The 57,671-nt window shown below is 47.9% G+C and carries 49 protein-coding genes (1 of these 49 only partly in view); 34 read left to right on the top strand and 15 right to left on the bottom strand.

What is annotated here, in order from left to right; translation table 11 throughout:
- The 11 genes from ACRD67_RS14600 to ACRD67_RS14550 form a co-directional block, all read left to right on the top strand.
- On the top strand, positions 1-982 hold the 3' portion of the coding sequence (locus ACRD67_RS14600; protein WP_430967947.1) for a M28 family peptidase. The gene continues 356 nt to the left of window position 1, outside the view; 982 of the gene's 1,338 nt are visible here — the last part of the coding sequence; its start codon lies beyond the left edge, outside the window; it ends in the stop codon at positions 980-982.
- Positions 983-998: 16 nt separating this feature from the next.
- Positions 999-1,931: an alpha/beta hydrolase gene (locus tag ACRD67_RS14595; RefSeq protein ID WP_430967946.1), complete on the top strand. Its 933-nt coding sequence runs from the start codon at positions 999-1,001 to the stop codon at positions 1,929-1,931.
- Positions 1,932-1,941: 10 nt separating this feature from the next.
- Positions 1,942-3,570 carry a M1 family metallopeptidase gene (locus ACRD67_RS14590; protein WP_430967945.1) on the top strand — a complete coding sequence of 543 codons (1,629 nt, stop codon included), beginning with the start codon at positions 1,942-1,944 and terminating at the stop codon, positions 3,568-3,570.
- A complete protein-coding gene (locus tag ACRD67_RS14585; protein ID WP_430967944.1) occupies positions 3,567-4,373 on the top strand; it encodes an arginase family protein in 807 nt (268 codons plus the stop codon). The genes ACRD67_RS14590 and ACRD67_RS14585 overlap by 4 nt, the downstream gene beginning before the upstream one ends.
- A complete protein-coding gene (locus tag ACRD67_RS14580; RefSeq protein ID WP_430967943.1) occupies positions 4,370-5,410 on the top strand; it encodes a zinc-dependent alcohol dehydrogenase family protein in 1,041 nt (346 codons plus the stop codon). Before ACRD67_RS14585 ends, ACRD67_RS14580 begins: the two co-directional genes overlap by 4 nt.
- A gap of 5 nt (positions 5,411-5,415) precedes the next feature.
- Entirely contained in the window at positions 5,416-5,991 is a 576-nt protein-coding gene (locus ACRD67_RS14575) for a YdeI/OmpD-associated family protein (RefSeq protein WP_430967942.1), read from the top strand.
- A gap of 76 nt (positions 5,992-6,067) precedes the next feature.
- Positions 6,068-9,370, top strand: a complete 3,303-nt coding sequence (locus ACRD67_RS14570; RefSeq protein ID WP_430967941.1) for an amidohydrolase family protein — start codon at positions 6,068-6,070, stop codon at positions 9,368-9,370.
- Positions 9,371-9,381: 11 nt separating this feature from the next.
- On the top strand, positions 9,382-10,803 hold the full coding sequence (locus tag ACRD67_RS14565; protein WP_430967940.1) for an amidohydrolase family protein: 1,422 nt from the start codon (positions 9,382-9,384) through the stop codon (positions 10,801-10,803).
- Entirely contained in the window at positions 10,800-12,194 is a 1,395-nt protein-coding gene (locus ACRD67_RS14560) for an amidohydrolase family protein (protein WP_430967939.1), read from the top strand. Before ACRD67_RS14565 ends, ACRD67_RS14560 begins: the two co-directional genes overlap by 4 nt.
- 26 nt (positions 12,195-12,220) lie before the next feature.
- Positions 12,221-13,192, top strand: coding sequence for a sugar phosphate isomerase/epimerase family protein (locus ACRD67_RS14555; RefSeq protein WP_430967938.1), 972 nt, complete (start codon positions 12,221-12,223; stop codon positions 13,190-13,192).
- Between the two features lie 7 nt (positions 13,193-13,199).
- A complete protein-coding gene (locus ACRD67_RS14550) occupies positions 13,200-14,447 on the top strand; it encodes an amidohydrolase family protein (protein ID WP_430967937.1) in 1,248 nt (415 codons plus the stop codon).
- Positions 14,448-14,476: 29 nt separating this feature from the next.
- Here the strand turns inward: ACRD67_RS14550 and ACRD67_RS14545 are convergent, their stop codons facing one another.
- Together ACRD67_RS14545 and ACRD67_RS14540 are read right to left on the bottom strand one after the other, a co-directional pair.
- Positions 14,477-15,136, bottom strand: coding sequence for a DinB family protein (locus ACRD67_RS14545; RefSeq protein WP_430967936.1), 660 nt, complete (start codon positions 15,134-15,136; stop codon positions 14,477-14,479).
- A 55-nt stretch (positions 15,137-15,191) separates the two neighbouring features.
- Entirely contained in the window at positions 15,192-15,941 is a 750-nt protein-coding gene (locus tag ACRD67_RS14540; RefSeq protein WP_430967935.1) for a CPBP family intramembrane glutamic endopeptidase, read from the bottom strand.
- Positions 15,942-16,474: 533 nt separating this feature from the next.
- Between ACRD67_RS14540 and ACRD67_RS14535 the strand changes: the two genes are divergently transcribed.
- From ACRD67_RS14535 to ACRD67_RS14500, 8 genes are all read left to right on the top strand, one after another.
- Complete coding sequence (locus tag ACRD67_RS14535; protein WP_430967934.1) at positions 16,475-21,877, top strand: BspA family leucine-rich repeat surface protein; 5,403 nt, start codon at positions 16,475-16,477, stop codon at positions 21,875-21,877.
- A 362-nt stretch (positions 21,878-22,239) separates the two neighbouring features.
- On the top strand, positions 22,240-22,947 hold the full coding sequence (locus tag ACRD67_RS14530) for a fibronectin type III domain-containing protein (protein WP_430967933.1): 708 nt from the start codon (positions 22,240-22,242) through the stop codon (positions 22,945-22,947).
- 9 nt (positions 22,948-22,956) lie between these two features.
- The gene (locus ACRD67_RS14525; protein WP_430967932.1) at positions 22,957-23,091 is read left to right on the top strand and encodes a hypothetical protein; all 135 of its coding nucleotides are present in this window, start codon (positions 22,957-22,959) and stop codon (positions 23,089-23,091) included.
- 676 nt (positions 23,092-23,767) lie between these two features.
- Positions 23,768-26,971: a VPS10 domain-containing protein gene (locus ACRD67_RS14520; protein WP_430967931.1), complete on the top strand. Its 3,204-nt coding sequence runs from the start codon at positions 23,768-23,770 to the stop codon at positions 26,969-26,971.
- A gap of 10 nt (positions 26,972-26,981) precedes the next feature.
- Positions 26,982-28,922 (top strand): S9 family peptidase, encoded by a 1,941-nt coding sequence (locus tag ACRD67_RS14515; protein WP_430967930.1) that lies wholly within the window; start codon positions 26,982-26,984, stop codon positions 28,920-28,922.
- 22 nt (positions 28,923-28,944) lie between these two features.
- The gene (locus ACRD67_RS14510) at positions 28,945-29,652 is read left to right on the top strand and encodes a DUF2490 domain-containing protein (RefSeq protein ID WP_430967929.1); all 708 of its coding nucleotides are present in this window, start codon (positions 28,945-28,947) and stop codon (positions 29,650-29,652) included.
- 2 nt (positions 29,653-29,654) lie between these two features.
- The gene (locus tag ACRD67_RS14505; RefSeq protein WP_430967928.1) at positions 29,655-30,869 is read left to right on the top strand and encodes a bifunctional alpha/beta hydrolase/OsmC family protein; all 1,215 of its coding nucleotides are present in this window, start codon (positions 29,655-29,657) and stop codon (positions 30,867-30,869) included.
- Positions 30,869-31,360, top strand: coding sequence for a YdeI/OmpD-associated family protein (locus ACRD67_RS14500; protein WP_430967927.1), 492 nt, complete (start codon positions 30,869-30,871; stop codon positions 31,358-31,360). Before ACRD67_RS14505 ends, ACRD67_RS14500 begins: the two co-directional genes overlap by 1 nt.
- Before the next feature lie 35 nt (positions 31,361-31,395).
- On the opposite strand, the gene ACRD67_RS14495 is transcribed toward ACRD67_RS14500, so the two are convergent.
- Positions 31,396-31,803, bottom strand: coding sequence for a VOC family protein (locus ACRD67_RS14495; protein ID WP_430967926.1), 408 nt, complete (start codon positions 31,801-31,803; stop codon positions 31,396-31,398).
- Between the two features lie 84 nt (positions 31,804-31,887).
- Positions 31,888-32,301 carry an SRPBCC domain-containing protein gene (locus ACRD67_RS14490; RefSeq protein ID WP_430967925.1) on the bottom strand — a complete coding sequence of 138 codons (414 nt, stop codon included), beginning with the start codon at positions 32,299-32,301 and terminating at the stop codon, positions 31,888-31,890.
- A gap of 176 nt (positions 32,302-32,477) precedes the next feature.
- Here ACRD67_RS14490 and ACRD67_RS14485 point away from each other — a divergent pair, with 176 nt between their 5' ends.
- The 3 genes from ACRD67_RS14485 (at position 32,478) to ACRD67_RS14475 (ending at position 34,454) form a co-directional block, all read left to right on the top strand.
- The gene (locus ACRD67_RS14485) at positions 32,478-33,053 is read left to right on the top strand and encodes a superoxide dismutase family protein (RefSeq protein ID WP_430967924.1); all 576 of its coding nucleotides are present in this window, start codon (positions 32,478-32,480) and stop codon (positions 33,051-33,053) included.
- A gap of 77 nt (positions 33,054-33,130) precedes the next feature.
- Positions 33,131-33,658: an RNA polymerase sigma factor gene (locus ACRD67_RS14480; RefSeq protein ID WP_430967923.1), complete on the top strand. Its 528-nt coding sequence runs from the start codon at positions 33,131-33,133 to the stop codon at positions 33,656-33,658.
- Positions 33,659-33,662: 4 nt separating this feature from the next.
- Positions 33,663-34,454, top strand: coding sequence for an anti-sigma factor (locus ACRD67_RS14475; protein WP_430967922.1), 792 nt, complete (start codon positions 33,663-33,665; stop codon positions 34,452-34,454).
- 418 nt (positions 34,455-34,872) lie between these two features.
- On the opposite strand, the gene ACRD67_RS14470 is transcribed toward ACRD67_RS14475, so the two are convergent.
- The 3 genes from ACRD67_RS14470 to ACRD67_RS14460 all read right to left on the bottom strand — a co-directional run bounded on the left by ACRD67_RS14470 (position 34,873) and on the right by ACRD67_RS14460 (position 37,871).
- Positions 34,873-36,156, bottom strand: a complete 1,284-nt coding sequence (locus ACRD67_RS14470) for a tetratricopeptide repeat protein (RefSeq protein WP_430967921.1) — start codon at positions 36,154-36,156, stop codon at positions 34,873-34,875.
- 247 nt (positions 36,157-36,403) lie between these two features.
- A complete protein-coding gene (locus tag ACRD67_RS14465; protein WP_430967920.1) occupies positions 36,404-37,171 on the bottom strand; it encodes a hypothetical protein in 768 nt (255 codons plus the stop codon).
- A gap of 19 nt (positions 37,172-37,190) precedes the next feature.
- Positions 37,191-37,871 carry a DUF4331 family protein gene (locus ACRD67_RS14460; RefSeq protein WP_430967919.1) on the bottom strand — a complete coding sequence of 227 codons (681 nt, stop codon included), beginning with the start codon at positions 37,869-37,871 and terminating at the stop codon, positions 37,191-37,193.
- Positions 37,872-38,043: 172 nt separating this feature from the next.
- Here ACRD67_RS14460 and ACRD67_RS14455 point away from each other — a divergent pair, with 172 nt between their 5' ends.
- A complete protein-coding gene (locus ACRD67_RS14455) occupies positions 38,044-39,228 on the top strand; it encodes an LETM1-related biofilm-associated protein (RefSeq protein ID WP_430967918.1) in 1,185 nt (394 codons plus the stop codon).
- Positions 39,229-39,324: 96 nt separating this feature from the next.
- Here ACRD67_RS14455 and ACRD67_RS14450 read toward each other — a convergent pair whose 3' ends face one another.
- The 7 genes from ACRD67_RS14450 to ACRD67_RS14420 all read right to left on the bottom strand — a co-directional run bounded on the left by ACRD67_RS14450 (position 39,325) and on the right by ACRD67_RS14420 (position 43,564).
- Positions 39,325-40,080 (bottom strand): LytR/AlgR family response regulator transcription factor, encoded by a 756-nt coding sequence (locus ACRD67_RS14450; protein WP_430967917.1) that lies wholly within the window; start codon positions 40,078-40,080, stop codon positions 39,325-39,327.
- A gap of 49 nt (positions 40,081-40,129) precedes the next feature.
- Positions 40,130-40,492 carry a 2TM domain-containing protein gene (locus tag ACRD67_RS14445; RefSeq protein ID WP_430967916.1) on the bottom strand — a complete coding sequence of 121 codons (363 nt, stop codon included), beginning with the start codon at positions 40,490-40,492 and terminating at the stop codon, positions 40,130-40,132.
- Between the two features lie 11 nt (positions 40,493-40,503).
- Complete coding sequence (locus ACRD67_RS14440) at positions 40,504-40,851, bottom strand: 2TM domain-containing protein (protein ID WP_430967915.1); 348 nt, start codon at positions 40,849-40,851, stop codon at positions 40,504-40,506.
- On the bottom strand, positions 40,842-41,144 hold the full coding sequence (locus ACRD67_RS14435) for a 2TM domain-containing protein (protein ID WP_430967914.1): 303 nt from the start codon (positions 41,142-41,144) through the stop codon (positions 40,842-40,844). Before ACRD67_RS14435 ends, ACRD67_RS14440 begins: the two co-directional genes overlap by 10 nt.
- Positions 41,145-41,168: 24 nt before the next feature.
- Positions 41,169-41,450 carry a 2TM domain-containing protein gene (locus ACRD67_RS14430; protein ID WP_430967913.1) on the bottom strand — a complete coding sequence of 94 codons (282 nt, stop codon included), beginning with the start codon at positions 41,448-41,450 and terminating at the stop codon, positions 41,169-41,171.
- 117 nt (positions 41,451-41,567) lie between these two features.
- A complete protein-coding gene (locus ACRD67_RS14425; protein ID WP_430968049.1) occupies positions 41,568-42,899 on the bottom strand; it encodes a 2TM domain-containing protein in 1,332 nt (443 codons plus the stop codon).
- 41 nt (positions 42,900-42,940) lie between these two features.
- Positions 42,941-43,564, bottom strand: a complete 624-nt coding sequence (locus tag ACRD67_RS14420) for a tetratricopeptide repeat protein (protein WP_430967912.1) — start codon at positions 43,562-43,564, stop codon at positions 42,941-42,943.
- Positions 43,565-43,965: 401 nt separating this feature from the next.
- Here ACRD67_RS14420 and ACRD67_RS14415 point away from each other — a divergent pair, with 401 nt between their 5' ends.
- From ACRD67_RS14415 to ACRD67_RS14365, 11 genes are all read left to right on the top strand, one after another.
- On the top strand, positions 43,966-44,742 hold the full coding sequence (locus ACRD67_RS14415) for a hypothetical protein (protein WP_430967911.1): 777 nt from the start codon (positions 43,966-43,968) through the stop codon (positions 44,740-44,742).
- 55 nt (positions 44,743-44,797) lie between these two features.
- Positions 44,798-45,316, top strand: a complete 519-nt coding sequence (locus ACRD67_RS14410) for a nuclear transport factor 2 family protein (RefSeq protein ID WP_430967910.1) — start codon at positions 44,798-44,800, stop codon at positions 45,314-45,316.
- Between the two features lie 40 nt (positions 45,317-45,356).
- Complete coding sequence (locus ACRD67_RS14405) at positions 45,357-46,121, top strand: hypothetical protein (protein WP_430967909.1); 765 nt, start codon at positions 45,357-45,359, stop codon at positions 46,119-46,121.
- A 94-nt stretch (positions 46,122-46,215) separates the two neighbouring features.
- Positions 46,216-47,526, top strand: coding sequence for a DUF418 domain-containing protein (locus ACRD67_RS14400; protein WP_430967908.1), 1,311 nt, complete (start codon positions 46,216-46,218; stop codon positions 47,524-47,526).
- Positions 47,523-48,569 (top strand): hypothetical protein, encoded by a 1,047-nt coding sequence (locus ACRD67_RS14395; protein WP_430967907.1) that lies wholly within the window; start codon positions 47,523-47,525, stop codon positions 48,567-48,569. Before ACRD67_RS14400 ends, ACRD67_RS14395 begins: the two co-directional genes overlap by 4 nt.
- Before the next feature lie 2 nt (positions 48,570-48,571).
- On the top strand, positions 48,572-49,987 hold the full coding sequence (locus ACRD67_RS14390) for an MBOAT family O-acyltransferase (protein ID WP_430967906.1): 1,416 nt from the start codon (positions 48,572-48,574) through the stop codon (positions 49,985-49,987).
- Between the two features lie 144 nt (positions 49,988-50,131).
- Positions 50,132-51,778 carry an AMP-binding protein gene (locus ACRD67_RS14385; RefSeq protein ID WP_430967905.1) on the top strand — a complete coding sequence of 549 codons (1,647 nt, stop codon included), beginning with the start codon at positions 50,132-50,134 and terminating at the stop codon, positions 51,776-51,778.
- Positions 51,779-51,885: 107 nt separating this feature from the next.
- Entirely contained in the window at positions 51,886-52,266 is a 381-nt protein-coding gene (locus tag ACRD67_RS14380) for a hypothetical protein (protein ID WP_430967904.1), read from the top strand.
- Positions 52,267-52,276: 10 nt separating this feature from the next.
- The gene (locus ACRD67_RS14375; RefSeq protein WP_430967903.1) at positions 52,277-53,227 is read left to right on the top strand and encodes a sugar phosphate isomerase/epimerase family protein; all 951 of its coding nucleotides are present in this window, start codon (positions 52,277-52,279) and stop codon (positions 53,225-53,227) included.
- Positions 53,228-53,502: 275 nt separating this feature from the next.
- The gene (locus tag ACRD67_RS14370) at positions 53,503-53,925 is read left to right on the top strand and encodes a DoxX family protein (protein ID WP_430967902.1); all 423 of its coding nucleotides are present in this window, start codon (positions 53,503-53,505) and stop codon (positions 53,923-53,925) included.
- 72 nt (positions 53,926-53,997) lie between these two features.
- The gene (locus ACRD67_RS14365) at positions 53,998-54,603 is read left to right on the top strand and encodes a carboxymuconolactone decarboxylase family protein (protein WP_430967901.1); all 606 of its coding nucleotides are present in this window, start codon (positions 53,998-54,000) and stop codon (positions 54,601-54,603) included.
- 655 nt (positions 54,604-55,258) lie between these two features.
- Here ACRD67_RS14365 and ACRD67_RS14360 read toward each other — a convergent pair.
- On the bottom strand, positions 55,259-57,418 hold the full coding sequence (locus ACRD67_RS14360) for a TonB-dependent receptor (RefSeq protein ID WP_430967900.1): 2,160 nt from the start codon (positions 57,416-57,418) through the stop codon (positions 55,259-55,261).
- Positions 57,419-57,671 lie beyond the last annotated feature (253 nt).

The following is a 57,671-nucleotide window of genomic DNA, read 5'->3' as shown; positions in this document are numbered from 1 at the left end:
ATACCCCAATCGGTTTATTATCATGAGTGGCGATATTGACTCAAGGGTAAGTGATCCCACCGATTTTACCTCCGATTCTCCCGGGGCCAACGACAATGCCAGCGGCATGGCCGGTACTTTGGAGGCTGCCAGGGTGCTTTCCAAATACCAATTTGAGAATAGCATCATTTATGTGGGGCTATCGGGTGAGGAACAAGGCCTTTTCGGAGGAAAAGGGTTGGCGGCCTATGCCAAGGAAAAAGGCTGGGACATCATCGGCATTATAAACAATGACATGATCGGCAATATCACCGGGGTAGATGGGGTGGTCAGCAATCGTGATTTCAGGATTTTTTCCGAACCCGTACCTCCTACCGAAACCGAGGACCAACGTAGGGCCAGACGCTTCTTTGGTGGTGAAGTGGATGGTATTTCACGGCAATTGGCACGTTATGTGCACAAGACTACAAAAACATATATGCCAGAGATGAATCCCACACTGATCTATCGCCTAGATCGTTTTGGCAGAGGTGGGCATCACCGCCCCTTCAACGATGCCGGTTATGCAGGTATTCGGATTATGGAGTCACATGAAAACTATACACAACAACATCAGGATATCCGTACGGAAAACGGCATTGCTTACGGTGATGTTTTGGAACACGTAAATTTTGAATATGCCAAGAAACTTACGGCGGTCAATGCGATCAACCTCGCATCCATTGCCTGGGCCCCTCCAACTCCAGTGGAAGTAAAAATTGGGGGCATTGTAGAACCTTCGGCCAAATTCCAATGGACCAAGGTAGATGGGGCCGTTGGCTACAAGATCTATTGGCGGGATACCACTTCACCTACCTGGGATCACAGTAGAAAAGTGGGCGATGTTACCGAATATACCCTGGAGGGCATTGTCATAGATAATTTCTTCTTTGGGGTGGCGGCCGTAGGAAAGGATGGGCATGAGAGTATGGTGGTCTTTCCCAATGGCATTTTTAGGGATTGACCATAAACAATAAAATATGCGACTCGTAAAGAACTTACTACTTCTGGTGCTCCTGGTAACGGTTTCCTGTTGGAACGGAAGCGGAAAAAAAGAGGGTTACTTGGCCAAGGTCTATGAACCGGCCGCCCTAGGAGAAGGAGAACTTGTACGGTATGAAAACTTTACATCGGTCTACATAGGTTCGCGTAACGTGGAAGTGTACCTTCCCGTGGGATACGATGCCAACTCCAACGAAAAATACAAGGTGCTCTATATGCACGATGGCCAAAATGTCTTTAGCCCAAAAACTTCCTATACAGGCATAGATTGGGGTGTAGACGAGACCCTGGACAGTTTGATAAGGCGTGGAGCAGTAAACAAAACCATCGTCGTAGCCCCCTGGAACGGACAGGCCAAACGCTTTTCGGAGTACATGCCCAAAGCTCCCGCCGCATTCACCGAAAGTGATGAAATAAGGAAGGCCCTAAAAGAAAATACCGGCTTTGATACGCTCTATTCGGACGAATACCTCAAATTTCTGGTGGAGGAGCTAAAACCTTTTATCGATAAAACCTATAACGTTTCCCCGGCCAGGGAGGACACGATCATTATGGGCTCTTCCATGGGCGGACTCATCTCCCTATACGCTATTTGCAGCTATCCCGAGGTGTTCGGAGCTGCTGGTTGTGTCTCCACCCATTGGCCCGTGCCTATATTGGGAGAACTGTACATCGGTACGCTACCGGAAAGCCTACCCTCTCCCGACCATCACAAAATCTATTTCGATTTTGGAACCGAAGGTTTTGATGCGCAATACGAGCCTTTTCAAACCCAGGTGGACACCATGATGATCAACAAGGGATACATCAAGGGTGAAAACTGGAAAACGCTTAAATTTGAAGGCGCTGGCCACAACGAAAGGAGCTGGAACGATCGGGTGCATATTCCGCTCGAATTCCTGCTGAACTAAATACGAAAACATGAAAAAAGTACTTTTATTTCTTGTCTTTTGCCTCCCATTGAGTTACGTGGTGGCACAATCCAATACGTTCACGGAACAGGATACCTTAAGGGGGAGCATTACTCCGGAGAGGGCCTGGTGGGACTTAAACTATTACCATTTGGATATTGAAGTAAAACCGGATGAGAAGTTTATCTCCGGAACCAATACCGTCAGGTACCAGGTACTGGAGGAAAAGGAGGTATTGCAGCTCGACCTGCAACCGCCCATGAAAATAGAAAAAGTCACACAGGACGGACAGGAACTCTCGGTCGAATCCAAGGGGAATGCACATTTTATCCGTCTTGTAAAACCACAGAAGAAAGGCGATTTCAATGAACTTACGGTGCACTATTCCGGTAAACCGAAGGAGGCCGTCCGTGCACCCTGGGATGGTGGATTCTCTTGGAAAAAAGACAACAACGGAAAGCATTTTGTGGCCACTTCCTGCCAGGAACTGGGGGCCAGCGTATGGTGGCCCAATAAAGACCATATGTACGATGAGGTGGATAGCATGGCCATTAGCGTTGAAGTGCCCAAGGATCTGATGAACATTTCCAATGGCCGACTCAAAAAGGTGGAAGAACATGAACATACCAAGACCTATCATTGGTTTGTAAAAAACCCCATCAACAATTATGGAGTGAATGTAAATATCGGTGATTACGTATATTTTGGTGAAAAATACGAAGGGGAAAAGGGTGTCCTGGATCTGGATTATTACGTGTTGAGGGACCACTTGGAGAAAGCCAAGGTACACTTTACGGATGCACCTAAAATGATGCAGGCCTTTGAACATTGGTTTGGACCCTATCCCTTTTATGAGGACAGTTTTAAATTGGTAGAAGTACCCTATTTGGGAATGGAACACCAGAGCTCCGTCACCTATGGCAATGAATACAAAAAGGGATATCTGGGCCATGATCTTTCCCAAACGGGATGGGGCTTAAAATTTGATTTTATCATCGTTCATGAAGGTGGCCATGAATGGTTTGCCAATAATATTACCTATAAGGACATTGCGGACATGTGGATCCACGAAGGCTTTACCGCCTATTCTGAAAACCTCTTCCTGGACTATCACTATGGCAAAGAAGCTTCCGCGGCCTATGTCATAGGCACCAGGGCCAATATCAAGAATGATATTCCCATGATAGGCGTCTACGATGTAAACAAAAAAGGATCGGGAGATATGTACTATAAAGGGGCCAACATCCTCCATACGCTGCGGCACCTCATCGAGGATGATGAAAAATGGCGAAGCATCCTCAGGGGGCTCAATAGTGAATTTTACCATCGTACCGTGACCACCCAGGAAATCGAAAACTATTTGAGCGAACATACCGAAAAAGACCTATCCGCCTTTTTTAACCAGTATTTACGAAGCACACGCATCCCAGTGCTGGAATATAGCGTAACGGGCGACCAGCTTAAATATCGTTACACCAATATCGTGGAGGATTTTGATATGCCGATCCGCATTTATGTGAACGAGAAGGAGAAATGGCTCTTTCCCGGTAAGGACTGGGTCACCGAAGACCTGGCCGGCGATGCGACCGATTTTACATTCGATGAAAATTTCTATATAGAAACGAAGAAAGTGCAATGAAGCTCTATTTTCCTCAATGGCAAGGTGCCGGCACCGGTGAGGACATTCAAGCGGGAGCGGAAGCACTTTTGCAGTATTTGGGGGCCTCGGGATTTGAACGCGTTGAGCTTTCAAAGATTCCTGCCGGGGAAGCTGGGAAAAAGCGGCATTGCATCAACAACTACGAGGCCTTGCACGAACAGTTGCTGAGGCTCAAGACTAAAATTAGCGAAGAACAGCCCGCTACATTACAAACCATTGGAGGGGATTGCGGATTGGAAATCGTGCCCGTCTCCTACCTCAATAACAGGTATTCCAGACTGGGTGTGGTTTGGTTCGATGCACATGCCGACATCAATAGGCCCTGTGATTCAGCCAGCTGCAATTTCCATGGCATGCCGCTAAGAACCCTTTTGGGCGAAGGGGAACCCGATATGGATTCCCTCTTGTTTTCCACCCTGACACCCCGTCAAATTCATTATGTGGGCTTGCGCGATGTAGATCCGGCAGAACAGCAGCGCATTGCCGAGGGGCAAATTTATGCCCCTACCCGTCCCGATGCCGAAGCCTTGGTACAAACCTTGCACAGGAAAAACATCGAGGAAGTCTACATCCACTTTGATTTTGATTGTTTGGACCCATTGGACTACGACAAAACGTACTATCAGGTACCCAGGGGGGTACGAGTGAACGAGGCAGAGACCTGTATCAAAGCCCTGCAAAGCAATTTTAGAATTGTCGGAACCAGTGTACTAGAGTCGGTTACAACGAAGGTTGAAGAATTGGGACCCATAAAAAACATTCTTAAACTTCTGATGGAATGAGAGCAGTAGTTTACGAAAAATTCCAAGGGCCGTTACGGATTCAAAAGGTTCCCGACCCCAGCCCCAACGAAAATGGCGTTGTCCTCAAAGTAGGTGCCACCGGTCTGTGCCGAAGTGATTGGCATGGCTGGATGGGTCATGATCCGGACATTGTACTGCCCCATGTGCCCGGGCACGAATTGGCGGGGACCATAGCGGCCATCGGAAAAAACGTCAAAAATTTCAAAATCGGAGATCGGGTTACCGTTCCCTTTGTCTGTGGATGTGGTAGCTGCGAAATGTGTACTTCTGGCAACCATCAGGTATGCCATCAGCAATCCCAGCCAGGTTTTACCCATTGGGGCTCCTTTGCAGAATACGTGGCCTTGGATTATGCCGATACCAATCTGGTGAAACTTCCTGAGGAAATCAGTGATATTACCGCTGCCACTCTGGGGTGCCGGTTCATCACTTCCTTTAGGGCCGTTGTAGCGCAGGGTAAGGTAGCCCCGGACCAGTATGTGGCCGTGCATGGATGTGGCGGCGTGGGATTATCGGCGATTATGATCGCCAAAGCCTACGGTGCAAAAGTAATCGCTATAGATATCAACGAGGACACCTTGTCCCTCGCAACCGAACTAGGGGCCATGGCAACAGTGAATGCCTCCAACAGCCAGGATGTGGTGTCACAGGTAAGGGAGCTTACCCAAGGGGGTGCACATGTCTCTTTGGATGCCTTGGGCAGTGCTACCACTTGCTTCAATTCCATTGCCAATCTCAGAAAAAGGGGCAAGCATATTCAGGTAGGGCTCATGACCGGCAATCACCAACATCCCAAAATTCCAATGGACAGGGTCATTGCGGACGAATTGGAGCTTATAGGGAGTCATGGCATGCAGGCCCATAAGTATCCTGAAATGTTGGAGATGATCCGTACGGGAAAACTACAGCCGCACAAACTCGTGGAACGCAGGATCAGCCTGGAGGAATCCCTGGGTGCGCTCGCCGATATGGATAAGTTCAAGAATAAGGGTATTTTAGTAATCAATTCATTCTAGATGCCATGACCGACAAGCCAGAGCTGTATTTTAAGAACGATTCGGAATGGCGTGGTTGGTTGCAGGAAAACCACGCCTCTTCCAAGGGCGTATATCTTATCTTCTACCAAGTGGGGCATGAAAAAGAAAGTATGCGCTGGGAGGAAGCGGTTCGTGTGGCCCTCTGTTTTGGATGGATAGACAGCACGGTAAAGAGTTTGGGCGAGGGCAGAAGACGACAATATTTTTGTCCGCGCAAGACCAAAAGTGTCTGGAGCAAACTCAACAAGACCTATATCAAAGAGTTGTCCGCCAAGGGATTGATGCACCAAAGTGGCCTGGCCAAAATCAAGGCCGCCAAAAAAGACGGCTCATGGACCACACTGGACGCCGTGGAGAACGGAACGGTCCCGGATGATCTGCAAAAGGCTTTTGATGCCAATCCAGAGGCCTATGCCAACTACCAGGCATTCGCACCCGGATACCGTAAGAGTTATCTCTATTGGCTCAACCAGGCCAAACGGGAAGAGACCCGTAAAAAAAGGATCAGGGAAATCATCGTGCTCTGTAGAAAAAACATAAAATCCAAATACACGCGTTAGCTGCATTTTCATTAACATCGCTTTAAGAATTTTCCCCCTATAAATCCTTATTTTCGAAAGGACTAAACCAATCCTCATGAAGAACATACTATTACTTTCTTGTTTGGGCCTATTATCCATTCAGCTTGCTCAAAGTCAAGAAGATAAAGCGACAAAAAAGGAAGCCGAAAAATGGGACGTCTCCGATCCCAAGGGCGGATTCAACTATCAGGAACATCGTTTTAACACGGACGAGGGCACCTGGATGAATTTGGATGTAAGTCCTGATGGCCAGACCGTTATCTTTGATCTGCTCGGCGATATTTACAGCATGCCTATTTCCGGTGGCTCAGCTACTCCCCTACGCACAGGAATCCCCTTTGAAGTGCAACCGCGTTTTAGTCCCGATGGAAAAAAGATAGCCTTTACCAGCGATGCCGGTGGTGGCGATAACATTTGGGTGATGAATACCGATGGCTCCGAAGCAAAACAGCTTACCGAGGAAAAGTTCAGATTGCTCAACAATGCCGTGTGGACCCCGGATGGAAATTACCTCATCGCCAGGAAGCATTTTACGTCCCGACGATCACTGGGGGCCGGGGAGATGTGGCAGTACCATATAGCCGGGGGCACCGGGCTACAGCTGACCAAAAGAAAAAATGATCAACAGGATGTAAACGAACCCAACCTTTCACCCGATGGCCGATATCTGTACTACAGTGAAGACATGTACCCAGGAGGTTCCTTTCAATACAACAAGAATCCCAACCAACAGATTTACGAGATCAAACGGTATGATTTTGAAACCGGCAAGACCACAAGGGTCACTGGTGGTCCTGGCGGAGCGGCGAGGCCTCAGGTTTCCCCGGACGGTAAAAAACTGGCCTTTGTAAAACGCATCCGAACCAAAACGGTACTCTATCTGCACGACCTGGAAACCGGGGAGGAATGGCCGCTCTACGATACCCTTAACAAGGACCAACAAGAGGCCTGGGCCATCTTCGGGGTATATCCCAACTTCAGTTGGATGCCCAACAATGAGGAAATTGTCTTCTGGTCGGCCGGAAAAATTCACCGCATCAATATTGCCACACTTGCCGTGACCCCAATCCCCTTTTCAGTGGACGCCAAGGTTAAAATCGCCGAAACCGTGCATTTTGATGCGCCCGTAGCAGCAGAAACCTTCAACGCCAAAGTGATACGGCAGGCCACCACTTCCCCAGATGGAAGAACCGTGGTGTTCAGTGCATTGGGGAAACTCTGGAGCAAGCGCTTGCCCAATGGTACGCCCAAAAGATTGACGAAGTCGAGCGACTTTGAATTTGAGCCTGCATTTTCTCCAGATGGTAAAAATCTGGTGTATGTGGGTTGGAACGATGGGGATCTGGGCGCCATATATCAAATCCCTACCAATGGAGGTACACCTACTAAGCTGAGTACAACAAAGGGAATATACAGAACCCCTACTTATGATCCCACTGGACAACGGATTACCTACCGCAAGGAAAACGGCAATAGCGACCAAGGCCTGAGTTTTGTTAAAAACCCTGGCATTTATACCATGGACGCTTCCGGCAAGAACATCAAAAAGATTACGGATGAAGGGGCCTATCCCATCTTCGCCAAGGACGGAAACCGTATTTTTTATCAGACCGGGGGCACGTATTTTGGAAGCCTTACCAAAAGCCTGCACTCGGTAAACCTCAACGGTAAGGACAAAAAAACCCATGTGAAATTGAAGCACGCCAACCGTTTGGTCCCTAGTCCGGATAACCAATGGGTTGCGTTTTCGCATCTGCATAAAGCCTATATTGCCCCCTTGGTGCTGAACGGCAAGGAAATTGATCTGGACAACAAATCCAAATCCGTACCGGTCTCCCAACTGTCAAAGGACGCCGGCATCAACCTGCATTGGTCCAAGGATAGCAAAAAGGTATTCTGGACGCTGGGCGAAGAATATTTTGCCAGGGACATCAAAGACCGTTATACCTTTTTACCCGGTTCTCCTGAAAAGGTGGCAAAACCGGACAGCACCGGAATCAAAATCAATTTACAGGCCAAAAGCCATGTGCCCGAGGGCAGCATAGCCTTTGTGAATGCCCGCATCATCACCATGGAGGGAGACACTGTTATCGAGGACGGAACCATTTTGGTAAATGGGAACCGCATTGAAAAAATTGGTAAATCCGCGGATATTGTAGTGCCGGCCAAGGCCAAGGTGTATGATGTAAGCGGCAAGACCATTATGCCCGGCATCGTGGATGCCCATGCGCATTTGGGCGCCTTTCGCTACGGATTGACCACACAAAAACATTGGCCATTATATGCCAATCTGGCCTTCGGGGTGACTACGGCCCATGATCCTTCTGCCAATACGGAAACCGTATTCTCGCTCTCCGAGCTGGTGAAATCGGGCGATATAATAGGTCCCCGCATCTATTCCACCGGTTTTATCCTCTATGGTGCCGATGGCGATTTTAAGGCGGTAGTGAACAATCTGGAGGATGCTCGGTCCGCCATAAGGCGTACCAAAGCCTTTGGGGCAACGGCGGTAAAAAGCTATAATCAACCCAGGCGCGACCAGCGGCAGCAGGTAATGCAGGCGGCACGGGAACTGGGCATCAACGTGGTCCCTGAAGGTGGTTCTACTTTTTATCACAATATGAGTATGATTATGGACGGACATACCGGTATTGAACACAACATCCCTGTGGCGCCGGTCTACAAGGATGTGGAGGAATTGTGGAAGACCAGCAACTCGGGTTACACCCCTACCCTCATCGTCAATTACGGGGGTATGAACGGAGAATACTATTTCTATCAAAAGGACAAGGTGTGGGAGAATGAAAAATTGCTGAAATATACCCCAAGGGCACTTGTGGACGCCCGGGCGCGTCACCGTACCATGGTTCCCGACGAGGAATACGAAAACGGGCATATTCTGGTCTCCAAAACCACCACGGCCTTGGCAAACGCAGGGGTAAAGGTGAATCTGGGCGCCCATGGGCAGTTACAGGGCCTTGGGGCGCACTGGGAACTGTGGTTGCTGCATCAAGGGGGCATGACCAATATGCAGGCGCTAAGGGCCGCTACCCTAAACGGTGCCGAGTACATCGGTGCAGGAGCGGAAATAGGTTCACTTAAGGAGGGAAAATTGGCCGATCTTATTGTCCTGGAGGCCAATCCCCTGGACGATATCCGAAATACGGAAACCGTGAAGTACACCATGGTCAACGGAAGGCTTTTTGATACCGATACCATGAACGAAATTGGGAACGCCCCGCAGGAGCGGACGCAATTTTGGTGGGAGAACAACAAATACAATGCAGCCTTTCCCTGGCACGAGGAGGCAAAGAGCTTTACCCGGCCAGGCTGCGGATGTCATTTGGGGCATAACTAAAGATTGAACAAATGATTCGGAATTGTGCATATCTGTTATTACTGCTGGGAATGTTAGGATGCACACCCAAGGAAAAGTTACATTATGATATCGTGATTTCCGGTGCCCAGGTGCTCAACTTTGATTCGGGCGACTTTATCTCTGCAACCGTTTTTATCCAAGAGGGTTCAATTGCAAAACTATCAGAAGACCCCCAGGAGGGATCCTATACTGCCGATACTGAGATTGACGGTAGCGGGAAATTCCTGCTGCCCGGGTTTTGGGACAACCATGTACATTTTAGGGGCGGGGATAGCTTAATCCCGGCAAACAAAAACTTTCTAAAGCTCTTTATCGCCAATGGTATTACCACGGTACGCGATGCGGGGGGAGATCTGGCCCTTCCCGTTTTAGAGTGGAAGAAAAAGATTGCGGACGGGCAATTGGTTGGCCCCACCATCTTTACTGCAGGACCAAAAATAGACGGCCCCAACCCAACTTGGGCAGGCAGCTTGGAAGTAGCGAGCGAGGCCGAGGTAGTTCAGGCCTTGGATTCCCTGGTGCAATTGGGTGTCGATTTCGTTAAACTATACGATAGCCGCATTGCGGGCGAATACCATACCAAGGCCATCCGCGAGGCCAAAAGTCGCGGGTTCGCGGTATCGGGGCATGCCTCCTTTGAAGTTCCTCTCAACGAGACAGTAGCTGCCGGTATCGATGCCGTGGAGCATTTGTACGATATTCTAAAGGCCTGTTCCCATAAGGAGCGGGAAGTTGTGCAACAACTGCGGAACAAAGAACTCGGCTTTTGGGAAGCCATGCCGGTATTACTGGAAAGTTATAGTGACAGTACGGCCCAAAACACCTTTGACCTACTACGGCAGGAAAACGTCTTTGTGGTCCCCACCCTGCATATTGGGGAAACCCTAAGTTATTTGGACGAAGTAGACCACAGTAAGGACCCTTATCTAAAATACATGGGCAAGGGAATCGAGGCTACCTATCAGGGCAGGATCCAAAGGGCACTTCAGGCCTCGGAAGCGACAAGAACGAACCGAAAACAGCTGGACCGGTTTTTTAGGCAGCTGGCCAAATCGCTTCAGGAAGCGGAGGTGAAATTATTGGCAGGTTCGGATAGTGGTGCCTACAATTCCTATACCTATCCCGGGATATCGCTCCATAAGGAACTGGAAGCGATGGTCGCTGTGGGCATACCCCCATTGGAAGTGCTAAAGACCTCGGCCTATCACGGGGCACAATTCTTACAACAAGACGATGAGTACGGGAGTATAGCTCTTGGGAAAGTCGCAGATCTGGTACTCCTGGATGCCAATCCGCTGGAGGATATAACACATACACAAGACATTCATACGGTCATCAAAGGAAGTAGGGTATTCAATACCGCTGCACTGCAGCAGCTTCTGGAAGATGCCCTACAAAATCCATCACCATGAAAAAAATAGTAATTGCGCTTTGGGCCTTTACGCTTACGGCCTGTAACCAAGCGCAGGAGAAAACATCAAACACGGAAGCGGAAGGTACGGACGGTACGGTCATTACCAATGTAAACATTGTGGATGTCCGCAATGGTACAATCCTGGAAAACCGACAGCTCGTTGTGGAAAACGGGAAAATTACAAAAATCTCCGAAAGCCTGGATAATGCGGACGATTATGGAACAACCATTGACGGTACCGGAAAATATGCGGTCCCAGGCCTGGCCGAAATGCACGCCCATATCCCCTCCTCTTCCACGAGTCGGGAGCGTATAGAGGAGACCCTATTTCTCTACCTGTCCAACGGCGTTACCACGATCCGGGGCATGTTGGGACACCCTTCCCATCTGGAATTGCGGAAGCAAGCTGAGAATGGGGAAGTTCTAAGTCCTAGAATCTTCACCTCGAGCCCTTCCCTGAACGGCAATTCGGTCACCAGTGTGGAAGAAGCCATCAGCAAGGTTACCGCCTATAAAAATGACGGATATGATTTCCTTAAAATACATCCGGGCATCCAACGTGCGGTTTTTGACCAGTTGGTGGCCACGGCAAACGAAGTTGGGATTACCTTTTCGGGCCATGTCCCCGTGGATGTGGGCATCAGACACGCCCTGGAAAGTAAATTTGCCTCGGTAGACCATGTAGATGGCTATTTGGAGGGCCTGGTTCCTGAATCGGCGAGTGTGGACCCCACGGCCAACGGCTTTTTTGGCTATGCCTTTACCCCGCTGGCCGATGTATCCCAAATGGATGAGCTGGTAGCCCTATCCAAAACACACGAAGTTTGGATCGTTCCCACCCAGAGTCTTTTTGAACGCTGGTTTGCCCCAACCACTGCAGATGAAATGCTTTCGTCCCCGGAAATGAAATATATGCCCGCAAGTACCCTGGCCAATTGGCGACAACGCAAGGAACAGGCCACCGGGGCCAATTCCGGTTTTGATGTGGCCCAATGGGAACAGTTTATCGGTATTCGCAGGCAATTGATGAAAAAACTACAGGACAATGGCCATGGGATGCTTTTAGGGTCGGACGCGCCCCAGCTTTTTAATGTGCCCGGCTTTTCAATCCATCATGAAATTGATGGTATGGTGAAGGCAGGTCTAAGCCCACTGGAGATTCTGCAGTCCGGCACCATCAACCCGGCCAAATTCTTTGGTATGGAGGGTGCTTTTGGGGAAATTAAGGCCGGTGCCGCTGCTGATCTTTTGGTGGTCAATGCCAATCCCTTGGAAAATATCGGGGCCCTTAAACAAGTTTCGGGGGTCATGGTACAGGGGAAATGGCTTTCCAAGGCCGAAATAGATGCGCGCTTGGCGAAGATTGCCGAAAATGCGGTCAACAACTAAAAATCCATCCAAGAAACAACACGATTATGAAAAGAACAGATTTTATCAAAAGAATGGCCCTGTTGACCGCTGGTACAACCATGCTACCCGAACTTTCATTTGCCCAGGGGCTAGGAACGGGCAGCCCCCCTACGCTTGCAAAAATTGGCGTACAACTTTTTTCGGTCCCCTTGGCCCTCGAGCAGGATTTTGAAGGTACCATCGCCATGTTGGCCCAAATGGGTTTTAAGGAAATTGAACTTTTTGGTCCCTATCCGTACAGTGCGGACTCGGCCAAAGCAGGGTGGCAGGCCATTACCCCCCAGTTGGGTTTTAGCGGGAGTGGTTATTTTGGCCAATCGGAAGACAAGGTAAAAGCGATATTCAAGGAGCACGGCCTAAGCATTCCCGCTGCACATACCGATCTGGACACTTTGGAAACCGCCATGGAAGGACTGGGCAAAGCGGGAGAGGTCTTAGGGTTCGATTATGTGGTCTTACCTGCCATTCCCCCGGAACGCCGAAAAACAGTGGACGATTATAAAAAAATGGCCGATACCTTCAATAAAATTGGCAAGCAGGCCAAGGAGGTGGGCCTAAAGTTCGCCTATCACAATCATGGCTATGGGTTGAGCGAGGTGGAGGGAGAATTGCCTCTACACCATATATTGGATGGAACAGATCCGGAATTGGTGTTTCTTGAAATGGACCTTTTTTGGACCTTTGCCGGTAATGCCGATCCCATTACCTACCTGGAAAAATACAGCGGGCGTTACCACTTGATGCACGTAAAGGATATGAGCGAAAAGAAAACCTTTTCCGGCGATGGCGGAGATCCCAGTCAATGGATCGAGTTGTTCCCGCACATGACCTCCGCAGGCGATGGGGTCATAGACCTGCAAAAGATCATTCCTATCGCTAAGAAAAATGGGGTCACCCACTTTTTCGTGGAGCAGGATATGGTAAAAAATCCGGAAGTAGCCTTAAAAAGGAGTTTTGATTATTTATCCGGAATTTGAGCGCAATATGAAAAACCTCATAGTAGCGACCTTTTTCTTTTTTGGTTTTTACGGCATTTCACAGACCCTGTTAAAACCGGATCGGGTATTTGATGGTACCGAAATGCATGAAAATTGGGCCGTACTGGTACAAGGCAATATCATTGCCCAGGTAGGGCCCGAGGACCGCATGGCCATCCCAAAAAAAACAAAAATCATTGAGCTTGCGGGTACTACCTTGCTGCCAGGGCTTATCGAAGGACATTCGCATTTGTTGCTGCACCCCTATAACGAAACTTCGTGGAACGATCAGGTGTTAAAGGAATCTCCAGTGGAAAGGTCCATCCGAGGTGTGGTCCATGCCAAAAATTCGCTGATGGCCGGGATTACTACGATGCGCGACCTAGGGTCCGAGGGTGCTGGGTATAGCGATGTATACCTCAAAAAATCTATTGATGCCGGCATTGTTCCAGGTCCGCGTTTGCTGGTCGCCGGACCGGCCATTGTGGCCACGGGCGCCTATGGCCCCAAAGGGTTTCACGATGGGGTTACTGTTCCCCTGGGAGCGGAGGCGGCAAGTGGAAACGAAGTGGTTAAAACCGTACGGCGGCAGTTGGGCAATGGGGCAGATTTCATTAAGATCTATGCCGATTACCGTTGGCGCAGCGGAGAAGCCTCAAATCCCACCTTTTCGCTCCAGGAAATCCAATTGATGAACGAAACGGCCAAAAGTGCGGGCCGGTATATTGTGGCTCATGCCAGCACGCCGGAGGGAATGCGTAGAGCTATCCTTGGAGGTGCCGAAACCATTGAACATGGCGATCATGGCACCTTGGAGGTTTTTCAGTTGATGAAGGAAAAAGGGGTGGCCCTATGCCCTACCCTTGCCGCAGGCGATGCCGTTTCACAATACAACGGTTGGCAAAAGGGAAGAGATCCCGAGCCAGATCGTATCGTACAAAAAAGAGCCTCCTTTAAATTGGCATTGCAGGCGGGGGTAACCATCGCCTTTGGTGGCGACGTGGGCGTATTCTCCCATGGGGATAACGTACGGGAGCTCCAAATGATGGTTGATTACGGTATGGAACCCTTGGCCGTATTGCAGGCCGCTACCTCGGTAAATGCACAGGTATTTCACCAGGATGCCCTGGGGAAACTGGAAAAGGGTTTTCTGGCCGATATCATTGCCGTGGAAGGGAATCCGACAATGGATATTTCAAAAATGCGCGCCGTACAATTTGTGATGAAGGACGGTAGGGTATACAAACAGCCCTGAGCGGATTTTTCGGTGGTCCGACAGGGAGGTCAGTCCTTCGGATATTCCTGATGGTGTTTAATTTTCCTAATCTGGTTCAAATGTCGGTCGGTATGCGCTATCCCCGTTAGCAAGAGCTGATGGAGGTCGCGCACCTGACCTATTTTGATGTCCTTAAGCTCCTTTCCCTCCACCGGTGCCCGAAAGGTAAATTGCTTCCTAAAATCGATGGGGGTGGTTTCCACCAGTTGGGTGAGTTCTTGGCGGGCCCTAAGGAAGGCCGACCTGCCATCGTTTATGGAACAGAACCTTCCCAAGGGTTCCAAAAACCATTGCGCTTTCCCCGGCTTGGGGTCCGTGCCGTACTTGGTAAAAAAAGTGTCCTTTCCCTGGGTAATAGATCGGTATTGCAGGTATTGGGGCGCTTTGGACACAACAGACAGTTCCCGATAGTGCAATTGGTTTTGCATTTCCAGATGTTCAACGATCTCGGCTATGGACCAACGTGCGGGGTCTTCCCTAAAGTTCCATTGTACCTCGGTAATATCTTCAAGAACAGCCTGCAGTTCGTTCGTGGTCCGCTGAAGTTCCGAAACGATCAATTGCCGCTCGCTCTCCGTCCACCATTTATTCTGGTCTACCTCGGGGCCGCTCCGGCCACAGCCTAGCAGGAGGACAAACATTGGAAGGTAGTATTTAAAATATTTCATCTGTGCGCTTTTCCGTTAAACCCGAATGTCCATAATCGTTTCCGATGTAAATCGGTCAGACTGCCCTGTTATCAACGACGTGGTCTTTCTCATTGTACAGTTCCCTGACCACCAAATCCTGGGCAATATGTAAGATAATGATAGGGAAAACGGAATCAAAAACGATGTAAAAAATTCCGAATACCAGACCCAGGAGCATCGGTTTAATGGCATTGGAGCCTTGATAACTATGGCCCAGTCCGAATATCACCGATGTGATCAACAGAATATACAGCAGCGAAAGATCGGGAAAAATGACGGCCAAGGCATAAAATAAGTACCCTCGGTAGATGATTTCTTCCGCGATACCCGCCGTAATGGAGACATAGCCCCATAGCGTTTTTTCCCTTTGGGTAATGGGCAGGAACCACTTCAAGGTATCCGTGATACCCTTGGATAATTTGGCCCGGGTCTCCTTGCTCCGCCTTAGGGCGATAATGAGGTAGCTATTGTACAGGAGGTAGATTACATATAGTACTACGCCAGGGTATATGAACCATGCGGGAAGTAGAACGGTGTCAACGGTAATCCATTTGATGCCTATATCGCGGGGGTCCATCCCCGTCAGGGGTATCAACAAAAGCACCACAAGCAGCAATATCCATAACCACAGTATGGTCTGACGGTACAACTTGAGTTTTTCACCTTCACTGTGTGTGCCCAGTTTAAGGAGTCTTTTATACATCAGATAGCCCGACAGCGGAAAGTAAATGGCCAAAACGGCTATCAGGAGCATAAAAACGATAAGAAACAAGTTGATTTCCATATGGGTACGGTTGGTTTGACTGCCACTAATTTAATCTTTTATGCGTAGAACGCCAATGGTGGAATGCGGAAGTCAGAAGTTAGAACTTCCTATTGATAACTGTTCGAGATTCTTCGCTCCGCTGCGCTACCTGCCCTCCGTACGAGACTTTGGAAGGCGGGCACTCTGAATGACAACCTATATTGATTTGTCATTCCGAGCCTGCGAGGAATCTCAGGCAAATTACCTACTGCCAACTGCTAATCGCCCACTGCCTACTGAGCACTGACTACTGCCCACTTTTATACGCTGAAGCTTTAGCGAAAGCATACCACTTATCCCTCCATTCTCCCACTTATTACACCGTGTTTCGCTCCTTACAGTTTAATCATGAACTTGTTTTGAAAAACGGTAACCTGATCCAATATTCAATTGATAATAGTGCGACAAAAACATCCAGGACGTCCCTGAGCAAAGACACTTTTGGTGCAAAACCACAAAGTGATCATCGCAACCATGTTAGCGGATAAAAGCCAGACCAAAGCGACAGCATCATGAAAAAAATACTATCCTTAAGAAAAGGAAAACGCTTAGCTAAAGGATCTTCCCCTGCCCTTCACCGCCGGGCGCGTACGGCTGTTCTGATCACCATCACCGGTTTCACCTGGATCGCCATCACTGGCTTCACCTGGTTGGAGGTGCCCATGGCGACACCGGCACTGGCCGCGCCGATCGCGCGCAACGACAATGTGACCATCCATGAGGATATAGAGACCGAGATCGATGTGCTCGACAATGATAGTGCTGACCGGGGCCTCCGCTTGGGCGTGGACCCTAGTAACATCAATAATGAGTTGAACGGGCAGGCTACAGCGGTCCCCTCGGACAGGCCCACTGCCATCGACTTTCTCCCCGATACGGACTTCCACGGCAATGCCAGCTTTACCTACAGGGCCACCGACGAAAACAACGCAGTGAGCAACGAAGCAAGGGTGAGGGTCACGGTCGTCCCGGTCAACGATGCGCCGAGCTTCAGCCTTGTGGCCGACCCGGACCAGACGGTCAATGAGAATGCCGACCTCCAAACGGTGGCGGACTTCGCTTTTGGGTTCTCAGCAGGTCCGGAAAACGAGGGGACACAGACGCTGATCTCCTACAACGTCACGGTCACGGAAGACCTCAACAACCTCTTCGCGGCACCCTCCGGGGTTTCCCCGACAATCGATCTGGACGGCAAATTGACCTATAGACCGGCGGCCAATGCCCACGGTAGGGCGAAGGTCGCGGTCACGGTACGTGATAGCGGAGGCACAGAACGCAACGGGGTCGATACCAGTGAGGCCCAAACCTTCACGATTAGGGTGAATGAAGTCGACAATACACCCGATGCCCAATTTATCACCACCTGGCGGACCACCTCGGCCAATGAACAGATTACCATTCCCACCACGGGTACGGGTTACAATTATACCGTGGACTGGGGTGATGGCCAAAGCTCCACAGGCCAAACGGGCAACGCTTCCCACAGCTATAGCACGGCAGGGGAACATACGGTGACCATTACCGGTACTTTTCCGAGGGTCTTTTTTAACAATGGGGGCGATAAGGACAAGATTAGGGCCGTAACCCAATGGGGCAACAATCCCTGGACCTCCATGAAGGGGGCTTTTTACGGTTGTGGCAACCTCCGTATCACGGCCACGGATGTGCCCGACCTGTCTGGCGTGGACAACATGTCCCAAATGTTCGCCAGGGCCACGGCCATTAATACGATTCCCAATATGGAGCAGTGGGATGTAGGTTCGGTCACTGATATGGGAGCTATGTTTTTGTATGCCAATAACTTTAATCAAGATATCGGGGGCTGGGACGTTGGCAAGGTCACCAATATGGTCTCTATGTTCGATAACGCTACCAGCTTTGACCAGGACATTGGCAATTGGAACACAAGTGCTGTCACAAGAATGCGGGATATGTTCTTCAATGCCACCAGTTTTAACCAGGACATTGGCCGTTGGGACGTAGGTGCGGTCATTGATATGAACGGGATGTTCCGGAATGCCACTAGCTTTGACCAGAACCTTGGCCGTTGGGATGTAAGTAAGGTCGCCAATATGAGGGCAATGTTCACGGGCGTTAGCCTGTCCGTTTTCAACTACAGTGCCCTGCTGGAGGGATGGGCTAGCCAGTCCGTGCGAAACAATGTTCTTTTTCACGGAGGCGGCTCCCAATATATCCAGGAGAGTGCTGCCGACACGGCCCGGACAAAGCTAATCAACGAACACAGCTGGGACATTATCGATGGCGGGCCTGTATCGCCCTTTGTTTCCACCTGGCGGACCGATATGGACAATGAACGGATCGACCTGCCCCTGGTAGCAAGTGGTACCTATAATTTTGAGGTCCACTGGGGAGATGGCACCTTCAGTACGATAACGGCCCATGATCAGGCCATCCATACCTATGAAACGGCGGGCTCCTATGAGATCACGATCACAGGGGAGATAGTTGGCTGGAATTTCAGTAGTAAACGGAGGAGCAGGGAGAAAATAACGGGCATCAGTGTCTGGGGGCCCTTACGTTTGGGCAATACCGGGGGCTATTTTTCCGGTTGTGAGAACCTGCAGATTACGGTCGATGAGGATGATGTACTGGATACCTCGGGAACGACCAACTTTAGAAACGCCTTTCAGGATTGTAAAGCCATTACCATCATCCCGGGGATACAGTATTGGGAGATGGGCCATGTAACAAATTTGCAGCGTATGTTCGTGAACGCCATCAACTTTGACCAAAACATCGGGGACTGGAACATAAGTGCCGTAACGGAAATGCGTTCTATGTTCGGGGGCGTTACCCTGTCTACCCCTAACTATGACGCCCTGCTTAGGGGATGGGAGGCGCAGGACGTAAAAAGCAATGTCCGTTTTCACGGGGGCGGTTCCAAATATGCCCTGGGAAGCGATGCCGACATGGCCCGGACAAAGCTAATCAACGAACACAACTGGACCATTATCGATGGCGGGGCGATAGATACCGCCCCAACGGTCAGCAGTATTGTGCGCTTTGATCCGGACAATCCGAACACTCCTCCCAATGAAATAACCAACAGCAACAGTGTCACCTTCCATGTTACCTTCAGTGAGCCGGTACAAAATGTGGACGCCACCGATTTTACCACTTCCGGTACAACTTCACAAACAGGAGATATTAGCGTCCAGGCAACTACCGAGGGCAATAATGCGGTTTACTTAGTAACCGTTCCAGGGCTCGACGGCGATGGAAAACTGGGTTTGGGCTTTGCCGATGGCCAGGATATAAAGGACCTTACCAACAACGCACTTGCCAGCCCGGTGGTCCTTCCTGCAGATGCGCAAAACTATACCCTTGATAACACCGCTCCGGATGCCCCTGTTATTAGCAGTCCCACGGATGGAACGGCAACCAACATTGCAGCACAAACGATAAGGGGTACGGCGGAAGCGGGGACAACGGTCACGGTGACTTTCGGTACAAACCCCCAAGAGGCAATAGCCGATAGTGAGGGAAACTGGATGACTGCCGAGGAGATTACCCTGATAGAGGGCTCGAACACCATTACCGCAACAGCAAGGGACGCTTTGGGGAACACCTCAGTAGCCACATCAATTGCTATCACGCTGGATATAACGCTACCGGCACCCCCTGTTATTAGCAGTCCCACGCATGGAACCATAACCAATAGTGTTGCACAGACCGTAAGTGGTACTGCAGAAGCGGGGGCAAAGGTCTCCGTTTATATCGGTACAAACACCCAAGAGGCAATAGCCGATAGTGAGGGAAACTGGATGACTGCCGAGGAGATTACCCTGGTAGAGGGATTGAACATAATTAGCGTAGCCCAAACCGACTTGGCAGGGAACACTTCAGCTCCTGCATCAATTGATGTCATACTGGATGTGACTGCGCCTGCAGCCCCTGTCATTGATAGCCCCACGGATGGAACCATAACCAATAGTGCTGCACAAACGGTAAGCGGTGTAGCCGAAGCGCGAGCACAGGTCACGGTAGAGGTTACATCAGGCGATAGAACGGTATCGTATGGCCCGGTCACGGCGGAGTCATCAGGGGGCTGGGATGTAGAAAACGTTACCCTTACAGAGGGAAGTAATACGATTACCGTGCTACAAACCGACTTGGCGGGAAACCCGTCTCCGCGGGCCACATCAATTACGGTCACGCTGGATACAATTGCGCCGATAATCACCCTCCTTACCGGCACCAACCCACAATCCATTGTGGTCGGCATGGCCTATACCGAACTCGGTGCGACGGCCTTTGACAATGTGGATGGCGATATTTCTTCCCGTATCATCATCGATATCTCATCGGTCAATACGAATACCATAGGCTCTTATGAGGTAACCTATAACGTATCCGATGCTACGGGGAACCCGGCCGTACAGGTAACAAGAACAGTAAATGTAGTGGACCCTACCACACCCGTAATCACGCTTCTGGGGGATAATCCCCAGACCATAGAGGCCGGCACTACATATACCGAGCTTGGTGCGACGGCCGTTGACGATGTGGACGGTGATATTTCTTCTAATATCACCATCGATGCCTCATCGGTAGATACCAATACGGTGGGCTCCTACACCGTGACTTATGATGTAACGGATGCGGCAGGAAATCCGGCGATACAGGTAGTCCGAACCATAATTGTTGTGGACACGACTGCACCGGTAATCACGCTTACAGGGGCCAACCCACTGGTCATCGTGGTCGGTACCGCATATACCGAGCTCGGTGCGACGGCCGTTGACAATGTGGATGGTGACATTTCTTCCAATATCACCATCGATATCGCATCGGTCAATACCAATACCGTAGGCTCTTATGAAGTAACCTACAACATATCTGATACTGCGGGCAATGCCGCTATAGAAGTCATCCGGACTGTTGTCATAAAGGACAACGCAGACCCCAAGCTATCCAAACCGATCGAGGACCAACAACTGTCCACCGGCACCGGCGATCATGCCCTTGCCCTCGCGGAAGTCTTTGAAGATGCAGACGGGGACCAGCTTACCTATTCGGCCCTCTCGGATAACGAAGGAGTGGTCACCGTAAAAACTGAAGGCAGTAAGCTCACCTTTACCACGGTGGGGACAGGTACGGCCACCATCACGGTGACCGCGGACGATGGTTTTGGGGGTACGATCATCCATACATTCAAAGTAGAAGTGGTCTGTGCCATCGAGGCCCTGCCGGCGGACAATTTCCAGCTCCGGGCCACGGGCGAGACCTGTGGGGACAAGGACAATGGTTCGATCCGTATCACCGCAGGGCAGGAACTTGAATACACCGCCACAATAAACAACAACGGCCATGAATTCAGTAAGACTCTGGAAATCAAGGACCTGTCCCCGGGCTCCTATTCCGTGTGCATCGCCATCAAGGGATCCGCTTGCCAGCAGTGTTTTGAACTGGAGATCGATGAGGGCCCCGTACTGGCCGGGAAGACCACGGTGAACAAAACCGCCGGCCTCCGTGCCCGGGTAGGCGTGGAAATAGCATCCGGTAAGGCACCCTATACGGTTAGGGTCAACGATAAGATCATTGGGCAATACGGTACGGGAAGCTTTTCCGTAACGGCGGACCCATGGGACAAAGTGGAGGTCCTTTCCAGTGTGGCCTGTGAGGGGAAACTGGTCGTGAAACTGCCTTGGTCGGGTAGAACAAGCATAATTGAAAACCCTGTGGAGTCTTATGTTGAATTCATCGTCCCCGGGGCGATGAAGGAGCACATGGCCGTGGATATCTATGATATGTCCGGGGCCAGGGTGTCCTCGGAAATATACCATGTCAACAATCGTAAAGTAGTGGTGGGCATGGAGCAATTGGAGGCAGGGGTATACCTGGTGTATCTGGAAGCGGGGAGTCCGAGAAGGTTTAAGATCATCAAACAGTAAACAATGAACAATTAGCAATGAACAATAAACGAGAAACCTGAAACAGTAGGCAATAGGTGGCTGTCTAAAACTGTCACATCGAGCGCAGTCGAGATGTAATGGAAACTGGAACCTCACAAGAGTTCTCGACTGCGCTCGAACGGACGGAGCCCCTCATTTGTCATTCAGAGCGAAGCGAAAGGAAGAATCCAATAAAAGCCCACGTCAGTTCGAGTGGTCTGGTAGAAGGTTCCGGTTTGGACAGGCTCGAAAATCGTATCGAGAACAGTGGGCGGTAGGCACACCTTCGCTAAAGCTACGGTATAATGACAATTGGCAGTGAACAATAAATAATTAATAATAGAAAGTAAACTACAGAAATTATGAAAAGTATGAAAAAAGAACTTATCGCCTTATTGGGCCTATGTACCGTATTGTCTATGGGATGCCCGGGAGGAGTAGATGATGATCCACCCCCTCCGCCAACGGAAAACAAGGCCCCTTCCGTTCCGGCCCTGGTATTCCCTACCAATGGCGGGGATTGCACGAACATTTCCCTGGAACTGAAATGGAACCCGGCCACCGACCCTGAGGGGGACCCAATAAGTTATGTAGTGGAGATCGCCACCAGCGGTAATTTTTCCCCGGTACTGTTCAACGCCACCACCTCGGAGGCCGCAAGGAGTTTTGACCTGGAAAAGGGAACGGCCTACCATTGGCGGGTAAGGGCCAGGGATAATAAGGGCAATGAAAGTGCCCATTCTCCCGTACATACCTTTTTCACGGAACCTGAAGCCGCGGTGAATCATGTTCCCCAAGTCCCTGAGATCGTGTCCCCGGCATTGGGCGCAACGGTAAGGGAAGCCAGCGCGGAAATGAAATGGAAGGTCGGGGACAGCGATAACGATCCGCTACGGTCCCATCTGTATTTTGGAACGGAAAATCCGCCCCCATCGCACAGGGACAACCTGGAAACGACAACGGAGGAGGTAACCGTGGAGGTCGGGAAGGCCTACTACTGGAGGATTGTGGTCAGGGACGACAAAGGGGGTGTGGCCATTGGCCCGGTATGGAGTTTTAGGGTAGAATAGGAAAGAACAATGAAACCAAAAAATCGTTTTGGCGAAAAGGTATTGAATGGTATCCTTCAGTTTATCATAACCGTCCTTGTAGTGACGCTGCTCGGCGCCATTGCCTATATTGTGTTATGGTACTTTGGACTGTGGAAATCATAATCAGAAGTCAGAAATTGGAAGTTGGAACTTATTATTTAAATCTGAATGCTGCCCTCTGTATACTGGCTACTGTTAATTGAAAATTGTTCATTGTCAACGCACACCGCCCGCGTGCCGCAGAAGCTTTAGCGGAGGCACAAGCCTCGGCGTAAGTGTGTTCACTGTTCATTGACCTGGTTTTTATGACCCCTCCGGCCCCGACGCTTCGGTCGGGGCCACCTCCCCTGATCTAGGGGAGGAGCCTTTGTGAGGTCCCAGCTAGGGGGTTTTAAGTGATAAAAGGAGGCAATATTTAAGCTCCCCTCCTTGTTCAAGGAGGGGAATGAATCACGCCTTTGGCGTGAGAAAGGGGAGGTTTTTTCTACCCCTCCGTCCCCGACGCTCGCTTTGCTTCGGTCGGGGCCACCTCCCCTTAGCTAAGGGGAGGAGCTACTTGGAACTACGAATAATGGATTCCGCACTAAATGCGGAATGACAAATCCCACCACGATTTCTATATTGGGCATTGCTTATTGTTCACTACCTACTGTCAATACACGCTGTAGCCTTGGCGAAGGCGTGCCAACCATCAACGCTAGACCCTCAACCAACCTTCCCATTTCCTTAACAGACCTTTAAGAAATGTGGAAAAAGATTTCTTTACCTTTAAGCGACTAATTAACTATCCTAAAAATCGATGAACAGAATACTCATCCTCATGATGCTATGCGCATCATCCTTCCTTTTTGCACAAGACTTTAAAATGGACCTGGTCCAAGATTTGAAACCTCGAAATATCGGCCCCGGCGGCATGAGTGGGCGGGTAACGGCCATAGATGTAGTCCACTCCAATCCCGATATTATGTATGTGGGCACCGCTTCCGGCGGCTTGTGGAAATCCACTTCGGGCGGGATCAAATGGGAGCCCATTTTTGATAAGGAAGTGACCGCTTCCGTAGGTGCCGTAGCCATTCAGCAATCCAATCCCTCGGTTATTTGGGTAGGTACGGGCGAGGGCAATCCGCGTAACAGCCTCAACGGGGGTTACGGCATCTATAAATCCCTGGACGGGGGCAAGAGCTGGAAGGCCATGGGACTGCAGCAGACCCGGCATATCCACAGGGTGATCATTGATCCTTCCGACCCCAATACGGTCTATGTAGGTGCCATTGGTTCCCCATGGGGCGAACATCCCGAACGCGGCGTTTTTAAAACTACGGACGGGGGAATCACATGGGAAAAAATCCTGTTTGCAAACAACAAGACTGGGGTCGCCGATCTGGTCATGGACCCTACGAATCCCAATAAATTGATCGCTGCCCTTTGGGAGCACAAACGAGATCCCTGGTTTTTTAAGTCGGGCGGGGCCGGCAGTGGCCTACACATGACCCATGACGGAGGAAAGACCTGGAAAAAATTGACCCATGAGGACGGATTGCCCAAGGGCGACCTGGGGCGGATAGGGATTGCCATTGCACCCAACAAACCTAAGGTCATCTATGCCCTGATCGAAGCCAAAAAAAATGCGCTCTACAAATCCGAGGATGGGGGTTTTAAATGGAAAAAAGTAAACGACAAGAACGATATTGGCAACCGACCCTTTTACTATTCGGAAATTTATGTGGACCCCCAGAACGAAAACCGGGTCTATTCCATTTTTACCTATGTAAACGTTTCCGAGGACGGTGGCAAGAATTTTACGCAGCTCATGCCGGCCTATCAGGTAGACAACGGGGTACACCCGGATCATCACGCCTGGTGGATACATCCCGAAAACGGCCAGTTTATGATCGACGGGAACGATGGGGGAATGAACATCACCAAGGACGGCGGAAAATCCTGGCGTTTTATCGGCAACCTGCCCGTAGCCCAGTTTTATCATATCAATATCGACAACGAGTATCCCTATAATGTTTACGGTGGCATGCAGGACAATGGTTCCTGGAGGGGACCGGCCTATGTATGGCGAGACCAGGGCATCCGTAATAGCTATTGGCAAGAAATTGCCTTTGGAGACGGTTTTGATGTGGTGCCTGATCTGGAGGATTCCCAATACGGCTACGCCATGAGCCAGCAAGGCTTTGTACGCCGATACGATTGGAAAACGGGAAACAACTATACCGTGCGCCCTACCCCACCCGATGCGCAAACCAAACTGCGTTTCAATTGGAATGCGGGTATCGGACAAGATCCCTTTGATGCCAGTACCGTATATTTTGGAAGTCAATTTGTACATAAAAGCACGGATAAAGGGCTTACCTGGACCATAATTTCGCCAGACCTTACCACCAACGACCCAGAGAAACAAAAGCAAAGTGAAAGCGGCGGACTCACTATGGACGCCACCGGAGCGGAGAACCATTGCACCATTTTAGTGGTGGAGCCCTCTGTGCTGGAAAAAGACATGCTTTGGGCGGCCACGGATGACGGAAGGGTACACTATACCCAAAACGGCGGTGCGGACTGGACCGAGGTGACCCAGAACATCAAGGGCTTGCCAGCGGGCAGTTGGATTCCGCAGATCAAGGCCTCCAACAAAAAACAGGGAGAAGCCCTGTTGATTGCCAATGATTACCGGCGCTTTAACTATACCCCTTACGCCTATCGCACTACAAACTATGGGAAAACCTGGGAGCGTATAGTGGATGTTGGGGACGTGGAGAGCTATACCCTATCGATCGTGGAAGATCCCGAAAATAGAAACCTTCTCTTCCTGGGCACCGATGATGGCCTTTACATTTCCTTTGATGCCGGCACAAACTGGCAAAAATGGACCGAGGGCTTCCCTACGGTCTCCACCAAGGATCTGGTAATCCAACCCCGGGAAGGTGACTTGGTCATTGGCACCTTCGGAAGGGCGGCCTGGGTCTTGGACGATATTAGGCCCTTACGAGCCCTGGCGTCCAACAAAGCCATCCTGGACAGGGACATTAAGTTGTTTGAAGTGCCCACAGCCTATCTAGCTGCCTACCAGCAGCCCACCGGCAGTCGTTTTGGCGGGGACGCACTCTACAATGCGGAAAACAAAGAGGAGGGCGCCATGCTCACCTACTACCTTAAAAAGGGGTATGAAGCGCCTGAAAAGGACAAAAAGGACAAGGATAGCGAGGCTAACGGGGACGGGGAGGAAAAAACAAAAATCAAAAAAGATTCCCTGAGATTCGAGTTCTTTGACGGCGACCGCCTCATCCGTACCTTAAAATTTAAGACACCAAAGAAGGCCGGTTTTCACCGCATCTACTGGGAGATGGATGAAAAGGGTCCCGACAGACCGGCCCGAAAAATTAGCAAGAGCAAAAAAGAACCGGGCGGACTTACCGTAAAACCGGGCCGATACAAGGTAAAAATGCATTACGCAGGCCTTAGTGATTCTACCTCGGTAGAGGTCAAGACCGATCCCAGGATCCAGGTATCCGGCACCACTTTGACCGAAGTCTATGAACTGGGAAAACAAGTGGAAGCTTACACCCAAACTGCTGCCGACGCGGTAAAACAGTTGGTGGAAAGCAAGACCATTGCCGACAAATACCAGAAGGAACTCAAAACATTGGATAAGGAGAAGTACAAGGAACAGATCAAAGCTTCCAGAGAAATTACCAAAGCCATCGATTCGGTCGTTGCACTGTATCTCGGCAAAGAGGATAAACGTCAGGGCATTACCCGAAATCCAGAGATTACGGTAATGCAACGTATCAATGTAGCCCGGGGTTACGTGCAAAGCAGAAAAACGGGCATTACCGCCACGGAAAAAAAACTGGTGCAGTTCGCCAAAGAAGAACTACAAACGGCCTTGGACAAAACCAATGCCTTTTTCGAAGAAAAGTGGAAACCCTATAGGGACACCATCACTACTTTAGAGGTATCACCCTTTAAAGAGATAAAACAATTTAATATCAATTAAAAACCATGTCATGAGAAAATGTATTGCCATCCTTGCCCTTGCATTAGTTTGGGGCTGTAAGGAAGAACCAAAAGAAAAGGATATTGCCGCAAATCTAAAGACCTACACCATCAAACAGATGATGGACAATGAGACCGTTTTTGGGGGAAGTTTTTCGCCCGATAAATCAAAGTTGTTGATTTCCAGTAACCGATCTGGAATCTACAATATGTACGCCCTATCCATTGCCACGGGAGACCCTATACCGGTAACCGCTTCGGACAGTTCTTCGGTATTTGCCATTTCCTATTTTCCAAAGGATGAGCGCATGTTGTTTCGAATGGACAACAATGGGAACGAAATCTTTCATATTTATTTGCGCGATACCGATGGAAACCATAAAGATTTGACCCCAGACGACGGGGCACGGACCAATTTTTACGGTTGGGCCAAGGACGATCAGAGCTTTTTCTTCACTTCCAACAAAAGGGATAAGAGATACATGGACCTGTATGAGATGGATCTGGAAAACTTTAAACCCACTATGCTGTACCAAAATGACGAGGGGTATAGTTTGGGTGGACTTTCAAATGATAAAAACTACCTGCCTTTGAGCAAGGCCATCAACACCAATGACAGCGATCTGTTTTTATACAATCTTAAGGATAAATCCCTCGTAAAAATCAACAAAAATCAAAGTGCCAATAGCAGCCAAGATTTTTCGAACGACGGTAAATCGTTCTACTACACTACCGATGACAACGCAGAATTTGCCTATCTGATGCGTTATGACATCGCGGAAAAAGCGTATGAGAAGGATATGGAACGCAACTGGGACATCGCGGGCAGCTATTTTACGGAAACCGGAAAATATCAGGTCACCTATATCAATGAGGACGCTAAAAATGTAATCGAGGTCAAGGACATGGCAAGTGGTGAAAACATCGATCTTCCGGCCCTGGACAACCAAAGTATTACCAATGTAAGTTTCTCCGATGATGAAAAGACCGTGCGCTTCTTTGCAGGTGGTTCGCACACCCCCTCCAATCTGTATCTGTATGGATTGGAAAACGAGGTCATATTACAATTGACCGATGTACTCAACGATGAGATTGAAGGGGAGCATTTGGTGACCGCCGAAGTCATACGTTATAAATCCTTTGATGGATTGGAAATTCCGGCCATCTATTACAAACCACACCAGGCTTCGGAAGAAAACAAAGTACCGGCGCTCGTATGGGTTCATGGAGGGCCCGGCGGACAATCGCGCCAGAATTTTAATTCCCTGATCCAATACATGGTGAACCACGGTTATGCCGTACTGGCCGTAAACAACCGGGGAAGTAGCGGTTATGGAAAGACCTTTTATCAGATGGACGACCTCAACCATGGCGACAAAGACCTCAAGGATTGTGTGGAAGGAAAGAATTGGTTGACCCAACAACCGGAGATCGATGCAGGAAAAATAGGGATTATTGGAGGTTCGTACGGCGGCTATATGACCATGGCGGCCCTGACCTATACCCCTGAAGAATTTGCCGTTGGGGTAAATATCTTTGGTGTAACCAACTGGATCAGGACCTTGAGAAGCATTCCACCGTGGTGGGAATCCTTCAAGGACGCCCTATACAAGGAATTGGGGGACCCCAACAGCGCCGATTCCGTGCGTTTGCGAAAGATATCGCCCTTGTTCCATACCGATAAGGTGACCAAGCCTTTGATCGTATTGCAGGGAGCGCAAGATCCCAGGGTGCTCCAGGTAGAATCCGATGAAATCGTAGCCGGGGTGAAGAAAAACGGCGTCCCCGTGGAATATGTCCTTTTCGAGGATGAAGGCCATGGTTTTGTAAAGAAAGAAAACCAAATAGAGGCGTATAGCAAAATATTGCAGTTTTTGGATGTGCATTTAAAACAGGACAAGGGCACGCCCATCCAGGATGGAGAGGCCATAGAAATGGATTCGGATACCTAAACCATAACCCTAATTATATTTTATGAAGAAAATAATATTGCTGTTGATGCTCTGCTTCCTGGGCCGGGGACTGGCCCAGGAAACCGGGGAGAACAGCTTTGGGGCCTGGTATATGTATTTTGGCACCAATAAGATTTCCAAGGCGTTCAGTATCCATTCCGAGGCCCAGTTCCGATTCTATGAAAGTACCGGCAACTTTAACCAGTTGCTGTTGCGAACAGGATTAAATTATCATATAGACCCCAATAGCATTGTGACCTTTGGGTATGGGTATATCGATACAGATCCCACTTTTGAGGATTCCCCCGCCGGTGTAATTTCCGCTCCGGGCGATAAGCTTGTGGAACACAGGATCTTTGAACAGTTGATCCTCAAGAACAAAGTAGGCGAATTTTTGTTTGAACACCGGTATCGTTTGGAACAGCGGTTCCTAAACAACAAGGACCTTTCCCAGACCGATACCCAGCACAGGGCGCGGTACCGATTGCAAGTGACCTTGCCACTTACCGATACCTTTTTCATCAACGTCTATGACGAGGTATTCCTCAACCTGCAGGATGACATTTTTGGACAGAACCGATTGTACGCCGCACTGGGGGTACACCTTACGCACAATAGCAGTATACAGTTGGGCTACCTTAAAAACCACTTCAATTCAGTGAATTTTGACCGTTTGCAGATAGGAGTGTTTTTTAATCCCGACTTAAGGAGGACTAAAGCAAAGCAATAATCATGAATCTTCAGAAAGTCACATTTAAAAATAAGGAAGGACAAGCGTTGGTGGGCAGGTTGGAACTGCCCGTAGACCAGCATCCGCATAATTTTGCCCTTTTTGCACACTGTTTTACCTGCAATAAAAACCTATTGGCCGTAAAGAACATCGGTAAGGCCCTAACGTCCAATGGTTTTGGGGTACTCCGTTTCGACTTTACCGGCCTTGGGGAAAGCAGTGGCGATTTTGCGGATACCAATTTTTCCGGAAATGTGGACGATCTGGTAGCAGCAGCCGATTATTTGAAAGAAAATTATGCGGCACCAAGCTTGATTATTGGGCACTCCCTGGGTGGGGCGGCGGTTATTTTTGCAGCTCAGCAAATCCCTTCCATCAAGGCGGTAGCGACTGTGGGGGCACCTTCTAACCCGGTTCATGTAAAACACTTGCTCAGAAGCGGGTTGGATGAAATTGAGGCCAACGGCAAGGCCGTGGTAAATCTTAGCGGGCGGGATTTTACGATCAAAAAACAGTTTCTGGACGATCTGGAAACCAAATCACTTCCCGAGACGGTAAAACAATTGAGAAAACCCTTGTTGATCATGCATTCGCCCCAGGATGATACGGTGGGCATAAAAAACGCTGAGGAAATCTATGTGGCCGCGCACCATCCCAAAAGCTTTGTATCCCTGGACGGGGCCGACCATCTCTTGATGGACAAAAGGGATTCTACCTATGTAGGGGAAGTCGTAGCAGGTTGGGCAAAAAGATATGTGGAACTCACAGCGAACAACGGCATAAAGACCAAACACCAAGTGGCCGCAAGTTTGGATGCCGATGACGGTTTTACCACCCAGATGAAGTTGGGAAAACATTATATGACGGCCGATGAGCCCCTGGAATTTGGAGGAAATGATTTTGGTCCTTCGCCCTATGAGTTGGTATCCGCCGGACTTTCCGCCTGCACGGCAATGACCATTCAGATGTATGCCAAAAGAAAGGGATGGCCCATAGAAAATGTGGAGGTCCATACCTCATATGGCAAGGACCATGCCGTAGATTGTGAAGCCTGTGAAATGCCCGAAGCAAAAATAGACACCTTCAATAGGGAAATAAAGTTGACCGGGGATTTGGATGGGAAGCAGAAGCAGCGGGTCATGGAAATTGCCGATAAATGTCCCGTGCACAAAACCCTGCATAGCCAGACCCAGATCATCAGTAAGTTAATTTACTAATGGAAAGCCCCATTTTTGAGGTAACGCTTAGCGGTATACATTCTCTGGTAATACCGGAAAACATAGTGCGACCTTTTTTGGAAAAGGGACATAAAAGGGTACGGGTACGGGCAAGCTTTGATGGTAGGGATATTATCTTCCATGGGGCGCTCCAAAAATGGAGGGGTCAATATGTTTTAACGTTCGGAAAAAGCAATCAAAAGGCTTTGGGCATTTTTCCCAATGATTATTTTCAGTTGCAATTTTTTGAAGACACCTCCAAGTACGGGGTGGAGATACCCGAAGAGTTGGATGCGGTCTTGCTGAGCGACTACGAAGCCTATAAAATTTTTGAATCGCTGACCGATGGTAAAAAGCGAGGCCTTATTTATATGATCGCTCGGTATAAGACTCCACAGACCCGCATTGACAAATCGCTCCTACTCTGTGAAAATCTAAAACGCGGTATTCGCGATGCGAAGGAATTGCTAAAATCCGGATCGCTGCCCTAAGCTAGGCAAAACAAGGCCAAGTAGGTCCTGCTCCACTAATGATCGCTGGTCAGCATCCACTGGATGCCGAACCTATCGGTAAGCATACCGAATTTTCCGCCCCAAAAAGCGTCGGCAAAGGGCATAATTGCTTTACCTCCGTCAAGCAGACCATTGAACAGCGTTTCCGCCTTGCCCGCATCGTTCACATTGATCGTAAGACTGGCGTGGTTGCCCTGGGCAAAATGCTCCTCTAAAGTATCGGAAGCCATTAAGGTGCACCCTTCAAATTCCAGGGTACAGTGCATGATCAGGTTATTTGCGCTTTCCGGAACCTGCATGACCCCGGCTGGGGCCTCGGAGAATCGCATCAAGGAGGTAAATTCCCCGTTCAGCACGGCTTTGTAAAAGTTCATGGCCTCCTCACAATTGCCATTAAAGGTCAAATAGGGATTAAATCTCATTTTTTTGATTTTTAAAGTGAATTCGTTTGATATCTTATGTAGAAAAAGCGGATCAACTCACCTGTAAGGAAGCGTGTACCGCAATTAACCACTTGCCTGAGATCGGATTTCGCTGAAATACGCTTTCATAGGCTCAAAATAGTGCCTCACCCAGCCTTGTTTTACATGTACTTCCTGATCAGGAACGTTGCTATGGGTCAGGGTAAGCAGGGTTCCTTCCGCATGAGGGCTTAGAACAACCTCTATTTTGGAATCTTCGTCAGCAGTCTCAAATCCAGTGGTTCGCCAGGATTGCACAATTTTTTTACCGGGTATCAACTGCAAATTTTTACCCCATAGATAGGCGTCGTGGACTGCAAAGGGCTTGTCCACCTCATCGTGCACAATAGCCTTGCCGCCTCCTGTCATGGCCGAATGCCCATCAGGGTCCAACCAGGCCATATATATGACTTCGGGCGATGCGGGAATCACTTCGGAAATGGTAAAGGTATGTTTCATTTTTTAGTTCCGGAATGCCTAGTTTAAAGCGTAGCATTCCCATTAGTGTATTCTATTCCCTTAAGATACCACTTACTGCCAAAATATCAAATAGAAATTATCGGAATCATTTTGTTTTACCGTTGACCGTCCTTAAAATATTACGTAACTTTAGTTTCAACTTAAAATAGAATACCATGAAAAAAATAAGTCTATGGGCTTTGGGCCTTGTTTTGCTCCTATCCTATAACTGCAAACAAGCAAAAAAGGAAGCTTCCGAAGCGGAAACCATTGTTGAGGAAATCGAGGAAGAGGTAAAAACGGAGGTCATAAGCTTCACCATGGAACCTAAAAGTGAGAGCACGGTTACCGGGGAAGTCACCTTTAGACAAGATAACAATACGGTGACCATGATCGCCAAATTGACCGGACTAACGGAAGGTGAGCATGCCATTCATATCCACGAAAAGGCAGATTGCTCCTCCGCGGACGGAAAATCCACTGGCGGGCACTGGAACCCTACTTTTCAACCCCATGCCAAATGGGGTGCCGAAGGCGGCTATCACAAAGGGGACATTGGAAACTTCACGGCAGACTCGGAAGGCAATGCCACAGTGGAGTTTTCTACCGAAGAATGGTGCCTGGGGTGCGATGACGAAACCATGAATGTTCTGGGCAAAGCTGTCATTGTACATCAGGGCGTGGACGATTTTACCTCACAGCCCAGTGGTGCTGCCGGAGCCCGGGTAAGTTGTACAGGCATTATCCGGTAAATTCATCGAAAATTTATTAAAAAGCTGTTCTTAGGACAGCTTTTTATATATCTTAATTGTCCCCAAAACCCCCGAACATGGAACTAGACTCCTTGATTACCCTTTTTCAAAAGAAAGACCTAACGGCTTTTGAAAAATTGTATGAAATGTACTCCAAAAACATTTGCGGTGTCATCAATACCATTGTTCGGGATACAGAACTGGCCGAAGAAATCTGTCAAGATGTATTCCTGAAGATTTGGAACCAATCCGAAAGTTACGATGTTTCAAAAGGGCGTTTTTTTACCTGGATACTGAACATTGCCAGAAACGCGGCTATCGATGAAGTACGCTCAAAATCCTATAAGCAGGGGAAAAAAAACTTACCCGCCGATTATTTCGTAGGTATCCTTGAAAACAAGGACAATCTAAACCTTAAAGTAGATGCCATAGGCCTCCGAAGCCTGTTGAAAAATTTAAAGGAGCAATGTAAACAATTGATAGAGCTTTTATATTTCAAGGGGTATACCCAAAAAGAGGCCGCAGAGACCCTGGATATCCCACTAGGAACGATAAAAACAAGAAATAGAAGCTGTATTTCACAGTTAAGGAAAAACATACCCTGATCATATGGACGTTAAAAAATATATAGCATCTGGTATTTTGGAACTTTACGTGGCCGGGACGCTTTCGGAAGAGGAAAACGCGCAGATTCACGGATACGCCAAGGAGTATCCCGAAATACAGCGGGAAATTGAAGCCATTGAGGCGGCCATTCTCGCCTTGGGGGAAGCCTCCTATTCGGGAACCCCGGATTTTTCCAGTCTCAAAGAACATTTGGAGCGACCAAAAAATCCCAAGGTAATTTCGCTATCAGGGAATTGGGCCAAATGGAAAGTATATTCGGGCTGGGCCGCGGCCGCGGTTTTTGCCATCGGATTCTTCTGGTCCTACATTGAAAATGGAAGATTACAGTCCAAAATGGATTTTGTGAATCAAGAGAACCAAGTTATGGAACAGCAAATTCTGGAAGCCCGAAATGCTGTTTCGGACACAGAGAAATTGCTCAACACCTTGAGGAACAAAGATATAAATGTGGTATCCCTTGACGGGCAGGAAGCTTCGCCAAACGCCTACGCCAAAGCGTATTGGAACAAAAAGGAACAGAAAGTATTTATAGATGCCCTTGGCTTACCGGAACCTCCCAAGGGAATGGTGTACCAGGTCTGGTCCTTGAAATTGAATCCATTGACCCCTACCAATCTGGGTCTGCTCAAGGATTTTAGTACCCACGAAAATAAGGTGTTCACGCTTTTAAATCCTAATGAGTCCGAGGCCTTTGGCATCACCTTGGAACCCGAGGGCGGCAGTGAAAGCCCTACCCTGGAACGGCTGTACACCCTGGGTGCCATTGCCTCCTAAAGGAAATAAGAACGGAATGGGAAATGGGAGCTATCTTATTTTCTCATTTTAAGTTGCTTCTGTAGGGATCTATGTGCCATAAACACTCTGAATCCTAAAAAAATCATGGTAGAAATCCACAGAAAAAAAAGAAAGTATTCCATAACAGTCGCGATTTGGGTTGATCTAAAGAAACATTTTTTATCATGTTTCTATTCTTTATGCTGCAATACTTAGATGCTCAAAGCAGTTACATAACTGTATTTGAACGGTAATAATATACATTTCGTCTTAGTTTTCCTAAAAAAAAAGTTAAAAATCGATGAATCACCATGGCAAAATGCCATGGCGATCATCAAAATCTAACCTCAAACAAAAAACAAACCTTTCTTTTTACGCCTGGATTTTGGGCCGGGAAACCTATAAAAATTGCCCTTTCTTAAAGGTTAATTATGCGATTTTCCATCAGGGGGCCCAACTCATAAACCGCGCCCATGAGTTCTTTCTTAAGTTCCTTGACCTTGGTTTCCTTGCCCATTTCCTTGTACACTTCGGCCATGTGGTACAGCGCCATGGGCTCATAGGTACGGCCTTCCACATGTGCCATGATCAGTTGCAGCGCTTTTTGGCCATCCCCATTTCTAAAATGGCTATAGGCCAACAAATCATAGGTTTCGGGCGTAGGCCGGTTTTGTACTTCCCGCTCTGCCAGGGCAATGGCCCTATCGTACGCTTTGTGTTCATCCAGGTAGAGGCTTACATTGTGGGCGTTGTACATTTCCCCGTAGGCCGGGAGTTTAACCGTTTCAAAATACTGGTCCAGGTTAAGTTGTTTTTCTTTTTCATTGCCCATATATTCCGCAATCTCCGCTTTAAACAAATAATAATCAGGGGCTTTATGGTGCCTAGTAATAGCATTTAGAATACGGCTTGCCTCTTTGGGCTTTCTCTCGAACGAAAAAACAATCCAAGCGATTCCCTTTTTGGCATAGGCGTTACCAGGGTCTAGCTCCAAAGCCCTTAGATACTGGGTATAGGACTCCCGAACATTACCAGCATGGCCATAATAATCCCCCAAGTTGGTATAGCACCACAACCTAAGGTCATCGTTTTTTGAAGCTTCGGCCTTGGTTTTGGCCATCTCCATAAACCGAAGGGTCGTTGCCAGATCGCCTAGATGATCGTTCCATTTAGCGGCGCGGATCAGGTAGCCAAAATCGGAAGTATTGCGAATAGAATTCAATGCGTGTTCCGCTTGGTCATAGTCGCCCAACTCCATATGTAGATCAAAGAGCAAACCTTGCGTTTCTTTGGCACCACTCCCCATCGCCTGTGCCTTTTGGGCCCATTCCAGGGCTTCCCTAAACCGGTGTTGGGAGATATAATTTCTCGCCAGGGCCCTGTAATAATCGGCTTTGCCCACCGCTGCAATAGTACAGGCCCTTTTCAATGCCTGCTCGGCTTGCTGCAAATAGGCAATATCCCCAGTGGCCTGAAAATAGTTATTGTACTGACCGGCCACGATCCCGAAACTGGTCAGTTGCATGCTGTCCGGTTTAATTTTGGAATTCCACAGTTCAAAGTATTTTGAGGTGGTCTTTGGAGCCGGGCTATCGAGGTATCGATCATAGTCCGCCGCCCGGGTTACGACCATATCGCTCCCCTGCTTTTCGGTACAGGAAAGCGAAAAGATCAAAACGATGAAAATCAAAGTATACTTCATGTTGTTAATTTTAGGTGATTAAAGTGATTACCAATGAATAGGAGGCCGTTGGATGGTACGGAGCTGTCTGTTCGAGCGCCCGCCTCCCAAAGTCTCGTACGGAGGGCAGGCCGTGCCCGAGGCAGGCGGGCAGTCGAGAACTGCTCAGAGGAGTAATCTCGAGGACAACTCTTCTGCACTCGATGTGACATTTCCAGTTTTAGGTTCTTTCCAACAGCCCGCTATCCTCTTTTTCATAGAAAAAATCTTATTCAGGTGCTCCAATGTATGGAAAGGTATCGGAGAACTGCGCCGTAAGGCTTACCCCATCGGAAGTGAGCCTCGGTAAATCGGCCATACCATCATTGTCCAGGTCCTGCCCGCTAAAGCGGTCGCCTTCCATCCCTCCGAAAAAGAGGATCAGGGAGACATCGATGATATCATCTCCCAATGTTCTTCCGGTCAGTGCCACCTCGTCCCCATCCGGCACCAGAATCCTGCCATCGTTGTCAAAATCGGTCCCAGGATCAAAATAGGTAGTGCGTGCGTCCGGGGCCACGTCCAGGGCATCGGCAGCCAGCGCGGTGGTCAAGGCGGTTGCGCTTAGGCCCAGAATGTTGTTCTCGTAATTTACCACTGTAGGATCCAGTCCCAGGAGTCCAGCGTACACATCGTGGTACTGCTCTAAACGCGCCTCGAAGGCGGCTTGAAAGGCGGCCGCCATCTCCGAAGGGATGGTCACATTATGTGCATCCTTTACACTGGGTTGCCCGTCCATATCAAAGCTCAGTGTTGTATTGATACCGGGGCGGCCCATATGATCTACCTGGGCAAAAGTACCCGTAAAATCCAAGGCCATCATGCAGGGATCACAGGAACCCCCGCAGTCTACTCCGGTTTCGTCCCCGTTCATCATACCATCCATGCAACTGGCCTCTACCATCATATCGGGTGTATCGTCATCTTCTTTGCAAGCCACCAAAAGGGTAAGGCCTAAGATGGGTAAAAACAAATATTTTAAGGTCTGTCGTTTCATATTCTTTTTTTTGATGTGTTTATTGTTTTCTGTTCGTGGTCACCCAGGTCTTATAGACAGGGATTCCCAAAATATTAGTGGACGAGGGGGTACCCAATTCGCTATTGGGAATTTCTAGGACGATGGACAATGTATTGGCACCATCAAAGGTATCCTCTGCTTCCCCAACCGTCTTGAATCCTCCGGGAGCCATCCCCCCAGCTACCGCGTTAAATTGGAAAAAATCGAAATAGAAGGGATCCTGCCGTGGTCCGGCAAAGAGCGAGATACCGGAATTTGTGGTCTCCACAATGGCCGTGCTGCCCGATATTTCCACATCCCCAAGAGGGAAATCGATGAGCACCTCACTGCTCAATCCCGTTTGCAGGGGTGCTACCGGGCCAAAGAAATACATTCGGCCATTTCTGGGAACGGCCTGTATGACCAGATCCTCCACCAAATCGCCATCGGTATCAATATTGATTTCGGTCAAAATGTCCTCATCAAAGGTACCGTACGCTAGCTCGGGCAAGACATTGGACTGCACATCTACCACAAAAACGGTATTATCCGATCCCTCGGAAGGTTCAAAGGCAAAGAAGTCGGCAATATCTGCCGTGGTCCCCATGGACGATGGAGCGTCGATATGGTCTGCAGCAACGAGTACCAAGCCTGCCATACCAAGGGCAACAAGGCCCCCAACAATTTTTTTGTTTTTCATTGTAAAGTTATTTTTAATTAGAATCGCCCTTACCTACGGAACTTTAGAAGGGTGGGTTTGGTCAGATTTGTTAAAATATTGTTAAGGGAGTGACATCTCTGTGGTAAATCCAGGTCGGCTATGAGAAAAGTCCTATAATTTGCTTTATTTTGGGGTTCTAAATCCTAGGCATATGAACCCTTCCGCATCGGGTTGGATCCAAAAATTTGGGCATCTTGTCAAGGATGACCTTGATAAATTCGCAAATTTTCAGGCCCTGTACGATGGATTGAAAAAGACCGGTTTCGTATACGGCATCAATGTTGAGACCCTGCCCTTTGTCACCTCCGAACTTAAGCTGTCCGAGGACGAGAAGGCCAAGATAAACCTTCTCAGTGCACTCTACTTTACCTACACTTTTAAGGAAGGGCAAACGGATTTCGATGCTTTTTTGGATCGAATATTCCGGTTTTATCAAGATTTGGAACTGGGCAATATTTCCTTTCTCAACAAAATACTGGCAGGGAGCAAGACCTCGGCCCAGCTCGAAAAATTGATCGATTCAAGGATTTTCCTAGAGGACAACGTCATCAGCAAGACCTTTAACGGTGTCATCACCAACTCCCTCCTGTTCATAGACGTACTTACCTTCCACAAGTACCTGCAAAACGAAGCGGGCATAAAGAAATACGCCCAGGACCTGGAGTACATCACCATTAACATCACCTATCACGCCTTAAATTCGAAGGAAAAGAACAAAAGTGACGAGAAGTTGGCCAAATTATTTGCCGCTTCGCTGACTTTTGTGGATGATCAGCAACAACATTTTGACGGCTCTTACCGTGAAAAATTATTGGGGGTGTTCAATTTTATAGAAAACCAGTACTTTTTGGATGTGGCCTGCCTGACGGTTTGGGAAGATCATTCTCTCGAATACAAAGAATCCGAATTCATTTTTGGCATCGGAAAGGATCTTGGGTTCAACGAAAATCACATTGCAATTACCTTGGAGGATATTACGCGATTTTTTGCAAAAAATGCGAGTAGAATTCCCTATCTAAAAGACAGCAATCTGGCCCAGCAGTTTTACAACAACATGTCCAAAACAGTCAATAAATTGATTTTGCGGAACAGCAAACGACTGCAAAAAGAGCTATCCGAAAGCAAGGAATTGGTAGCGCTTTTATCCAAATCTACCATCCATGAATTAAACCTGGAGGAGAAGAAAAAAGTACAAAAACAGCTGCTCGATATTTTCAAAAGCATCCCTTCGCTTGCTATTTTTATGCTCCCGGGAGGGGCCGTATTGTTGCCGATCTTTATTAAATTGATTCCCACATTGCTGCCGTCTTCCTTTGACGACAACCGAGTGGACTAAAAAGGGCCAAAAACACCGAAAATTGCGACTATAAGGAAAATTTATAGTTGTTTAATTATTAGGTTATGTAATTGTAGTCCAATTATTTGAACAGTTTTATTCCAACCATAACTTAAAGTCTTTTACGCGCTCCCTACTTACGATGATTTCCTGCTCGTTATAGCGATTTAGCTTAATTTGTAACCTGGAATTGGTGTAGGAAACGATATCTTTTATGTGATTGACATGGATATAAAATTTTCGGCTCACCCTAAAAAACAATTTGGGTTCCAGTTCCGATTCCAAATTTTCCAAAGTAGTATCGAGCAAATAATTCCTGCCGTCGGATGTGGCCGCATAGGTTCCTTTGTTCTCGCTGTAAAAACACTCGATCTCATCAGCGTTCAAAATTTTCAGATGCTGCCCTACCCTAACCGTAAACCTTTTTTTGTATTCACGCTCCAGTGGGTTCACCAATAGCTTCTTGATGTCGTCAAAATCCAACGCTATTTTTTGGGTGGAGGGTTTAAAATTCCGGTATTTGGCCACTGCTTTTTCCAACTCTTCATCGTCAATGGGTTTAAGTAGATAATCAATACTGTTCAGTTTAAATGCCTGTAGGGCATATTCGTCATAGGCCGTGGTAAAAATAATGGCGCTATGTATTTCGATCAAGTCAAAAATCTCAAAGGAAAGTCCGTCCGAAAGTTGAATATCGAGAAAAATCAGGTCGGGATGCTCGTTTTGCTGAAACCAAGCGATGGATTCTTCCACGGAATGCAACATGATGGATACGGAAACGTCCAATTCGGCCAAGAGTCTACTTAATCTTCTGGCCGCAGGTTTTTCGTCCTCAATAATAATTACGTTCATAGGTAAAGATTGATCGGTTCAATTAGATGTTGTATAGCTTTTGTTCCTGTTATTCCTTTTTTTGTCCATCCCCGTCCATGTACTTTTGTATCTGTCGTTCTTCCCACCGCTTTACAAAGGGAGGTTTCAAAAGCTCTTTCAGTGGTTTGGATTTGAACGCAAATACATGTAGTCCGTGAAAAAGCAGCCCCAAACCCCAGAAGATCGGGGTTAATACAATGTTCCATCCCAGCCAGCTACGAAAACTTTCATCGGTCATATCATAATCGGGAAAAAAATCGAACGCATACACTTTAAGAACAATCAGCGCAATGTTCGCAATGATGTATATGGTAAGGTGTCTGTAAAACCCCTTGATACGGGCCACCCGTTTTTGAGCCGCAATATATCTGTCTGAAGGTTGCTGTTCCACTTTTTTACGATTTATTTGTACTTGGTATATTTTTCAGCTTCGTTCTTATCCTTTTCAATATATTTCTGAATTTGTCTTTCCTCCCACCCCTTGCTGAAAAAAGGATTGAAGGAGAATACTTTTACGGCATGGAATACGAGTCCAATGCCCCAAAAAAACCATATGGCAAAGGTGCCAAAGTCCCAAAGCGATTCCCCAAGCGATTCTCCATCGCTCATGTTGCCTACCACCTTGGCAATGGTAATAAAGCTATTTACCGCCAAGTATACGGTGAGGTGTACATAAAACCCCTTGAGTTCCTCTACTCGTTTCTTGGCCTTTTTCAGTTTCTCTGAATCATTCATTTCTTTTAGTTCCATTTGTTTTGTTTTTCATCCTCCTCCATGAACTCCTTGATCTTGCGTTCCTCCCAGTCCCGGCCCATAAACGGATTCAGGTTAAAAAGCTTTAGGGCCTTAAAGATCAGGCCTATACTGACGCCAAATACCACCCATAAAAACCAAGGGTTACGCCATTCATCTACATAGTAATTTACACCTGCCACCAAAGCGATAACCAAGAGGGAAGAGAAAATGCTTCCATAAAATTTTTTAATGGCCTCTACACGTTCTTTGGCCTTTAGGTACTTGTTGTCTTTGTTGATATCTTTCATAGGTTGGTTTTTTAATTGATCTACTTAGAAACGGTCATCTTCCATAAGTTCCTTGATTTTCCTGGCCTCCCATCCCCTTCCAAGAATGGGGTTATAGCCATAGGCTTCCATTCCGTGCATCAGGAGCCCGAAGCCCCATCCCAAAATGGGAAAGATGACCCAGGGAAAGCTCGTTGTCCGGTAATTGACGTAGGCCAGCACCGGTATCACGATACAATAGGCCAATACATTGGTGTAGAACGATTTGATCTTGGCCACCTTTTCTTTGGCCCTGCTGTATTTATCCTTGTTCTCAAAGCATTCCATCCTGTATAATCTTTAGGGTGTTTGTTTTATTTCTATACCTCAAAATTCGGAAGTAAGGAGTTTATTTCTAAATGTAAACTACCCAATTGTCTTTTTTTGGCGATGGATCGTATGCGATTAGAACGTATCATCGTCCATGTACTTCCGTATCTTGCGTTCCTCCCAGTTTTTCCCGAAAAGGGGATTATAACCAAAGGCTTCCATACCGTGCATCAGCAGCCCGAATCCCCATCCAAAAACGGGAAATATGATCCATGGGAAGCTGGTAGTGCTATAATTTAAGAAGGCAAGCAAGGGGATTACTATGCAGTAGGCGGTAAGATTGCCATAGAATCCTTTTATGGCCTCTACCCGCTCCTTTGCCTTTTGATACCGCTTATCATCGATATAGCTTTGGGGCGTTTCCATTATTGCTATTTTCTTGGTTAACATGGGTAGTTGCACACTAAAATCCCTTCCTTTCTTTGCAATACCCACTTTCCTATCGGTAAGGATACCATACCGTTGTTGGATGTTCTGAAGTCCTACCCCACTGCTCTTTTTGACTACCTGCTTCTCTTGTAGGTTATTGGTTACCGTAAGAAAGCCATCCTGCTCAAAGACCCTAATGTGCAAGGGTTTTGCAGGGGTAACTACATTGTGCTTTACCGCATTCTCCAAGAGAAGTTGCAAAGAAAGGGGTACGATCTTGGCCTCGGGATCGCTAGATTGTTCCGGAACCTCAAAAACGATGCTATCCTCGAACCTCATCTTTAGGAGTCGCACATAGGTTTTGGCAAACTGCAGTTCCTCATCTACGGAGACCAGGTCCTTGTTTTTTTGTTCCAATACATAGCGATAGACCTTGGAAAGGGAGGTGGTGAATTTCTGGGCCTGATCCGTGTCCTCTTCTATAAGACTTGTCAAAACGTTTAAGCTATTGAACAAAAAGTGCGGATCTAGTTGGTTTTTTAGGGCATCGAACTTGGCCGAAGCGGTACCGGCAATAATCTTTTGTTCCTTGACCTTCTTGTCCTGAAGGGACCGGTAAAAGTAGACCGCATGAAAGAAAACAGAAATGACAATGGTAATCAACAGGGAGCTGACATAGTATATGGCGCGTTCACCCGCAACAAATTCCTCCCAGCTTTCACCTTCAAAACCCATTTCCGTAACGATACGGATCCAAAAAATGCCCAACATGGTCAGCACTATGCTCCCCAAGGCACCGATGAGAAGCCTGAATTTTGCATATTTTTTCCACACCACCCTATGGTTCAGATAATCAAAAAAGGCGCCATTGATAAGTGTCAATACCACCGCATAGAGCATGTTGTAGCCAATTTGTACCAAGAGAGACCGATCAAAACCGATCGGCTCCCCTGACAACAAGGCAATGCCTATAAATATAAAGGACAAAATTGCGCCTATAAGCACGCCAATTGCCAAAGTCTTTGCCCAATATCTTATCATTTGTGTTGTGTTATTATCGCTAGCCAAAGAAAACAATCCTAGTTCTGGCAGCTTTTAAAGACCATCTCCGCGCGGTCTTTGCCCCAGTTTGGATGAAAGTCCGTTTCTGGTTTAAAGGTAGCAAAAAGTTCCAAGGAGCGCTCCACTTCCTTACAGTACGGGGCGGTATCCTGTCCAAAATATCTGGCAGAACCCATATCCCATTCTGCCCTGGAAAAAACCACTCTGGGATTTTTGGGATCCAGTTCCGCCGCCTTTTGGTAGATGGTCACTACTTTCGCAGAAAACATCGGTCCGTAAGTAGCACCATCAAAGGCCACCCATGCGGTATAGATCATGGCCTGTTGCACCAAAATCTCTGAATTATCGGGTGAAATGGCCTTGGCCAAATCCAACAATTCCTGGGCCTTATCCAATTGTTGGGTGAGCTTCTCCTTGTCCTTTTCGCCAAAAGAGGAGATCGTATTTACCTGAGCGGCATAGTATAACGGCAACCAATTGTCCAATTCCACACTGCTAATGCGTTCAAACATATTGCCTGCTTCCACTGTTTTGCCCTCGCCCCAAAGCTGAAAGGCCTTTTGCATGCCTTTGGTGTACTGGTCTTGTGCGAAGGACAAACCTCCAATCAAAAAAGCGGTAATTAAGATCATTTTTTTCATTTGTATTGTTTTAAAGGGTTATTTGCTGCAAATCTGAAGGGAAAGCAGGCAATAAAGAAAAAAGAGCGACCCAACTGTGGATATCAGGGGACAGACTGTAAAAAAGGAGGGCAAAAATGGACGGAGACAGAACGTATAAGATATTTCCCTCTTGTAAGGGAGGAATAAATTTCATAACATTTTGGGCGTAAAATGTTAAAATTTAGATAATTATGGCTATATTGAAATGATTTTTGCAGACCGGTTCACTTCCCCCGAGCACCATACTGCAGATGGTTGCTGCCCCTCTTTGTTAGATGACGTTATTGTATGGGTCCGTTGGTCCACCACGGAGGCTGTCCTTTGGGGTAAACGCAACACGTCGTATAGCTCGATTGTTAACTATCTAATATATAAACACTATGAGAACACTAAAAACAGTGCTATTGCTGGCCTGTGCCCTTTTTTCTACCGCTTTTCTTATCCAAGCTCAAGAAGACAGCACAACACAAGCCTATTGGGTACATGAAGACCAGGTGCGGCCTTCGATGGTAATGGAATACGAAAAAGCGGCCAAGGAACTGGCTGCCAATTGCAAGGAACACAACATCCAAGGGCTCAGCTGGATTACTTCCTCTACCATGGACTTCCGGTATTTCTACATTACACCCATTAGTTCCATGGCCGATATCACCTATGACGGATTTGGGCCATTACAGGAAAAAATGGGGGAGGAAGCCTTTAACAAAATGTTCAGTGACATGGACAAATGTTATGATGCCCATGGAAATTACGTACTTCTTTTGGACAAGGAACTTTCCTATATGCCCGATGGTATTACCCAAACTACCGAGGGCGAGGATTACCGAAAGTTTTACTATTTGACCACCACTCCGGAGCATTTGGGCGCCATGACCAAGGCTTTTAAAGGCGTCAAGGATATGTATGAACAAAAGGGTTCCAAAATGCACTATAGGGTGTACCGAAGCGGTTTTGGAAACATGGACACTTACTTTATGGTAGCCTTGTCCGACAAGGACGGTATCTCCTTCGAAACTCGAAGCGCTGAAAATGATACCCTTTTGGGCGAGGATGCAGCGGCCGTTTTTGGGGAAGTCATGAAATATGCCACAGGTATAGAGCAAATTACAGGACGTATGCGGCCCGATCTGGCCTATTCCCCCAAAGAAGAACAATAACCAGACCTGTTGCAGCTAGCTGCAATGATTTTTTACTAACCAACACCTATACATTATGAAAAAAGTAAGTTTACTGGGACTGGCCATGCTCCTGTTTGTGGCCTGTCAGCAAAAAGGACCGGCCCGCTACGCCACCACAGGCGCCGAAATAGATGCGGTCAAATCCCTGGTAGAAGACTACCACAAAGGAAACTGGGAAGGCTGGCTGGGGCATTACGCCGACACCGCCAAATTGCATCACAATACCTCCGAGAAATTTTCACGGCCCCCAAAGGAGGTAATGGAACAGTTAAAGGGTCTTTTGGCGACCACCTCATCCTACGCCTTCGAGGACGACCCCTTCTACGAGATGATCATTGACGACAAGGGAGAGACCTGGGTGAATTTCTGGGGAAATTGGAAAGGTACCATTGCCGCCAACAATGAAGAATTGGAGATTCCGGTGCACCTTACCCTGCAGTTTGTCAACGGTAAAATCGTGGAAGAGCATGCCTATTATAACCTATCCGAATATATGGCCATGATGCGGGAAATAGAAGCGGCCAATGCTGCAGAAGAAGAAGCTGACGAATAATTAATAACACTATAAACAACCATTAAAAATAAGTAAAGTCATGAAAAGATTAATTTTAGCAGCACTGTTGATTCCCTTTTTGATCAACGGCCAAGAACCTACCCCCTCTACCATTTTTACCAATGTAATGTTGACCGCGCATCCCACAAAAATTGCCGAGTTTGAGGCGGGCTTAGCTGCACACAACAAAAAGTACCATGCAGATGGCCCATACCAGGCCAGCGTATTCTGGATCGCCAGTGGGAAAAACTCAGGGAAGTACATATGGAGCATGGGACCCAACACCTGGGCCTCCATGGATGACGCTCCGGCAAACGATCCTGAGCACACGGCCGATTGGAACACCAATGTGGTAGCGCATGCCATGCCAGACCAGGAAACCACCTATTGGAGATCGGACATGAAGCACTCCAACTTTAGTAAGGATTTTAGCCTAAAGAACCTTTCCATTTTTATGATCGACATTAAGCGTTTTAAGCAGATGGAATTCGAGGCTGTTCTGGATAAGGTGACCAAGGTATACAAGGAAAAAGATCCCGAACAACAGTGGGGCGTTTATTTTAATGAAATGAACAATGTGGACGGGAAGGATTTTGTTTGGGTAAATTTCTTCGATAAATCGGCCTGGTTAGGAAAGGACGACAAATTCCCCCAATATTTTGAGGAAGTACACGGCGAAGGAAGTTTTCCGCAATTCTTAAAGGATTTTGAGGCGGCTACCGACGGCCAACAAAGTGAATTCTGGATTTTTAGGGGCGATCTAAGCGGCGCCAACGGTGAGGTGCAGGCCGTAAACGGACAATAACCAACCGTAGTTTGTTAGGTAGGGGCGGGAGTTTTATAACTGCCCCTATTTTTTTGTGCAAAAAAACCAAATAGTAACCTTACACATAAAAAGCATGGCAGAACCATCACAATTTCAACCCACGCAAGCGGCGGCGCGGATCAACTCCCTGGATGTAATTCGGGGTATAGCCCTTCTGGGCATCTTATTAATGAACATTAGCGGTATGGGACTGCCCTTTGCCTATTCCGATCCCACTATCGCAGGAGGCGCCGAGGGGCTCAATCTGGACGTCTGGATCATAAACAACCTGTTCTTTGAGGGCACCATGCGCGGATTGTTTACCCTGCTCTTTGGAGCGGGAGTCATTTTACTTACCTCCAGATTGGAAAAAAACGGTGCCGGTATTGGCACGGCAGATATCTACTACAGAAGGATGTTGTGGCTTTTGCTCTTTGCGCTGGTACACTCTTATGTATTGCTTTGGGAGGGAGAGATACTCTATCCCTATGCCATATTCGGATTAATGCTCTTCCCTTTGAGAAACTCCAGTCCAAAACAACTGATCATTGCGGGCCTGGTTCTTCTGGCCATTGGTATGGTGTGGGACGTGGGTGCATATAGGAAGTTGCTCAAGGCCCAAAAGGAAGGCGTGGCGGCCGAGCTACTGCAAAAACAAGGGGATTCCCTTACCGAGAAGCAACAAGAGGCCCTGGAAAAATGGGAGAAAAAGAAAGAAAAAAAGACCCCGGAGGAAATAGCGGAACGCATTGAACAAATGCAGGGAGGGTATCTCACCGTCTTCAAGGCAAAAATAAAGGACAATCAAATGATGCAGACCTGGGTCATCTATAGGTACTGGCCATGGGATCTTTTAAGTTTTATGCTGCTGGGGATGGCCTTTTTTAAGTTACGGATATTCCACGGCGAACGGTCCATGTTATATTACCTGATTATGTTGATTACGGGATACCTTATAGGCCTGTCTATCAATTACTACGAAACAAACGTCGTATTGGAAGGTAATTTTGATGCGGTTTCCCAATCCAAGTCGGGCCAAACCTATGCCATTGGGAGACTGTTTACTACCTTGGGCCATATTGGCCTGTTTATGCTATTCATTAAGTCGGGCATACTTCGTTTTCTTCAGGCATCACTTGCTGCGGTAGGCCGGATGGCCCTGACCAACTATATCATGCACAGTATAATTGCGGCCTTTATCTTCTTTGGTTTCGGTTTCTCCCTTTTCGGCAAATTGGAGCGCTATGAGCTGTTCTACATCGTGGGCGGTATTTGGCTGTTTCAATTGATCTATAGCCCTATTTGGCTCAAATACTTTAAATATGGTCCGGCGGAATGGCTCTGGCGGTCCCTGACCTACAAACACAAACAAGCTTTTTTAACCAATCCAAAAACCGAGAAATGAATCTAAAACAATCATTTATTATAGCTTTTGTACTGGGTATGGTCGCCATTGCATCCTGGGAAGCGTATTGGCGATCGCAGGGAAAGACACCCACCATTCAGGACGATGAGGCCCTATGGGCCCAACAGCGGGCCCGGATAGACCAATTGACCCAGGACGATTATGTCTTTACCGGATCTTCCCGAATCCATTTTGACCTACAACTGGACCTGTGGGAGTCACTCACCGGAAAGCTTCCGGTACAACTGGCCATGGGCGGGGCTTCTCCCCTACCTGTATTTAGGGACATTGCCAGAAATACCGACTTCAATGGCACGGTAATCGTGGGCATTACCCCGCCCCTCTTCTTTTCCACCACCTTTCCACAGGCCCCACCCATTTCCGGGCCCCAGGAACGGGTAGACCATTTTTATGACCGTACCTATGCCCAACGCTTCAACCATGCGTTGTCCAAGCCCTTACAGCGCAATCTGGCGACCATGCACTCCTATGAGGACATGTTGGCGGGCAATGTGGACCTGAAGTCCCTCTTGCAAACCGTAAAATGGGGCAACCGTACCGGAAGACCACAAATGCCACCCTTTTATGAATTTGGCGAGCTAAGCGAAGCACGCAATGTACGGATGCTGGACCGCATGGAAACCGACCCTGCTTTTGCACAATCGGTCAAAGATGTTTGGATGTTCTGTCTCACGGGGGGTCCCAACATGCCACCCCCTGATAAGAAAGGTACGATGGCCTTCTTTTTAGAGGATGTGGCGTTGATAACGCAACGAGGCGGAAAGGTGATTCTACTTCGATGTCCCTCGGCTATGGAATTTAGGGAAATTGAATCCAAAATAACCCCACGACCCCAGTTCTGGGACGAACTTGTACAGGTGAGCGGGCTTCCCGCATATCACTTTGAGGATTATCCCCAGTTTCAAGGGCTGAACCTTCCCGAACTATCGCACTTGTCCGGTCCCGACGCGGATGTGTTTACCAGGGAATTCATCCAACTCCTGGAAAAAGATCAATTGATTGCTAACCGTAAATCCGACTAAATATGTTATTCAACTCATTGGGTTTTATCGTCTTTCTGGCGGTAGTGCTCACACTCTATTATACCCCTCTGCTCAACTGGACCGGCAAGAAACTGATGCTCCTGTTGGCCAGTTATGTATTTTACGGCCTTTGGAACCCACCTCTGATCCTACTACTATGGATATCCACGATGGTAGACTGGACCGCGGGAAACCAATTGGCCAAGGAGGAACGACCCAGGGTTCGAAAATTATGGTTACTGCTCAGTCTGGTGGTCAATCTTGGCTTTTTGGCCTTCTTTAAATACGGGGATTTTCTCCTGGAGAATTTTACCGCAATGGCCAATGGGATCGGGTGGGACTTTAAGGCCAGACCTATGGACATTATTCTGCCCATGGGTATTTCCTTCTACACCTTTCAGACCATGTCGTATACGATAGACATCTACAAGCGGAAGACCCAACCGGCCCGGACCTTCCTGGACTTTGCCCTTTACGTGACCTTCTTCCCTCAACTAGTGGCAGGGCCTATTGTTCGTGCCAAGGATCTGGTCACTCAGTTCTACGAAGCAAAAAAGGCCAATGCGCAACAGTTTTTATGGGGCCTGTTCCTACTTACCCTTGGCCTGTTCCAAAAAGTGGTGCTGGCGGACACCCTACTGGCCAGTACCTCGGACACCGTTTTCGGAGCCAAAAACGCCTTGAATTTTTGGGACGCCTGGTCTGGTACGCTGGCCTTCTCCGGGCAAATATTCTTTGATTTTGCGGGATATTCCACCTGTGCCATCGGCATAGCGCTGATGCTGGGTATTGTCTTGCCGGATAACTTCATGTACCCTTATGCCTCCATTGGTTTTTCGGACCTGTGGAAACGTTGGCATATTTCCCTTTCCACCTGGTTAAGGGATTATCTGTACATCCCCCTTGGTGGGAACCGCCACGGGATAACTCGTATGTATGTTGCCCTGATGCTGACCATGTTGTTGGGCGGACTATGGCATGGGGCCGCTTGGACCTTTGTGGTTTGGGGGGCACTTCACGGCCTCTATCTTGTAGGCGAACGCCTGCTCAAAAAAGTGATCACCATCAAGATCAATGTGTTCAATGGCATTTTATTGGCACTGCTCACCTACACTTTGGTAAATTTCAGTTGGGTCTTCTTTAGGGCCAGGACGTTCGAAACCGCCAAGACCATGGTCGCATCCATGTTCTATATGCATGGGGACGGGGCCAAGGTATTGGGAACCTTCGATATCGTTAAAGTATTTACGGTTATCGGCCTGTTGTTCATTTGTCATTGGGTGATGCGAAGCACTTCCTTAAAAGCGGTATCGTTAAAAACAAAACCCCTTGCATTGGGCCTTGTATGGGGCATCATGTTTTTTTTGATCGCCATTTCACAAAGTGGTGGGGAGCAATTTATCTACTTCCAATTTTAGGAACCATAAGATACAGGCCTCTGACACTTTTTAGGATTCGACCGATTTCTGGCATTCCCGGGGCTTCGGTCGTTTCTTATTCCGCAGATAGGAAACGAGCTTATTTTTTTTATATTTAAGCAACCACATGACCAACACACTTTTATGACCACATTTAATTCACCCCTGGAAGCTTTTCTCCATTGGGAAAGCACCACCCCTGATACCCCTTTCTTAAAGCAGCCCATTGACGGTAAAATACGGACCTATACCTACAAAGCGGCCGGCGAGGAGGCCAGAAAGATCGCCGCTGCCCTTGGGGCCTATGGGATGCCGCCAAAAAGTCACATCGCCTTGCTTTCCAAAAATTGCGCACATTGGATCATGGCCGATCTGGCCATTATGATGGCCGGACATATTTCCATTCCCATTTACCCAACCCTAAATGCCAACTCGATCAATCAAATACTCACACTAAGCGGAGCCAAAGCGATCATTATAGGGAAACTCGATGATTTTGCGTCCCAGAAAGCCGGCATACCCGAAATGCGCAAAATAAGTGTGGAACTATATGGAGAAGACGCGGGGGATAGTTGGGAGAAGTTACTGGATCGGTATGAGCCCTTGTCCAAACTCCCTATGCCAAAAGAGAACGATCTGGCCACCATCATCTATACCTCAGGGACTACCGGAATCCCCAAAGGAGTTATGCATACCCATGGGAATTTTATGAGGAGTGCCCATGCCCTTGCCGATCTGGTGGAACTACCGCCACATCCCAAATTCTTTTCCTACCTTCCGTTGTCGCACATCGCGGAGCGGGCCGGTATTGAGATGCGCAGCCTGGCCATGGGCGCCACCATCTCCTTTGCGGAATCCCTGGATACTTTTGCCCGCGACCTGGAACGCACACAGCCCCATTCTTTTGGGGCCGTACCCCGTATCATGACCAAGTTTCAGGAAAAAATCCTGGAGAGCCTGCCCCAGAAAAAGTTGGATACGCTACTCAAGATTCCACTTCTGAATACCATAATAAGAAATAAATTGAAGCAAAAACTAGGGCTTAAGGAAGCACGTATCGTGGTGGTGGGCGCGGCCCCAATGGCCGCCAGTCTTATCCGATGGTACGGAAAACTGAACATTATCGTCCATCAGATGTACGGCATGACCGAGGATTGCATTATTTCCCACACCAACCTTCCATGGGCCAACAAAATAGGAACGGTAGGCAGGCCCCTGCCCGGAGTGCAGGCCAAATTATCGCCCGAAGGGGAAATATGTATCAAGAACAACTGTTTGATGACCGGATATTACCAAGCCCCTGACATAAGCTCAGCAGCCTTCACCGAAGACGGCTTCCTAAAGACCGGGGACATCGGAGAGTACGATCACGACGGATATCTGACCATCACGGGAAGGGTAAAGGACCAGTTTAAGACCGATAAGGGAAAATACATCTCCCCGGCCCCCATAGAATTGGCCCTGTCCAAAAACACGGATATAGAACAGATTTGTATTGTGGGCACCGGCATTCCCCAACCCATTGCCCTGGTTACCCCATCGCTCTTGGGCAAGGCAAAAGGCAAAGAGGCACTTTCCCGTAGCTTGGAGGAAACCATGAACCAGATCAACCCCGATCTGGAAAAACACGAAAAACTGGAAAAGGTGGTGGTGATGAAGGAAGATTGGACCGTGGCCAACGGCCTTACCACCCCTACCCTAAAGGTGAAACGAACGAGTATCGAGAAAATACATCAACCCTATTACGCTACCTGGTTCCAAGAACCAGAAAAGGTAATCTTTGAGGGATGAGCCTAATGGCGGAAAATGTAGGCCACGGTTTTTATAAAGGCAAGACCTATCGGACGTATCCGAGGCATGGGAAATTATGATTATATTTAAGTGTAATACAGCACAGGATGATACACAATAAATTTTGGCAGGCCTTTTTTGCGCTAGCGCCCATTATCTTGGTCTTTCTGTTCCTCATTGGCTATTTTCTTTTTATTTTCACCATTTTTAGCCGGCTCCCAGAGGTAGAAAATCAGGACGGAGCTCCTCCCGCTCAGTTTTTTGAGTGCGTGGGTTTTTTGATAGCGGGCGTTCTTTTGCTGGTGCTTATCTCCCTGAGTAGTTTTGTTTTCTATATTATACATGCCGTTCAAAATCCTAACCTGCGGGAAAACAACCTGCTATTGGTCTGGGTACTCCTATTTGTTTTTGTCGGGGGTATAGGGCAGCTCCTTTACTGGGTAATTGAAATTATGAGCAAACGAAAGGACACCATTGCTCCTATCTAAATAACATATTATGATTACAAGAAGATCTTTTTTAAAAAATGCTTCCCTGTGCGGTGCCGCCATGACCCTACCTTCGGTAATGGCCTATGCTGCCAGGCCCAATACGAACAATCCTATGTCCCTACCTAAAATATCCCTGGCACAGTGGTCCTTGCACCGAAGTTTTGAAAAAGGCCTGCTTAACCCTCAGGACTTTGCCAGTATCACCAAGAAAGATTATGGAATGGAAGCGGTGGAATACGTATCCGGATTTTATTCCGATTACGGTAACAGTGAAAAATTCTGGAGCAAAATGAACGCAAGATCTGCGGAGGCCGGGGTTACCAACCTATTGATTATGGTCGACGGGGAGGGCCTGCTGGGCGATCCAAACGATGCCGAACGGAAGAAAGCAGTAGAGAACCATTACAAATGGATTCATGCGGCCAAGATCATGGGCTGTCATTCCATCCGTGTCAATGCCTTTGGTAAGGGCGATAGGGAAACGCTAAAGGCCAGTTTAACCGATGGTTTGGGCAGACTGTCCGAATACGGTGCCCAAGGGGAGGTCAGTGTCTTGATAGAAAATCATGGGCTGCATACCTCCGATGCCGCCTTTATCGCCGACATTATAAAAACGGTAGACAATCCCTATTTAGGGACCCTACCAGATTTTGGCAACTGGTGCCTCAATGCGGAATGGGGCAGTACACAAAACAACAAATGCACCGAGGTTTATGACCCCAATAAGGGTGTAACGGAATTTCTTCCCTTTGCCAAAGGGGTGAGCGCCAAGTCCTACAACTTTGACGAACAAGGGAATGAAACCTTGTTGGACTATCCCAAATTGCTCCAAACCGTCAAGGATGCCGGTTATGAAGGGCATATCGGTATTGAGTACGAAGGATCGGAACTCAGTGAGCCAGAAGGGATACGGGCCACCCAAGCACTTATAGAAAAGGTGTGGAAAACTTTGGATTAAGGTAATCTACTAGCCCCCTTAAATTCAAGACTGTACAGGTGCACGCTTTCCTTTTTGTCCTGTAAAGGAAGTCCCGCGAGTTTGGTAGCGGTGAAGCCGTCAAATAAGGGCAAAAGGGATAATCTGCCGTAGAAACCGTTTGTGTTTTGGGTGTAGCATCTGCTTAAATATATGAAATATAACGGGGCGTCCAAGGCATAGGCGGCCACCTCCCTATTTGCTCATATTCTTAAAAATGAGTATCTTAAGAAAGGTCTAATCAATATATCTTAGTCATGGGAAGAATAAAAAGTTTAAACAAATGGGCCAATGCCCATACGTATTATCCGTTGGATCTGGTACGGATCGCCTTGGGTGTATTCCTCTTTATCAAAGGCGCCGAATTTATGCAAGACACCCTCATGCTCTCTGAACTTATAAAACCTGTTGAAAACTTAACAGGCGGTATGGGTGTGATCCACTATGTGATCCCTGCGCATTTTGTAGGAGGCGTATTGATCGTCTTTGGTTTGCTTACCCGATGGGCAGCGGCCGCACAACTACCCATTTTAATAGGAGCGGTCTTGATCAATTTCTTGGGGGAAATGAACAGTGCCAATCTCATCTTATCCGGAGTTGCGCTGTTGCTTTGTCTTTTCTTCTTGTTTTATGGTTCGGGCAAGCATTCTGCCGATTACTATTTAAAAATGCAAAAATAAGCTGCGCGCCGTACGCACAATCTGTGAAAACCCTTATATTACCCAAAGAGAAATCTAGGGAAACATAAACAAATGAGTTGGATCAGAACAATAGGTTACAAGGAGGCGCAAGGCAAGTTAAAAAACATTTACAAGCGCCTAAAGGGGCCCAATGACACCGTGGATAACGTCTTAACGGTACATAGCCTGCGTCCCCATACTTTGGTGGGACATATGACATTGTACAAAAGTGTACTGCACCATTCGGGCAACACGCTTCCCAAGTGGTACTTGGAAGCCATAGGCGTCTACGTAAGCCATCTAAACCACTGCAGCTACTGTGTGGAACACCATTATGTGGGCCTTAAACGGCTTTTCACGGATGATGCCAAGGCCACACAGTTGTTCGAGGCCCTACGGACCGATAGCCCGGATGCTTTTTTCAGCACACCGTATGCACAGGGATTGGCCTATGCCAAAAAACTGACACTAACGCCTAAAGCGGTTGTTGAAGTGGATGTATCAAAACTCAAAGCTTCGGGCTTTTCCGAGGGGGAAATCCTTGAAATCAATCAAGTGACCAGTTATTTCAACTATGTAAACCGTACGGTGCTGGGCCTGGGGACCGATACGCAGGGCGATATCTTAGGCCTTTCCCCCAATGCCAGTGACGAACCGGAAAACTGGAGCCATAGCTAAATTTACTAAAGGCGATGCTTGTTACATTGGCAGTGGGCAGTAATCAATGAACAATTATCAATTATCAATTAGCAATTAGCAATTAGCAATAAACGAGAAACCTGAAACAGTGGGCAGTAGGCAGTAAACAATGAACAATAAACAATGTTCCGTTCCTAAACGGTAAACAGTAAACAGTAAACAGTGAGCAGTAGGCGCCAAGGATTGATGGTAGGCGGTAAAGAATGAACACTTAGCAGTGAACAATGAACGGTAAACAAGAAACCAGAAACCAGAGACAGTGAACAGTAGGCAGTAGGCAGTAAACAATGAACAATAAACAATTAGCAATAAACAATGTTCCGTTCCTAAACGGTAAACGGTAAACAGTGGGCAGTCAGCAGAGGGCAGTAGACAGTGGGTAATGGTGCCAGAGATTCCTCGCAGGCTCGGAATGACAAATCAATGCGTGTTGTCATTCAGAGCGCAGTGCAGAGAAGCGAAGAATCTTGAACAGTAAACCGTGGACAGTCACAGTTGGCAGTGGGTAGTGAACAATTATGAATTTTGAATTATGGATGATGGGTTCTCAATGGCAACTTTGAGCTTGAACTTGGACTTGAACTTTGACCTCTGAATCCTGACCTCTGATCTCTGACCTCTGAATTTGGTACAACTATAGATTATCCAACTGATTGCTCTTCTTATCCGTGCTTATGGTCCAAAAGAATCCGACAAAAAAGAAACTGTCGGCCGCGGGCTGTATGGTCCTCCTCTCAAACACGCCATCCACATTAGGGGTATCGCTGTACTGATATCCGTTTACGTTGTTGAACCCCAAAAGGTTGCTCACGGAGAAGTACAATATCTTCTGCTGGGAGATCAGATAGGCCCAGTTGAAGCTCAAATTGTTGAAGGACGTGGTCCGTTCGGCCAGGAAACCGGATGTATTGGGATCATCGTAGGGACGGCCAGATGAAAACCTATAGGACAATCCCAGTTGGGACCGCCATTTGTTTACCCAATACTTGGTAACGAGTGAAAAGTTGTGGGTTGATGCAAAATTGGGTGTAGCCGCCTCCCTAAAATTTAGGTAGTCGCGCTCCGTATCCAAATAGGAATACGAGACCCAGTAATCCAGGTTCTTAATGTTCTTGTTGTCTCTCCAAAAAATATCGAGGCCGGCGGCGTATCCGTTTCCCAAATTGTTGAAGTCGCTGTTGAATTGTGGAAGTTCCGTATCGTACTTGATCAAATTAGCGTAATCCTTATAATAGGCTTCGGCCCTAAAGGTTTTACCGCTGTGTGCATACTGATAGTTAAGAATATAGTGGGAGGTCCTTTCGGTACGCAAACTTTGATCGAACTTCAGATTTTCCGTCGCCGGATTTTGGTAAAAATTGCCATAGGCCAGGGAAAACTGCCCTTTTTTGCCACTTTTGTAGGCCAGGGAGGTCCTGGGCGCCAGGGTAAACTCTTCCATAAATCCCGAATATTCGGCCCGTAGGCCCAATTTCATGGCAAAGCTATTGCTCAGAAAAATATCGGCCTCTGCAAAACCGGCGCTCAGACGGTCGGTAAAGCCGCTCTGGAAGGGGGTCCCATCGGTATCGGTAAAAGTGTCCTCATAATCCTGTATAAAATGTTCCGCCCCAAAGAGCAACATAAAGCGGTTGCTAAAACTTTTTCTCAATTTTAGTTTAAAGTGCGTAGCCGTTTCCTTGGTCGCTATGAGGTTGTTTTCAAGATTGATATCATTGTTGTCGAGTGAGATGCTGGCGCCGGTGCTTAGCGTCCATTCCTTATCGAGAAAGTGTTTGTAGGAGCCGTTGAAGTAGAGGTTGTTGTTTTTTAGACGGAAGCGGACAAATTCCTCAAAATTGATATCCTCCTGATCGATGTCCAAATTGCTATGGGAAAAGCCGGTGTATAGTTTAAACATGCTTTTCTCCCCTTTGCTTCTAAATACGCCTTCGCCCGATAAGGCTTCAAAAGGCTTGTTCCAACGTACCCCTTGGTCCGAAGAAATCAGGGATTCATAAGGTGCTAGATTGATGTAGGAGGTGTTTATACTCAGGGACTGATCGCCCCAAATTTCCGTATGGCCCAGGCCACCACCAACGGACATGACAGCAATATCCGTTTTTTCCTGATCGGGCAGATCTGTGGTATTCAACAACAGTACACTGGACAAAGCTTGCCCGTATTCCGCAGAATACCCTCCGGTGCTAAAGGTAATGCCCTTAAAGAGAAAAGGGGAAAACCGGCCACGGGTGGGAATGTTGTTCGCGGTGGGACTAAAGGGTTGAAATACCCTAAGGCCGTCTATAAAGACCTGGGTCTCGTTGGCTTCGCCACCACGTACGAAAAGGCGCCCGTCTTCATTTACCGTTGAGGTTCCAGGCAAGGTCTGCAAGGCACCCACAAAATCGCCTGCCGCACCTGCCGTGGTAACAATATCCAAAGGCTTAAGCACGGACACCTTGGAGTTATCGCCCGCCTCAAAAGTACCTGCAGTAAGCGTAACCCCGGTGAGGCTGTTTATGGTTTCGAACAGTTTAATGGCCAAATCCTTGAAGTAAGATACATCCCCGGCCTGCATATAGGTTTCGTACGACATCATGGAAACGATCAAGTTTTGGGTGCCGGTCTCCGAGGTCTCAAAGGAAAAAAGACCATTGGCATCGGTGGAAGCACCGTCATAGGTGCCTTCCAAATACACGTTGGCCCCCACAATAGGTCTGTTTTTTTGGTCGGTGACGACCCCTGAAACCGTGGTTTGCCCAAAGAATAGGCTTGTGGTAAGCAAGAAGGCGATCAGTGTAATTTGTTTCATGGCTATTTGCATTTTGATGGTACAAAAATGCTCCAAGCCCTACGCTTCCCATAAATAACATGACCGAATTGTTTATTTTTTGGACTGAATCGGAAATAAAAAATCCGATTACAATTCAGGCCTTAAAAACTACAGCTCAGCAGCAGCTGTTTCAAAAATAAGGCTGTTCCCAGTTTTAGGGCATGGGTAGTGCCTAAACACAAAACAGATGAACACCTGGAATACAACATCCATTTTTGACTAAAATTCATCG

It is taken from the genome of Eudoraea algarum (genome assembly GCF_050589645.1).
GTDB lineage: Bacteria > Bacteroidota > Bacteroidia > Flavobacteriales > Flavobacteriaceae > JBNGOQ01.
The sequence above is the reverse complement of the archived record's forward strand: the minus strand, read 5'-3'. Positions and strand labels throughout refer to the sequence as shown.

Excerpts from the sequence above, each read along its gene's own strand:
- ACRD67_RS14595 (WP_430967946.1), top strand. The coding sequence starts at position 999 with ATGCGACTCGTAAAGAACTTACTACTTCTGGTGCTCCTGGTAACGGTT.
- ACRD67_RS14590 (WP_430967945.1), top strand. The coding sequence starts at position 1,942 with ATGAAAAAAGTACTTTTATTTCTTGTCTTTTGCCTCCCATTGAGTTAC.
- ACRD67_RS14585 (WP_430967944.1), top strand. The coding sequence starts at position 3,567 with ATGAAGCTCTATTTTCCTCAATGGCAAGGTGCCGGCACCGGTGAGGAC.
- ACRD67_RS14580 (WP_430967943.1), top strand. The coding sequence starts at position 4,370 with ATGAGAGCAGTAGTTTACGAAAAATTCCAAGGGCCGTTACGGATTCAA.
- ACRD67_RS14575 (WP_430967942.1), top strand. The coding sequence starts at position 5,416 with ATGACCGACAAGCCAGAGCTGTATTTTAAGAACGATTCGGAATGGCGT.
- ACRD67_RS14570 (WP_430967941.1), top strand. The coding sequence starts at position 6,068 with ATGAAGAACATACTATTACTTTCTTGTTTGGGCCTATTATCCATTCAG.
- ACRD67_RS14565 (WP_430967940.1), top strand. The coding sequence starts at position 9,382 with ATGATTCGGAATTGTGCATATCTGTTATTACTGCTGGGAATGTTAGGA.
- ACRD67_RS14560 (WP_430967939.1), top strand. The coding sequence starts at position 10,800 with ATGAAAAAAATAGTAATTGCGCTTTGGGCCTTTACGCTTACGGCCTGT.
- ACRD67_RS14555 (WP_430967938.1), top strand. The coding sequence starts at position 12,221 with ATGAAAAGAACAGATTTTATCAAAAGAATGGCCCTGTTGACCGCTGGT.
- ACRD67_RS14550 (WP_430967937.1), top strand. The coding sequence starts at position 13,200 with ATGAAAAACCTCATAGTAGCGACCTTTTTCTTTTTTGGTTTTTACGGC.
- ACRD67_RS14545 (WP_430967936.1), bottom strand. The coding sequence starts at position 15,136 with ATGAAATATTTTAAATACTACCTTCCAATGTTTGTCCTCCTGCTAGGC.
- ACRD67_RS14540 (WP_430967935.1), bottom strand. The coding sequence starts at position 15,941 with ATGGAAATCAACTTGTTTCTTATCGTTTTTATGCTCCTGATAGCCGTT.
- ACRD67_RS14535 (WP_430967934.1), top strand. The coding sequence starts at position 16,475 with ATGAAAAAAATACTATCCTTAAGAAAAGGAAAACGCTTAGCTAAAGGA.
- ACRD67_RS14530 (WP_430967933.1), top strand. The coding sequence starts at position 22,240 with ATGAAAAGTATGAAAAAAGAACTTATCGCCTTATTGGGCCTATGTACC.
- ACRD67_RS14525 (WP_430967932.1), top strand. The coding sequence starts at position 22,957 with ATGAAACCAAAAAATCGTTTTGGCGAAAAGGTATTGAATGGTATCCTT.
- ACRD67_RS14520 (WP_430967931.1), top strand. The coding sequence starts at position 23,768 with ATGAACAGAATACTCATCCTCATGATGCTATGCGCATCATCCTTCCTT.
- ACRD67_RS14515 (WP_430967930.1), top strand. The coding sequence starts at position 26,982 with ATGAGAAAATGTATTGCCATCCTTGCCCTTGCATTAGTTTGGGGCTGT.
- ACRD67_RS14510 (WP_430967929.1), top strand. The coding sequence starts at position 28,945 with ATGAAGAAAATAATATTGCTGTTGATGCTCTGCTTCCTGGGCCGGGGA.
- ACRD67_RS14505 (WP_430967928.1), top strand. The coding sequence starts at position 29,655 with ATGAATCTTCAGAAAGTCACATTTAAAAATAAGGAAGGACAAGCGTTG.
- ACRD67_RS14500 (WP_430967927.1), top strand. The coding sequence starts at position 30,869 with ATGGAAAGCCCCATTTTTGAGGTAACGCTTAGCGGTATACATTCTCTG.
- ACRD67_RS14495 (WP_430967926.1), bottom strand. The coding sequence starts at position 31,803 with ATGAGATTTAATCCCTATTTGACCTTTAATGGCAATTGTGAGGAGGCC.
- ACRD67_RS14490 (WP_430967925.1), bottom strand. The coding sequence starts at position 32,301 with ATGAAACATACCTTTACCATTTCCGAAGTGATTCCCGCATCGCCCGAA.
- ACRD67_RS14485 (WP_430967924.1), top strand. The coding sequence starts at position 32,478 with ATGAAAAAAATAAGTCTATGGGCTTTGGGCCTTGTTTTGCTCCTATCC.
- ACRD67_RS14480 (WP_430967923.1), top strand. The coding sequence starts at position 33,131 with ATGGAACTAGACTCCTTGATTACCCTTTTTCAAAAGAAAGACCTAACG.
- ACRD67_RS14475 (WP_430967922.1), top strand. The coding sequence starts at position 33,663 with ATGGACGTTAAAAAATATATAGCATCTGGTATTTTGGAACTTTACGTG.
- ACRD67_RS14470 (WP_430967921.1), bottom strand. The coding sequence starts at position 36,156 with ATGAAGTATACTTTGATTTTCATCGTTTTGATCTTTTCGCTTTCCTGT.
- ACRD67_RS14465 (WP_430967920.1), bottom strand. The coding sequence starts at position 37,171 with ATGAAACGACAGACCTTAAAATATTTGTTTTTACCCATCTTAGGCCTT.
- ACRD67_RS14460 (WP_430967919.1), bottom strand. The coding sequence starts at position 37,871 with ATGAAAAACAAAAAAATTGTTGGGGGCCTTGTTGCCCTTGGTATGGCA.
- ACRD67_RS14455 (WP_430967918.1), top strand. The coding sequence starts at position 38,044 with ATGAACCCTTCCGCATCGGGTTGGATCCAAAAATTTGGGCATCTTGTC.
- ACRD67_RS14450 (WP_430967917.1), bottom strand. The coding sequence starts at position 40,080 with ATGAACGTAATTATTATTGAGGACGAAAAACCTGCGGCCAGAAGATTA.
- ACRD67_RS14440 (WP_430967915.1), bottom strand. The coding sequence starts at position 40,851 with ATGGAACTAAAAGAAATGAATGATTCAGAGAAACTGAAAAAGGCCAAG.
- ACRD67_RS14435 (WP_430967914.1), bottom strand. The coding sequence starts at position 41,144 with ATGAAAGATATCAACAAAGACAACAAGTACCTAAAGGCCAAAGAACGT.
- ACRD67_RS14430 (WP_430967913.1), bottom strand. The coding sequence starts at position 41,450 with ATGGAATGCTTTGAGAACAAGGATAAATACAGCAGGGCCAAAGAAAAG.
- ACRD67_RS14420 (WP_430967912.1), bottom strand. The coding sequence starts at position 43,564 with ATGAAAAAAATGATCTTAATTACCGCTTTTTTGATTGGAGGTTTGTCC.
- ACRD67_RS14415 (WP_430967911.1), top strand. The coding sequence starts at position 43,966 with ATGAGAACACTAAAAACAGTGCTATTGCTGGCCTGTGCCCTTTTTTCT.
- ACRD67_RS14410 (WP_430967910.1), top strand. The coding sequence starts at position 44,798 with ATGAAAAAAGTAAGTTTACTGGGACTGGCCATGCTCCTGTTTGTGGCC.
- ACRD67_RS14405 (WP_430967909.1), top strand. The coding sequence starts at position 45,357 with ATGAAAAGATTAATTTTAGCAGCACTGTTGATTCCCTTTTTGATCAAC.
- ACRD67_RS14400 (WP_430967908.1), top strand. The coding sequence starts at position 46,216 with ATGGCAGAACCATCACAATTTCAACCCACGCAAGCGGCGGCGCGGATC.
- ACRD67_RS14395 (WP_430967907.1), top strand. The coding sequence starts at position 47,523 with ATGAATCTAAAACAATCATTTATTATAGCTTTTGTACTGGGTATGGTC.
- ACRD67_RS14390 (WP_430967906.1), top strand. The coding sequence starts at position 48,572 with ATGTTATTCAACTCATTGGGTTTTATCGTCTTTCTGGCGGTAGTGCTC.
- ACRD67_RS14385 (WP_430967905.1), top strand. The coding sequence starts at position 50,132 with ATGACCACATTTAATTCACCCCTGGAAGCTTTTCTCCATTGGGAAAGC.
- ACRD67_RS14380 (WP_430967904.1), top strand. The coding sequence starts at position 51,886 with ATGATACACAATAAATTTTGGCAGGCCTTTTTTGCGCTAGCGCCCATT.
- ACRD67_RS14375 (WP_430967903.1), top strand. The coding sequence starts at position 52,277 with ATGATTACAAGAAGATCTTTTTTAAAAAATGCTTCCCTGTGCGGTGCC.
- ACRD67_RS14370 (WP_430967902.1), top strand. The coding sequence starts at position 53,503 with ATGGGAAGAATAAAAAGTTTAAACAAATGGGCCAATGCCCATACGTAT.
- ACRD67_RS14365 (WP_430967901.1), top strand. The coding sequence starts at position 53,998 with ATGAGTTGGATCAGAACAATAGGTTACAAGGAGGCGCAAGGCAAGTTA.
- ACRD67_RS14360 (WP_430967900.1), bottom strand. The coding sequence starts at position 57,418 with ATGAAACAAATTACACTGATCGCCTTCTTGCTTACCACAAGCCTATTC.